The 57,671-nt window shown below is 72.1% G+C and carries 44 protein-coding genes and 1 tRNA gene (1 of these 45 running past the window's edge); 12 read left to right on the forward strand and 33 right to left on the reverse strand.

Features of this window, described 5'->3' with window-relative positions; all coding sequences use genetic code 11:
* Window positions 1-186: 186 nt before the first annotated feature.
* From folE to dacB, 6 genes are all read right to left on the reverse strand, one after another.
* Entirely contained in the window at window positions 187-795 is a 609-nt protein-coding gene (gene folE / locus ACH4XV_RS40615) for a GTP cyclohydrolase I FolE (RefSeq protein WP_078976559.1), read from the reverse strand.
* Between the two features lie 2 nt (window positions 796-797).
* Window positions 798-2,852 carry an ATP-dependent zinc metalloprotease FtsH gene (ftsH, locus tag ACH4XV_RS40620; protein ID WP_395798323.1) on the reverse strand — a complete coding sequence of 685 codons (2,055 nt, stop codon included), beginning with the start codon at window positions 2,850-2,852 and terminating at the stop codon, window positions 798-800.
* Window positions 2,853-3,159: 307 nt separating this feature from the next.
* Window positions 3,160-3,726 (reverse strand): hypoxanthine phosphoribosyltransferase, encoded by a 567-nt coding sequence (gene hpt / locus ACH4XV_RS40625; protein ID WP_078979398.1) that lies wholly within the window; start codon window positions 3,724-3,726, stop codon window positions 3,160-3,162.
* Between the two features lie 46 nt (window positions 3,727-3,772).
* Entirely contained in the window at window positions 3,773-4,753 is a 981-nt protein-coding gene (gene tilS, locus ACH4XV_RS40630; protein WP_379999002.1) for a tRNA lysidine(34) synthetase TilS, read from the reverse strand.
* A 255-nt stretch (window positions 4,754-5,008) separates the two neighbouring features.
* A complete protein-coding gene (locus tag ACH4XV_RS40635; RefSeq protein WP_395798325.1) occupies window positions 5,009-6,172 on the reverse strand; it encodes a zinc-dependent metalloprotease in 1,164 nt (387 codons plus the stop codon).
* 113 nt (window positions 6,173-6,285) lie between these two features.
* Window positions 6,286-7,686 (reverse strand): D-alanyl-D-alanine carboxypeptidase/D-alanyl-D-alanine-endopeptidase, encoded by a 1,401-nt coding sequence (gene dacB / locus ACH4XV_RS40640; protein ID WP_395798327.1) that lies wholly within the window; start codon window positions 7,684-7,686, stop codon window positions 6,286-6,288.
* 159 nt (window positions 7,687-7,845) lie between these two features.
* On the opposite strand from dacB, the gene ACH4XV_RS40645 reads away from it, so the two are divergent.
* A complete protein-coding gene (locus tag ACH4XV_RS40645) occupies window positions 7,846-8,337 on the forward strand; it encodes an inorganic diphosphatase (RefSeq protein WP_078976554.1) in 492 nt (163 codons plus the stop codon).
* A gap of 131 nt (window positions 8,338-8,468) precedes the next feature.
* Here the strand turns inward: ACH4XV_RS40645 and ACH4XV_RS40650 are convergent, their stop codons facing one another.
* The 7 genes from ACH4XV_RS40650 to ACH4XV_RS40680 all read right to left on the reverse strand — a co-directional run bounded on the left by ACH4XV_RS40650 (window position 8,469) and on the right by ACH4XV_RS40680 (window position 15,161).
* A complete protein-coding gene (locus ACH4XV_RS40650; protein ID WP_395798329.1) occupies window positions 8,469-9,890 on the reverse strand; it encodes an NlpC/P60 family protein in 1,422 nt (473 codons plus the stop codon).
* A 212-nt stretch (window positions 9,891-10,102) separates the two neighbouring features.
* The gene (locus tag ACH4XV_RS40655) at window positions 10,103-11,032 is read right to left on the reverse strand and encodes a hypothetical protein (RefSeq protein WP_395798331.1); all 930 of its coding nucleotides are present in this window, start codon (window positions 11,030-11,032) and stop codon (window positions 10,103-10,105) included.
* 54 nt (window positions 11,033-11,086) lie between these two features.
* Window positions 11,087-11,806: a DedA family protein gene (locus ACH4XV_RS40660; RefSeq protein WP_395798333.1), complete on the reverse strand. Its 720-nt coding sequence runs from the start codon at window positions 11,804-11,806 to the stop codon at window positions 11,087-11,089.
* A 138-nt stretch (window positions 11,807-11,944) separates the two neighbouring features.
* Window positions 11,945-12,823 carry a metal-dependent hydrolase gene (locus ACH4XV_RS40665; protein ID WP_395798335.1) on the reverse strand — a complete coding sequence of 293 codons (879 nt, stop codon included), beginning with the start codon at window positions 12,821-12,823 and terminating at the stop codon, window positions 11,945-11,947.
* An 88-nt stretch (window positions 12,824-12,911) separates the two neighbouring features.
* Window positions 12,912-13,277: a hypothetical protein gene (locus ACH4XV_RS40670; protein ID WP_395798337.1), complete on the reverse strand. Its 366-nt coding sequence runs from the start codon at window positions 13,275-13,277 to the stop codon at window positions 12,912-12,914.
* Between the two features lie 375 nt (window positions 13,278-13,652).
* A complete protein-coding gene (locus ACH4XV_RS40675) occupies window positions 13,653-14,633 on the reverse strand; it encodes an LLM class flavin-dependent oxidoreductase (protein WP_395798339.1) in 981 nt (326 codons plus the stop codon).
* Window positions 14,634-14,744: 111 nt separating this feature from the next.
* Window positions 14,745-15,161 carry a MarR family winged helix-turn-helix transcriptional regulator gene (locus ACH4XV_RS40680; RefSeq protein ID WP_395798341.1) on the reverse strand — a complete coding sequence of 139 codons (417 nt, stop codon included), beginning with the start codon at window positions 15,159-15,161 and terminating at the stop codon, window positions 14,745-14,747.
* Between the two features lie 109 nt (window positions 15,162-15,270).
* On the opposite strand from ACH4XV_RS40680, the gene ACH4XV_RS40685 reads away from it, so the two are divergent.
* The 3 genes from ACH4XV_RS40685 to ACH4XV_RS40695 all read left to right on the forward strand — a co-directional run bounded on the left by ACH4XV_RS40685 (window position 15,271) and on the right by ACH4XV_RS40695 (window position 18,599).
* A complete protein-coding gene (locus tag ACH4XV_RS40685; RefSeq protein ID WP_395798342.1) occupies window positions 15,271-16,281 on the forward strand; it encodes an SDR family NAD(P)-dependent oxidoreductase in 1,011 nt (336 codons plus the stop codon).
* The gene (locus ACH4XV_RS40690; RefSeq protein WP_395798344.1) at window positions 16,271-17,194 is read left to right on the forward strand and encodes a TIGR03619 family F420-dependent LLM class oxidoreductase; all 924 of its coding nucleotides are present in this window, start codon (window positions 16,271-16,273) and stop codon (window positions 17,192-17,194) included. The genes ACH4XV_RS40685 and ACH4XV_RS40690 overlap by 11 nt, the downstream gene beginning before the upstream one ends.
* Before the next feature lie 142 nt (window positions 17,195-17,336).
* The gene (locus ACH4XV_RS40695) at window positions 17,337-18,599 is read left to right on the forward strand and encodes a TerD family protein (RefSeq protein WP_395798346.1); all 1,263 of its coding nucleotides are present in this window, start codon (window positions 17,337-17,339) and stop codon (window positions 18,597-18,599) included.
* An 88-nt stretch (window positions 18,600-18,687) separates the two neighbouring features.
* Here the strand turns inward: ACH4XV_RS40695 and ACH4XV_RS40700 are convergent, their stop codons facing one another.
* Both ACH4XV_RS40700 and ACH4XV_RS40705 read right to left on the reverse strand, forming a co-directional pair.
* Window positions 18,688-19,398 (reverse strand): L,D-transpeptidase, encoded by a 711-nt coding sequence (locus tag ACH4XV_RS40700; protein ID WP_395798348.1) that lies wholly within the window; start codon window positions 19,396-19,398, stop codon window positions 18,688-18,690.
* A 93-nt stretch (window positions 19,399-19,491) separates the two neighbouring features.
* Complete coding sequence (locus tag ACH4XV_RS40705) at window positions 19,492-20,172, reverse strand: HAD-IA family hydrolase (RefSeq protein WP_395798350.1); 681 nt, start codon at window positions 20,170-20,172, stop codon at window positions 19,492-19,494.
* 636 nt (window positions 20,173-20,808) lie between these two features.
* Between ACH4XV_RS40705 and ACH4XV_RS40710 the strand changes: the two genes are divergently transcribed.
* A complete protein-coding gene (locus tag ACH4XV_RS40710) occupies window positions 20,809-21,582 on the forward strand; it encodes a phosphotransferase (RefSeq protein WP_395798352.1) in 774 nt (257 codons plus the stop codon).
* 17 nt (window positions 21,583-21,599) lie between these two features.
* Here ACH4XV_RS40710 and ACH4XV_RS40715 read toward each other — a convergent pair whose 3' ends face one another.
* Complete coding sequence (locus ACH4XV_RS40715) at window positions 21,600-21,788, reverse strand: hypothetical protein (RefSeq protein WP_395798354.1); 189 nt, start codon at window positions 21,786-21,788, stop codon at window positions 21,600-21,602.
* Between the two features lie 457 nt (window positions 21,789-22,245).
* Here ACH4XV_RS40715 and ACH4XV_RS40720 point away from each other — a divergent pair, with 457 nt between their 5' ends.
* Window positions 22,246-22,980, forward strand: coding sequence for an Ig-like domain-containing protein (locus ACH4XV_RS40720; RefSeq protein WP_395798356.1), 735 nt, complete (start codon window positions 22,246-22,248; stop codon window positions 22,978-22,980).
* On the opposite strand, the gene ACH4XV_RS40725 is transcribed toward ACH4XV_RS40720, so the two are convergent.
* On the reverse strand, window positions 22,947-23,141 hold the full coding sequence (locus tag ACH4XV_RS40725) for a DUF5708 family protein (protein ID WP_395798358.1): 195 nt from the start codon (window positions 23,139-23,141) through the stop codon (window positions 22,947-22,949). The genes ACH4XV_RS40720 and ACH4XV_RS40725 overlap by 34 nt on opposite strands.
* Window positions 23,142-23,427: 286 nt before the next feature.
* Here ACH4XV_RS40725 and ACH4XV_RS40730 point away from each other — a divergent pair, with 286 nt between their 5' ends.
* Together ACH4XV_RS40730 and ACH4XV_RS40735 are read left to right on the forward strand one after the other, a co-directional pair.
* Window positions 23,428-24,255 carry an ABC transporter ATP-binding protein gene (locus tag ACH4XV_RS40730; protein ID WP_395798360.1) on the forward strand — a complete coding sequence of 276 codons (828 nt, stop codon included), beginning with the start codon at window positions 23,428-23,430 and terminating at the stop codon, window positions 24,253-24,255.
* Window positions 24,255-26,801 carry an FtsX-like permease family protein gene (locus ACH4XV_RS40735; protein ID WP_395798362.1) on the forward strand — a complete coding sequence of 849 codons (2,547 nt, stop codon included), beginning with the start codon at window positions 24,255-24,257 and terminating at the stop codon, window positions 26,799-26,801. Before ACH4XV_RS40730 ends, ACH4XV_RS40735 begins: the two co-directional genes overlap by 1 nt.
* Before the next feature lie 19 nt (window positions 26,802-26,820).
* Here ACH4XV_RS40735 and ACH4XV_RS40740 read toward each other — a convergent pair whose 3' ends face one another.
* On the reverse strand, window positions 26,821-27,456 hold the full coding sequence (locus ACH4XV_RS40740) for a TetR/AcrR family transcriptional regulator (RefSeq protein WP_395798364.1): 636 nt from the start codon (window positions 27,454-27,456) through the stop codon (window positions 26,821-26,823).
* A gap of 480 nt (window positions 27,457-27,936) precedes the next feature.
* Between ACH4XV_RS40740 and ACH4XV_RS40745 the strand changes: the two genes are divergently transcribed.
* Together ACH4XV_RS40745 and ACH4XV_RS40750 are read left to right on the forward strand one after the other, a co-directional pair.
* Window positions 27,937-30,510, forward strand: a complete 2,574-nt coding sequence (locus ACH4XV_RS40745) for an SdrD B-like domain-containing protein (RefSeq protein WP_395798366.1) — start codon at window positions 27,937-27,939, stop codon at window positions 30,508-30,510.
* A gap of 194 nt (window positions 30,511-30,704) precedes the next feature.
* Window positions 30,705-31,505, forward strand: a complete 801-nt coding sequence (locus tag ACH4XV_RS40750) for a hypothetical protein (protein ID WP_395798368.1) — start codon at window positions 30,705-30,707, stop codon at window positions 31,503-31,505.
* Between the two features lie 28 nt (window positions 31,506-31,533).
* Here the strand turns inward: ACH4XV_RS40750 and ACH4XV_RS40755 are convergent, their stop codons facing one another.
* Window positions 31,534-32,841: a right-handed parallel beta-helix repeat-containing protein gene (locus ACH4XV_RS40755; protein ID WP_395798370.1), complete on the reverse strand. Its 1,308-nt coding sequence runs from the start codon at window positions 32,839-32,841 to the stop codon at window positions 31,534-31,536.
* 118 nt (window positions 32,842-32,959) lie between these two features.
* Between ACH4XV_RS40755 and ACH4XV_RS40760 the strand changes: the two genes are divergently transcribed.
* Window positions 32,960-34,156: a Dyp-type peroxidase gene (locus tag ACH4XV_RS40760; protein WP_395798372.1), complete on the forward strand. Its 1,197-nt coding sequence runs from the start codon at window positions 32,960-32,962 to the stop codon at window positions 34,154-34,156.
* Window positions 34,157-34,251: 95 nt separating this feature from the next.
* Here ACH4XV_RS40760 and ACH4XV_RS40765 read toward each other — a convergent pair whose 3' ends face one another.
* The 14 genes from ACH4XV_RS40765 to ACH4XV_RS40830 form a co-directional block, all read right to left on the reverse strand.
* Window positions 34,252-36,717: a DUF4132 domain-containing protein gene (locus ACH4XV_RS40765; protein WP_395798374.1), complete on the reverse strand. Its 2,466-nt coding sequence runs from the start codon at window positions 36,715-36,717 to the stop codon at window positions 34,252-34,254.
* A gap of 20 nt (window positions 36,718-36,737) precedes the next feature.
* Entirely contained in the window at window positions 36,738-37,187 is a 450-nt protein-coding gene (locus tag ACH4XV_RS40770) for a hypothetical protein (protein WP_395798376.1), read from the reverse strand.
* A 475-nt stretch (window positions 37,188-37,662) separates the two neighbouring features.
* Window positions 37,663-37,736 (reverse strand) — tRNA-Thr (locus ACH4XV_RS40775).
* An 80-nt stretch (window positions 37,737-37,816) separates the two neighbouring features.
* Window positions 37,817-39,367 (reverse strand): alpha/beta hydrolase, encoded by a 1,551-nt coding sequence (locus tag ACH4XV_RS40780; protein ID WP_395798378.1) that lies wholly within the window; start codon window positions 39,365-39,367, stop codon window positions 37,817-37,819.
* A 155-nt stretch (window positions 39,368-39,522) separates the two neighbouring features.
* On the reverse strand, window positions 39,523-41,157 hold the full coding sequence (locus tag ACH4XV_RS40785) for an alpha/beta hydrolase (protein ID WP_395798380.1): 1,635 nt from the start codon (window positions 41,155-41,157) through the stop codon (window positions 39,523-39,525).
* Between the two features lie 106 nt (window positions 41,158-41,263).
* Complete coding sequence (locus ACH4XV_RS40790) at window positions 41,264-42,694, reverse strand: alpha/beta hydrolase-fold protein (protein WP_395798382.1); 1,431 nt, start codon at window positions 42,692-42,694, stop codon at window positions 41,264-41,266.
* A 165-nt stretch (window positions 42,695-42,859) separates the two neighbouring features.
* Window positions 42,860-44,044 (reverse strand): DNA polymerase III subunit delta', encoded by a 1,185-nt coding sequence (locus tag ACH4XV_RS40795; protein WP_380033137.1) that lies wholly within the window; start codon window positions 44,042-44,044, stop codon window positions 42,860-42,862.
* Window positions 44,045-44,247: 203 nt separating this feature from the next.
* Window positions 44,248-47,451 carry a dTMP kinase gene (tmk, locus tag ACH4XV_RS40800; protein ID WP_395798384.1) on the reverse strand — a complete coding sequence of 1,068 codons (3,204 nt, stop codon included), beginning with the start codon at window positions 47,449-47,451 and terminating at the stop codon, window positions 44,248-44,250.
* A gap of 199 nt (window positions 47,452-47,650) precedes the next feature.
* A complete protein-coding gene (gene topA, locus ACH4XV_RS40805) occupies window positions 47,651-50,521 on the reverse strand; it encodes a type I DNA topoisomerase (protein ID WP_395798386.1) in 2,871 nt (956 codons plus the stop codon).
* A 434-nt stretch (window positions 50,522-50,955) separates the two neighbouring features.
* Entirely contained in the window at window positions 50,956-52,488 is a 1,533-nt protein-coding gene (locus tag ACH4XV_RS40810; protein WP_395798388.1) for a methyltransferase, read from the reverse strand.
* 27 nt (window positions 52,489-52,515) lie between these two features.
* On the reverse strand, window positions 52,516-53,286 hold the full coding sequence (locus ACH4XV_RS40815; protein WP_395798390.1) for a hypothetical protein: 771 nt from the start codon (window positions 53,284-53,286) through the stop codon (window positions 52,516-52,518).
* Between the two features lie 147 nt (window positions 53,287-53,433).
* Window positions 53,434-55,788, reverse strand: coding sequence for a sodium-translocating pyrophosphatase (locus tag ACH4XV_RS40820; protein WP_395798392.1), 2,355 nt, complete (start codon window positions 55,786-55,788; stop codon window positions 53,434-53,436).
* A gap of 283 nt (window positions 55,789-56,071) precedes the next feature.
* Window positions 56,072-56,539: an ATP-binding protein gene (locus ACH4XV_RS40825; protein WP_395798394.1), complete on the reverse strand. Its 468-nt coding sequence runs from the start codon at window positions 56,537-56,539 to the stop codon at window positions 56,072-56,074.
* 79 nt (window positions 56,540-56,618) lie between these two features.
* Window positions 56,619-56,960 carry an STAS domain-containing protein gene (locus ACH4XV_RS40830; RefSeq protein ID WP_078976516.1) on the reverse strand — a complete coding sequence of 114 codons (342 nt, stop codon included), beginning with the start codon at window positions 56,958-56,960 and terminating at the stop codon, window positions 56,619-56,621.
* Between the two features lie 126 nt (window positions 56,961-57,086).
* Here ACH4XV_RS40830 and ACH4XV_RS40835 point away from each other — a divergent pair, with 126 nt between their 5' ends.
* On the forward strand, window positions 57,087-57,671 hold the start of the coding sequence (locus tag ACH4XV_RS40835; RefSeq protein ID WP_395798396.1) for a DEAD/DEAH box helicase. The gene runs 1,773 nt beyond the window's last position; the window shows 585 of its 2,358 coding nt (coding positions 1-585); it begins with the start codon at window positions 57,087-57,089; its stop codon lies beyond the right edge, outside the window.

Here is a 57,671-nt window from a genome sequence, read left to right on the forward strand (position 1 = left end):
CGCGCCCCACGGGGGGCGGGCCGCCCCCCGGGGGGGGGGGGGGGGGCCCCGGTGGGGGGGGGGGGTTGGTGGTTTTTTGGGTAAACTTTTTTGGGGGGCCCGGGCCCCCCCCCGCACACCCCCCGACTACTGCGTCGCGACTTGTTATCGGCACCCGTCGGCTCGCGACCGGGTGTCCTCGGGTCGCTACCGGCTCAGGATCAGGCTCATCGCCTCGGCGCGGGTGGCGGCGTTCAACAACTGGCCGCGTACGGCCGAGGTGAGCGTGCGCGCACCCGGCTTGCGTATGCCGCGCATGGTCATGCACAGGTGCTCGCACTCGACCACCACGATCACCCCGCGCGGGCGCAGGATGTTCACCAGAGCGTCGGCGATCTGCGTGGTGAGCCGCTCCTGCACCTGCGGCCGCTTGGCGTAGACGTCGACCAGGCGGGCCAGCTTGGACAGGCCGGTGATCTGGCCGTCCTCCGACGGGATGTAGCCCACGTGGGCGACGCCGTGGAAGGTGACCAGGTGGTGCTCGCAGGTGCTGTAGACCTCGATGTCCTTGACCAGGACCAGCTCGTCGTGGCCGAGGTCGAAGGTCGTGGTGAGCACGTCCTCCGGCTCCTGCCGGAGTCCCGCGAAGATCTCCCGGTACGACCTGGCCACCCGCGCCGGGGTGTCCTTGAGGCCCTCGCGGTCGGGGTTCTCCCCGACCGCGAGCAGCAGCTCCCGAACCGCGCGCTCGGCGCGATCCTGGTCGAACTCACCCACGGCGGGACGGCCGTCGAAGGTGACCGGGTCGATCGTCACGTTCAGTTCTCCGGAGAATCGGACGGCGGCTCGGGGTGCGCTACCGCCCCACCGGACCCCGTCGTGGTGCCCGTCGCAGAGGTCGCGCCGCCGTTGAGAATCCCATTGTCGCTGCCGCCGCCGGAGAGCGTGAGCTCGCGGGGCGTCATCACGGGGGGCCGGCTGGACGGCTGACGCCGACTGGAGCCGGTCCACGCCGGGCGGGCCGGACGCTTGGTGACCGGTGCGAAGATCTCGGCGACCTGGGCCTTGTCCAGGGTCTCCTTCTCCAACAGCTCCAGCACCAGGTTGTCCAGCACGTCGCGGTTCTCGACGAGGATCTCCCACGCTTCATTGTGGGCGGTCTCGATGAACCGCTTGACCTCTTCGTCGACGATAGCCGCGACCTCTTCGGAGTAGTCGCGCTGGTGACCCATTTCACGACCCAGGAAGGGCTCGGCACCGTCGTTGCCGAACTTGATCGCGCCCAGCCGCTCGGTCATGCCGTACTGGGTCACCATCGAGCGGGCCAGGCCGGTGGCCTTCTCGATGTCGTCCGAGGCGCCGGTGGTCGGGTCGTGGAAGACCAGTTCCTCCGCCGCGCGTCCGCCCAGCATGTAGGCGAGCTGGTCGAGCATCTCGTTGCGGGTCGTGGAGTACTTGTCCTCTTCCGGCAGGACCATGGTGTAGCCGAGCGCCCGACCCCGGGACAGGATGGTGATCTTGTGCACCGGGTCGGTGTTCGGCAGCGCGTGGGCCACCAGGGCGTGGCCGCCCTCGTGATACGCGGTGATCTTCTTTTCCTTGTCGCTCATGATCCGGGTGCGCTTCTGCGGCCCGGCCACGACGCGGTCGATCGCCTCGTCCATCGCCAACGCGTCGATCAGCTTGGCGTCGGAGCGGGCGGTGAGCAGCGCCGCCTCGTTGAGCACGTTGGCCAGGTCGGCACCCGTGAAGCCGGGGGTGCGCCGGGCGACGGCCTTGAGGTCGATGTCGTCGGTGACCGGCTTGCCCTTGGCGTGCACCTTGAGGATGTCCCAGCGGCCCTGCATGTCGGGGCGGTCGACCGCGATCTGCCGGTCGAAGCGGCCCGGGCGCAGCAGCGCGGGGTCCAGGATGTCGGGCCGGTTGGTCGCGGCGATCAGGATCACGCCGCCCTTGACGTCGAAGCCGTCCATCTCGACGAGCAGCTGGTTGAGCGTCTGCTCGCGTTCGTCGTGGCCGCCGCCCATGCCCGCGCCTCGGTGTCGACCGACCGCGTCGATCTCGTCGACGAAGACGATCGCCGGCGCGTTGGCCTTGGCCTGCTCGAAGAGGTCGCGCACCCGGGAGGCGCCGACACCGACGAACATCTCGACGAAGTCGGAACCGGAGATCGAGTAGAACGGCACGCCCGCCTCACCCGCGACCGCGCGGGCGAGCAGGGTCTTGCCGGTTCCGGGCGGGCCGTAGAGCAGCACACCCTTGGGGATCTTCGCGCCGACCGCCTGGAACTTGGCGGGCTCCTGGAGGAACTCCTTGATCTCGTGCAGTTCCTCGACCGCCTCGTCGGCACCCGCCACGTCGGCGAAGGTCGTCTTCGGCGTGTCCTTGGAGATCAGCTTGGCCTTGGACTTCCCGAAGTTCATCACTCGGGAGCCGCCGCCCTGCATCTGATTCATCAGGAACAGGAAGACCACGACGATGAGCACGAACGGCAGCAGGGAGAACAGGATGCTGACGATCGTGCTCTGCTTGCTGAGCTTGACCGTGTACGAGTCCTGGATCTTGCCCTGCTCGTACTTCGACTGGAGCAGGCGCTGGATCTCCACGCCCTGCTCGTCGATGTAGGAGGTCTTGATCTTGTTGTGCTTGTCGACCTTCACCCCGGGGATCAGGGTGAGCTCGAGTGACTGATCGTTGCCGCCGATGAGCTTGGCTGACTTGACCTGGTCGTTCTGGATCGCCTGGATCGCCTTGCCGGTGTCGACACCCTTGAAGCCGCTCGAAGAGGAGACGAGCTGCATCAGGAGGATCACAGCAATGACGGCCAGCGCGATCCACATGACCGGCCCGCGGAAATAGCGCTTGACGTCCATCGATGCGGGGCAGCAGACGCCCCGTCCCTCCTGCCGACTTTTGACCCGGGCGCCTCATGGCCCCCGGGTACGTTGCCTGTCCGGTATCGCCCGGCACGGTCGCCCGTGCTGATGGGATGTCGTTGCGTTAGACGGTACACCGGGCGTCCGCACGCCAACGCGCCGCGCGTTCACTCGCGATGCGCGCCTTCGTGGATCGACCCCCGACGCACCCTCCAACGAGGGGAAACGTTCCCCTTGTTCCCGGATGCTGCAACCGGATGTCGATCGCGCCGACCCGAAGGCGTGATCCGAGTGCCCGAGCGGGTCAGGTCGGCTTCGAACCGCCGTATACGTGCTCGGCCAGTGTGCCCACGAACGGCAGATTGCGGTAGCGCTCGGCGTAGTCGAGGCCGTAGCCGACCACGAACTCGTTGGGGATGTCGAAGCCCACGTACTTGACCGGGATGTCGACCTTGGCCGCCTCCGGCTTGCGGAAGAACGCGCACACCTCCAGCGAGGCGGGGCCACGCGAGGTGAGGTTGGCGAGCATCCACGACAGGGTCAGACCCGAGTCGATGATGTCCTCGACGACCAGGACGTGCCGACCGGCGATGTCCGCGTCGAGGTCCTTGAGGATGCGCACGACGCCGGAGGACTTGGTGCCGGAGCCGTAGGAGGACACCGCCATCCAGTCCATCTTGACCGGCGAGTGCACCGCCCGGGCGAGGTCGGCCATCACCATGACGGCGCCCTTGAGCACGCCCACGAGGAGCAGGTCCTGGCCCCGGTAGTCCTCGTCGATCCGTTCGGCGAGCTCGACGAGCTTCGCCTCGATCTCCTCCTGCGTGACGAGGACCCTTTCGAGGTCGGCGCCCATGTCCTTCTCGTCCACCACATGCCTTACTACGAAGTTGTCGACAGAGCCCCGCGAGCACCGGTCAGGATTGAGCCGGCCGGTGAAAGAGAAGCCTGCCACACCGTCTGCGTATCTCGACGCCCCCGGGCAGGTGGATGGGGCCCTGGCCGTGCCACGAGATGACCAGTTTCTCCACCGCCTCCACGTGGCGCGCGAACAACGCGCCGGACGGGCTGCCCGCGACGACCGCGGTGCGGCGCAGCACCCGGCGGCGCACCGCGGCGGGCAGTTCGGCCAGGCCGGCGACCTCCAGCTCGCCGTCGTCGTGAGTGACGTCGGCCTGGGCCCGGTCCGCCCACTGGTCCAGCGCCTCCGCGTCGTCGCGAAACAGCCGCGCGGTGCGGGCCAGCGCCTCGGACACGCCGGGGCCGAGCGCCTTCTCCAGGACCGGCAGCACCTCGTGCCGCACCCGCGCCCGGGTGTAGGCGGGGTCGGCGTTGTGCGGGTCCTCCCAGGGCAGCAGGTCCTGCGCGACGCAGGCCTGCCGGGTGATGTCGCGGCCCAGGTCGAGGAACGGGCGCTGGTAGTGGCCGGTCAGCGGCGGCATGCCCGCGAGGGATCGGGCGCCGGAGCCCCGGGCCAGCCCGAGCAGGACGGTCTCGGCCTGGTCCTCCAGGGTGTGTCCGAGCAGCACGAGCGCGGCGCCGTGGGTGCGGGCGGCGGTGTCCAGGGCGGTGTATCGGGCCAGGCGCGCGGCGCCCTCGGGACCGCCGCGGGTGCCGACCGTGACGCCGAGCGCCTCGACCGGTGTCAGGCCCAGCTCGCCCAGCCGGGCGACCAGGTCCACGGCGCGACGGGTCGAGCCCGCCTGTAGGCCGTGGTCGACGGTGATGGCACCGGCCCGCAGCCCCGCGCGCGGGGCCTCGAACGCGGTGGCCGCTGCGAGCGCCAACGAGTCCGCGCCACCACTGCACGCGACCAGGACGAGAGCACCCGGTTGCAGGTCGCGCAGGGTATTGCGGACGGCCAGCCTGGTGGCGGCCACGGCGGGATGGGGTCCCACGGCTCGACGACACCTCCTTGCACGTCCGGTTCGGCCGGTCAGCGGAGGTCGCGGCCTCCGCGAGATGTGCCGAAGAGAATTGGTTTGCCCACGCTACGTCACCCGAAGCGGCTCGGGCCGCAGACACCGCCGGATGTCGCCCGGATGAGGACGCGGGCGCGCCGGCGATCGGCCGGACGGCGCCCGGCGGGCCGCCCGGACGCGGTCCCGGCCGGCCGGGTTCGACCGCCGGGACCGTCCGGGCGGGCGCCCGGATCACTCCGCGTCGGTCGGTCCCTCGGCTCCCGCCTCGTCGGCCGTGCCCGCCCGGCCGTGCACCCGGTCCACCCAGGAGCCCGGGTCGGCCACCTCGGCCTTGGTGGGCAGGGTGTTCGGCGACGTCCACACCCGGTTGAAGCCCTCCATGCCGACCCGGCCGACGACCTCGCGCACGAACCGCTCGCCATCGCGGTACTGGCGCAGCTTCGCGTCCATCCCGAGCAGCTTGCGCAGTGCCAGGTCGAACCGTCCGGTGCCCTGCGCGCGGCGCTCGGCGAACTTCTCCCGGATCTCGGTGACGGTGGGGATGACCTGCGGTCCGACCCCGTCCATCACGAAGTCGGCGTGCCCCTCCAGGAGCGACATCACCGCGGTGATCCGGCCCAGGATCTCGCGCTGCTCGGGCGTCTGGACCAGTTCGACCAGCGAGGGGCCGTCACCCTCGCCCTCGCCGGTGCCCCCGGCGCGGCGCGCGCCGGCGAACGCGGAGACCGCCTCGCGCAGCCGGCCGAGCACGGCGGACGGATCCACCTCGGTCTGGCCGAGGAACCCGTGGATCTCCTGTTCCAGGTGGTCGCGCAGCCACGGTACGGCGGTGAACTGGGTGCGGTGGGTCTCCTCGTGCAGGCACACCCACAGCCGGAAGTCGTGCGGATCCACACCCAGTTCGCGCTCGACCTGGACGATGTTCGGGGCGACCAGGAGCAGTCGGCCGGGGCCGCGCCCGGTCGCGCCCGGGGTCTGCGGGGCGAAGGTCTCGTACTGGCCGAGCACGCGCGAGGACAGGAACGCGAGCAGGGTGCCCAGTTCCAGGCCGGTCACCTTGCCGCCGACCGCGCCCAGGGCGGCGCCGCCGGGCATCGTCTCGCGGCGCTCCTCCACCTTGTCCAGGAGCGGGCGCAGCACGTGCCGGAAGCCCTGCACGTTGGCGCGGGCCCAGCCGGGTCGGTCCACCACCAGGACCGGGGTGTCGTTGTCGCCGGCGTCGAGTCCGGTGAAGGCCCGTACGTGCTCCTCGGACGTCTTGGCGTGTGCGCGCAATTCCGCGACCACGGCCCGTGCCTCGTCCCGCCCGACGTCGGGGCCCGGCCGCACGAGCCGGTTCGCCGTCGCCACGGCCAGGTCCCAATCGATCATGTCCGCACCGTTGCCGCTCGTCATACGGCCACGTTACGTGCTCGAAGCGGCCCCGAAAGAGGATCGGGGGTCCGCGTTCGGATCGGGTTCCGGTTTTGCCGGCCGATGGACCGGCGTGCCGGCGGGACGGAGGCGGGTCAGCCGGCGGTGCCGCAGCCGCAGTCGGCCAGCGCCGCGGCCATCCGGTCGATCGCGGCGCGGGCCGGATCGGGGTCGCCGGTGAACCGGTCGGCCAGTATCGCGAACGCGAGGAGTCGGCCGTCCCGGTCGCGTACCAGGCCGGACAGCGTGCTGACCCCGGTCAGCGAACCGGTCTTGGCCCGGACCACGCCGGCCGCGTCGGCGGCGCCGCTTTTCGGCCCGTACCGGTCGGTCAGCGTGCCGGTGAAGCCCGCGATCGGCAGTCCGGTCAGCGCCCGGCGCAGTTCGGGGTGGGCGCCGGACGCGGCGGTCGAGAGGGCCTGGACGAGAGTCTGCGGGGTGAGCCGGTTCTCCTTGTCCAGGCCGCTGCCGTCCTTGAGGCTGGAGGCGCCGTAGGTCACCCCCAGGCCCTCCAGGACCTGCCGGGCCGCGGCGGTGCCGCCCTGGAAGCTCGCGGGCTGCCCCTTGGCGATCGCGACCTGCCGCAGCAGCGCCTCGGCCAGGTCGTTGTCGCTGACGGTGAGCATCTGCTCGACGATCGCGGACAGCGGCGGGGACTGTACGGAGGCGAGTTCGGGCGCGCCGCCGCCGGGCGCGGTGCCGGGGGTCGGCGCGCCGTCGACCGTGACGCCCGCGGTCTTGAGCATCGTGGCGAACTTCTTCGCCGCGTCGACGCCCGGGGACGGCACCCGGTTGCTCTCCTTGCCGACCACGGTCGGGTCCACCCGGCCCTCGTCGACCATCAGCGACACCACGGGGGCGATGTTCTCGTTGACGCCGATCGCGTGCAGCGCGGGGCCGGTGTAGAGCGAGGTGTCGTACTGGAGCTTGACCTGCGTGGTCCCGCTCGCCTTGAGCGCCGCCGCGGTCGCCGCCGCCAAGTCGAAGAGGCGGGCGGGCTGGTAGCCGTTGTACTGCCGGCCGTCGAGCGCGGTCAGTGTGGGATCCCCGCCGCCGACCAGGACGATCGTGCCGGGCGTGGGACCGGGCACCACGCGGGTGGCGATCCGGTGGTCGGGGCCGGGCGCGGTGAGCGCGGCCACCGCCGTGGTGATCTTGGTGGTGGACGCGGGCGTCGCCGCGCGGTCCTGGTTGGCGCCGTACAACAGGCGTCCGGTCAGCGCGTCGACGACGGCGACCGCGGGCGGCGCGCCGAGCGCGGTCGTGCGGCCCAGCGGTTCGAGCACGGCCCGGATGCCGGCCTCGGTCGGGGTCGCTCCGGCCGGGTCCCCGGACACCGGCACGAGCACGGGCGGCGCGGCCGTCGCGGCGACCCGACGGGTGCCGTCGTCGGCCCGGGCGCTCAGGCGCTCGCCCTTCCACGATCCGTGGACGAGGGTCACGAGCACGGCCAGCAGCACGGCCGCCAACGCCGCGGCGATCGCTTTGCTCCTCATGCCGGGCACGCGAGACCATCCCCTTCCGCCGGACCACCGGCCATGCGAGACACTGAGTGCAGATCAGGTTCTGTCCGGGACCTGTGCCGGGTTCGGCCTCGCGGACAGAACGACCCTAACGGTCCCGGCAACGGTCCCGGCGCAGCACATGGAGGAGCCTTGGAGTTCGACGTCACCATCGAGATCCCCCGGGGATCGCGCAACAAGTACGAGGTGGACCACGAGACCGGTCGCATCCGGCTCGACCGCATGCTGTTCACCTCGACGCGCTACCCGGCGGACTACGGCTTCATCGAGGACACCCTCGGTGAGGACGGTGACCCGCTGGACGCGCTGGTGCTGCTGGACGAGCCGACCTTCCCGGGCGTCCAGGTGCGCTGCCGCGCCATCGGCATGTTCCGGATGACGGACGAGGCCGGCGGCGACGACAAGGTCCTGTGCGTTCCGGCGACGGACCCGCGCGTGGAGCACCTGCGTGACATCCACCACGTCTCGGAGTTCGACCGCCTGGAGATCCAGCACTTCTTCGAGGTCTACAAGGACCTGGAGCCGGGCAAGTCGGTCGAGGGCGCGAACTGGGTCGGCCGCGACGACGCCGAGGCCGAGGTCGAGGCCTCGCGCAAGCGGCTCACCGAGCAGGGTCACCACTGACCCGGTAGCCCGATCCGGACGAACGCCGATCGGCGGCAGCCACCCCTCGGGGTGCTGCCGCCGATCGGCGTCCGTGCTTGTGGCGCCCGTGTATCGCGCCCGTGTTTCGTGCGGGTGGTCCGCGCGTGTGGTCAGGACGGGCGGGCGTAGTAGTCCGGGGTGCCCATGTAGAACAGGTTGCTGATCTTGACCACGTCGCCGGTGCGCGGCGCGTGGATCATCTTGCCGCCGCCCAGGTACATCGCGACGTGGTGGATGTCGGAGGCGCTCTTGGTCTCGGTCCAGAAGACCAGGTCGCCCGGGCGCAGGTTCTTGTACGACACGGGCGTGCTCTCGAAGTATTGGGTGGCGGCGAAGTGGGCCAACTTCACGCCCGCCCGGCGCCAGGCCTGCATGACCAGGCCGGAGCAGTCGAAGCCGCTCGGGCCCTCGCCGCCCCAGACGTAGGGCTTGCCGAGTTGGGCCTTCGCGTAGGCGACCGCGGCGGTCGCGCCGGCGGGGTCGGGCGCGGCCTTGTCGCCGGAGTGGTCGGGCTTGCTCGCGGCCACGGGGTCGACCCGCTTGGCGGGCTTGTCGGCGGGCTTGGCGGGCTTGGCGGGCTTCGTGGCCGGCTCGGCCGGCTTGTCGGCGGTGCTCGGCTTCACGGGACGGGCCGCCTCCTGCTCGCGGGCCGCGTCGGCCAGGCGTGCCTGCTCCGCCCGGCGGTCGGCCTCCTCCTTGTCCTGGCGCGCCTGTTCGCGGGCCGCGTCGGCCTCGGCCCGGGCCCGGGCCTCCTCCTCGGCGCGTCGTTGCGCCTCGGCGGCCCGACCGTCGCGGCGCTGCGTCTCCAGGTCGATCGAGGTCTGCTTCAGCGTGGCCAACTCGGCCAGCAGCGTGGTGCGTCGGGCGGTGATCTCGTGGACCCGGCCCTGCTGAGCGGCGAGTTCGGCCTCGACCCGGTCCTTGGCCGAACGCACCGCCTCGGTCGCCCGGCCGGCCGCCTCCGCGCTGTGTTCGGCGTCGGTCTTGGCGACCGCGGCGTCGTGCACGGCGGCGGTGCCGCGCCGGAGCGTGTCGTCGCTGTCCTGGGAGATCCGCCGCAGGCTCTCCATCCGGGAGGCCAGGTCGCCGGGCGAATCGGCGCCGAGCATCGCCCGGAAGACGCCGAGCCCCGCGCCGCCGCCCATCCGGTAGGTCTGCGCGGCCAGTCGGCCGAGTTCGTCCCGGGCCCGGGACAGGCGGGCGTCGGCGGTGCGCAGGTACACGTCGGCGGCGGCGGCCCGGTCCTGGGCCTGCTGCCGCAGCACCACGGCGCCGTTGTACTCCTCGACGGCGGCGTCGGCGCGGATGTCGAGCCGGGCCAGGTCGCTCGCCTCGCGATCGAGTTCGGCCTCGATCCGGCCGATGTCGTCGACCTTGCCGGTGACCGCGTCGTGGGCCCGGCGGACCTGGTCGGCACCGGGGTAGCCGGCGCCGCCGGGATCGTCGGCGAGCGCTCCGGGCGTGAGCGTGAGGACGAGGACGGCGGCGAGTCCGACAGGGACTGCGGTGCGGATGAACGATCGGCGAGGCATGCGGTCTCCCTCCAAGCGGCGGGCACCGAGGGGAACCGGAGATTCCGATTCCGGGCAGGTCTCCTCACGCTAGCCACCCGTAGTCACAGCCGCACCATAAGCGACATATTTCCCGCTAATGGGCTTATTGCCCAGGAATCGACTCGAACACCGGTACGCACTCGCGTCACATCCGTGGCCGATCGGCCGGCCGATCGGCCACGCACGTCGGGTCAGCCGACCGACTCCAGCGTCCACGCGCAGACCGTCCCCGACTCCGCGTCGGCGGTCAGCCAGATGCCGTCGGAGCGCACCACGAGCCATTCGCGCGGCGCGTCCTCGGGGTACTCGATCTCCGCGACGGCACGCAGGTCCGGCACCGAGAACAGCACGTGCCGCTCACCCGAGGAGGCCGCGAGCACGAGGTCGCGACGCAGGAAGCCGGCGTAGATGTCGAAGACCTCGTCCGGGTCGGGGAAGACCTGCTCGCTCGGTCGGGCCGCTATCACCGCGCCGTCCGGGAAGCGCACCAGGGACAGCGGACCGGCCTCGATCGGCGTGGTCAGCATCATCAGCCCCGACGCGTGGATGTCGGTGAGCACCCGGCTCTCCCCCGGCGGCACCTCGGCTACCTCCTCCGAACCGGCCGAGGCGAGGACGAAGATCCGGTACGCGTCGTCGGCGTGCGACGCGGCCAGGCCCAGATGTACGCCGTCGGGGTGCGGGATCAACTCGGAGCCGATGGTGGCGGGGGCCACCGGCCGGATCACGCGCGGCGCGCCGTCCGCGGCGTCGAGCAGCACGCACCGGTCGCCCTCGGCGGTGCGGACCACCGCCCAGATCCCGGCCGCGGTGACCGCGCTCGACCCGGCCTCCTCGGCCTGCCAGGGCACGTGCGGGTGGGACCACGCCTCGGTGCCGTCGGCGTCGAGCACGACGACTCGATCGGGTGTCGAGGCGACGAAGCGGGCCAGGTCGGGGGTGACCGAGTGGCCCCCCTTCCAGTCCCCGGGCAGCCGGATCTCGCGGACCGCCGCCAACGAGTCGTCGAGCACGACGAGGGAACCGTCCACGCCGTGGGCGAGCCAGGCCGCCGCCCCCGGGATGCGGTCGAGACTCCACAGGGACGGCAGGGTCGCCCGGGCCAGAAGTTGAGCACGCATGGCGTGCACTCTATTGGCGGCCGACACCCGTATGGCCCAGTGGCGACAACCGTCCTACGCGTCCCGCCGGTCGTCGCCCGCCCGGTGCCGGCCCCGGCCGGCGGCCGGCTCCACCGGATCGGCCGACGCGGTCGGCTCGGCCGCGGCCCGCGTACGCGACGTCGAGCGGGCGCGCAGGAGTTCGATCGCCACCGGGATCACCGAGATCAGCACGATGGCGATCAGGATCAGCTCGATGTTCTCGCGAACGAAGTCGACCTGGCCCAGCGAGTAGCCGAGCACGGTGACCCCGCACGCCCACAGGAAGCCGCCGACGATGTTGTAGACGACGAAGGTGCGGTACTTCATCCGGGCCACACCCGCGACGATCGGGGTGAAGGTGCGCACGATCGGGACGAACCGGGCCAGCACGATCGAGCGCGGGCCGTACCTGTCGAAGAACTCGTGCGCCTTCTCCACGTTCTCCCGCTTGAAGAAGCGCGAGTTCGGCCGGCTGAACAGCGACGGCCCCACCTTGCGGCCGAACAGGAAGCCGACCTGGTCGCCGACCACCGCCGCGGTCCACAGGAGCAGGCACACCAGCCACAGCGGCTGCGAGAACTTGCCGTCGGAGACCAGCAGGCCGGTGGTGAACAGCAGCGAATCGCCCGGGAGGAAGAAGCCGATCAGCAGGCCCGACTCGGCGAAGACGATCACCAGGATGCCGATCAGGCCGAACGTGGAGATCAGCTTGTCGGGGTCCAGGAACGAGGGACCCAGGGCGATGGTTTGCACGGCGCGTGCCTCCCGGAGCGGGCGATGGCGGACAGCGGAAGCCCCCCGACCAGGTCATGGTTAGGCAAAGAGATTTCCTTCCGAAGGTAACGTCCGCACCGGGGGACCGGTTCCCGGGGGCCCGCGTCGAACCGCGACTCAGACCCGCTCGGGCCGGGTCAACGCCACCAGCGCGCCGTCCTCCTCCAGGGTCAACTCGACTGCCAACGAGCGCAGTTCGCCGAGTCGGGCCAGGTGCGAGCCGCCGCACGGGACGTGCGCGTCGCCGTCGGGCAGCCCGCAGTGCCACACCCGACGCGCGGTCAGCGCCGGAGCGGGCACCTCGATCCGGACCACGGCGTCGGTCTTCAGCCACTCGCCGAGCAGCGCCTCCACCTCGTCGCGGATCCCGGGCAGGTCCTCGGCCAGCGTGTCCGCGGTGAAGCCCTTCTTCCGCAGCGACTTGCCGATCCGGTAGTCGTCCCGGCTGCCCGCCTCGGTCAGCCGGGACCGGGTGATCGCGAGGTTGTCGAAGTCCGGACGGCCGAGGCTGTCGGTGCGCACCTCCTTGCGCCAGCGCGGCGCGAGCACCGCGTTCAGCGCGAACGCCAGCAGGTGGCACGCGGTGTGCGCGGCGCTCAGCGCGGCCCGACGCTCGGCGTCGACCACGAGTTCGGCCGCGGCGCCGACCAGGTCGGCCGGGTCGCCCGGGGCCGGGTCCACCACGTGCAGCGCCAACCAGGCCCAGTCCTCGTCGCCGCGCCGCACCGGGATCTCCTCGCCGACCGCGAACGTCCCGTCCGGGCCGACCCCGCCGGTCAGGCAGTCCAGCACCGGCAGTTCCGCGCCCGCCACCCGGATCACCCCCGTGTCCGCGGGCTGGTCCGGCCAGGTGTGGTCGAGCGGATGGAACGGCGTACGCCCGACCACCAGGGCCGTGCGCCCGTCCGGCAGCACGGGCGCCGCCAGGATCGGCGCCTCGCCGGTGGTGGCACCGGCCGGGAAGGTCACCTCGGTGGAAGTCGTGGGGAGGGCCATGCGCGTCCTAACCTCGATTCGATCCGGTCGCCATCGTGCGGGAGCGGCGATGGCGCCAAGCGGTCCATTCGATCATGGACAATCCTCCTCACACGGAAATCACGAGCAGGGACGGGCTGTGCAGGACCAGGGCTGGATCTCGACCACCGCTCGGCTGGCGGGCGACGCAGAGGCCGGGCCCCACGGCGTCGGCTGGATGCTCGTCGCGTTCATCTTCACCTTCGCGGTGACCAGGCTGATCACTCGGCTGATCCGGGCGGGCAAGGGCCCGTTCCGGAACATGGTGGTGGGCAAGGTGCACGTGCACCACCAGGTCTACGGGATCTTCCTGATGCTGATCGCGGGCGCGCTCGAATTCTCCTACGAACCGGGCGGCGCACTGCGGCAGGTACTCGCCGGGTTGTTCGGGATGGGCGCCGCACTCACCCTGGACGAGTTCGCGCTGCTCGTACACCTGGACGACGTGTACTGGGCCGCGGACGGGCGCAAGTCGGTGGACGCCGTACTGATCACCGCCGCCATGGGCGTGCTGCTGTTCGTCGGGGCCAACCCGCTCGGCCTGGGCGACGGCGACAGCAAACCGGTGGCCGCGGTGATCGTGGTGTTCAACCTGGCATTCGCGCTGTGCGCGCTGGCCAAGGGGAAGGTGGCCACCGGGCTGATCGGCGTGTTCGTCCCGTTCGTGGCGATGGTGTCGGCGATACGGATCGCCAAGCCCGAGTCGCCGTGGGCGCGTTGGCGCTACAAGGAGGGCCCGGGGCGGACCTCGCCGCACGCGGACACCAAGCTGGCCCGCTCGCTGCGCCGGTTCCCGCCCGACCGGCGCTCGCTACAGGTTCGGCAGTACCTCGTTCTCGAACAGGCGCAGGCTCTCCCAGGCCAGCTCCGGCGGGATGCCGCCCATCATCGGGTGCAGGATCGCGAACGCCGCGTCGCCCTGGGCCTTCAGCTCGGCCACCAGGGTCTCCGGAGTGATCACCCGGTACTGCCCGCCCGCCCGCAGCGCGTCGGCGTCGGTGACGCTCGCGTAGCCGCCAACCCCGGCGGTGCCCGCCCTGGCCATCGTCTCGCCGTAGGCGTTGACCTCGTGCAGCGCGTGCGGCGCGATCCGGTCCCAGTCCCGGTCGGGGTCGTTCGAGAGGTGGAAGAAGCCGGTGTCGCCGCCGAAGTACGGGCCCGGGTCCTCCTCGCCGAGGCTGACCTTCTCGTCCCGGTAGAACTCCCAGATGTCCGGGTTGGACGGCATGAACCCGTCGGCGATCCGCGCGGCCCGGCGGGCGGCGGCCTCGACACTGCCGCCGAGGATGATCGGCGGACCGCCCTTCTGGAACGGCGCGGGGGTCACCCGCACGGTCCGGCCGCGGAACTCGAACTCCTCCCCCGTCCACGCCTTGCGCAACGTCTCGACGGTCTCCACGGTGCGCCCCACCCGCTCGCGCATCGGCACGTCGTACATCGCGAACTCGGTGTCCACGTAGCCGTTGGTGAGAACCACGTTCACCCGGCCCTGGCTGAGCAGGTCGAGCACCGCCAACTCCTCGGCCAGGTGCAGCGGGTCGTGCAGCGGCGCGGGGATCGCGGCGATGGTGACGCCCATGTTCCGGCTGCGCGCGGTGATCGCGGCGGCGAACTGGAGCGGGGCGGGCAGGTATCCGTCGGCGAAGCCGTGGTGCTCGGACAGCGTGACCATGAAGAATCCGCGCTCGTCGGCCCACTCGACCATGTCGAGTGCCGCGGCGTAGCGCTCCCCCATGGTCGTCCCGGCGAAGGCCGGATTCCGGAAGTCGAAACGCAGCGCGAACACAGCCATGCCGTACTCCTGTCCCCGGCGCCACCGGGGTGGGCGACACCGCACTGTCTGATGGCGCGTCAGATTAGTGGCCGGGGTCGAGGAGAACCAGGGTCGGCGCCCGGTCGCCGTTCAGTCGTCGTTCAGGGCCCGGGCGAGCAGGACCCGCAGGGCCCGTCGGTCGGCGGCCGGCAGCCCGGACAGCGGCGGGTCCACGGCGAGGCCGGAGAACAGGCGGGCGCGCAGTTCGGCGCCTTCCGGGGTGAGCGCGATCAGCTTCGCCCGGCGGTCCTTCGGGTGCGGCCGGCGCTCGACCAGGCCGCGCTCGACCAGCCGGTCGACCACGAACGTCACGTTCGGCGGCTCGCAGCACATCCGGCGGCCCAGCTCGCGCATGCCCAGCGGTTCGGCGAGTTCGTGCACCGCGTTGGCCTGGGACGCGGTCAGCCCGATCGCTCCCGCGCAGGCCGCGAAGTGCGCGTCGAGGCGGGCGGTGGCCGCGTAGAGCAGCGCGGTCAGTCCGGGCGGCTCGCCCTCCGGCGTGGTCATGGCCACACTCTAGCCGAACTTCGTTACAACTCGAATGATTCGAGGTGTAACGTCTGCCGCGAGCTGACAGATCGTCAGTCCCCTTGGTCGCCCTTGGAGGAGCCCGCCCATGCCCGCGATCCTGGCCGGCCGGATGGCCCTGGTCACCGGTGGCAGCGGCGGCATCGGCGCCGCCTGCGCGGCCCGCCTGCTGGCGGACGGCTGCTCGGTGACGCTCGCCGCCCGCGGGGCCGACGCGCTCGCCGCCACCGCCGAACGGCTGCGCGCGGCGGCGCCGGCCGGTACCGAGGTGCGGCACGTCGCGGTCGACGCCAGCACCACCGACGGCGTCCGCGAGGCGGTCCGCGCGGCAGGTCCCGCGCTCGCGGTGTGCGTGGCCACGGTGGGCGGCGGGAGCACCGCGCCGATCCTGGCCATGGACGACGACGCGTTCCTGGCCGACCTGCACCGCAACACGCACAGCGCGTTCCTGGCGATCAAGTACGCGGCGCCGGTGATCGCCGCGCGCGGTGGGGGCGCGATCGTCTGCGTGTCCTCCACCGCGGCCCGGCTGACCATGCCGTTCCTGAGCGGCTACGCGGCCGGGAAGGCGGGCCTGGAGGCCCTGGTCCGGGCCGCCGCCGACGAGTTGGGCGCGGCCGGCGTCCGGGTCAACGCGGTCCGCCCCGGGCTGGTGCGCTCGCGCGAGGACGCGCGGATCTTCGCGGACGAGGAGATGATCGGCCGCTTCCTGGCCAACAAGCCGCTGGGCCGCACCGGGTTGCCCGAGGACATCGCCGAGGCGGTCCGCCACCTCGCCGGCCCCGAGTCGTCCTGGACCACCGGGCAGAGCCTGGCCGTGGACGGCGGCAACGAGCTGCGCCGCGCGCCCTCCTTCGAGAAGTACGCCCGCGCCGCGCTCGGCGACGCGGTGATCGACGCGGCGCTCGCGGGCCGCGACCCGTACGCCCCGCCGACACCGGCACCCGTACCGACCCGACCGACGCACCCGCCGCGGCCGGTCCGACCGCCCCGCCCGATCACGGAACCCGGTCCCGGCCCGGGTCCCGGTCCGGGCCTTGGTGGCCCGCTCGCCCCCGACCCCGACCCCGATTCGACGGAGCATCCGGATGAGCACTGACGTGCAACTTTCCATCGGCCTGCCCAACTTCGGCAGCTGGCCGGCCGGCGACTGGCGCGGTTTCACCGACGTCGGTCGCGCGGCCGACGACGCGGGGATCGACCGCATCGTGCTGGTGGACCACGTGGTGATGGGCCCGAACACGCAGAACTACTCCTGGGGCCGCTTCCCCACCCCGCCCGAGGCGGACTGGCCCGAACCGCTCACCCTGCTCGCCGCGATCGCCGCCGTCACCTCGCGGGTCCGCCTCGCCACCGGCATCCTCGTCGCCCCGCTGCGCGGCGCCACCCTGCTCGCCAAGACCGCCGCGACGCTGGACCAACTCTCCGGCGGGCGGTTGGAGCTGGGCGTGGCCACGGGATGGCAGCGCGAGGAGTACGACGCCGCCGGGATCGATTGGGACAACCGCGGCCGACTGCTCACCGACACGCTCGCGGCCTGCAAGGAGCTGTGGACGAACCTGCCCGCGTCGTTCGTGTCCGAGACGGTGAACTTCACCGACGCCTACTGTGCGCCGCGGCCGGTCCAGCCCGGGGGCGTGCCGCTGTGGATCGGCGGCACGTTGAACACCCGCAACCTGGCGCGGATCGTGCGCAGCGGCGACGGCTGGATTCCGATCATGGGCCTGTCCACCGCCGACATGGCCCGGGACGTGGCACGGATCCGGACCGCCCTCGCCGACGCCGGCCGCGACCCTGGCGCACTGCGGGTACAGGGCCCGCTGCCGCTGGTCAAGGACGACGCGGGCCGATTCGACCTGACCCGCACGATGGCCGGCGCGGCCGAGGTGATCGCCGCCGGGGCCACCGCCGTGCATCTGCCGATCCAGGTGTTCTGCGCCGGGCCCGATGCCGCGCCCGCCTTTTTCGCCGAGGCCAGGAAGGCGTTCGACAAGGTGGTATCGGGCGGGTGACCGAGCCCGAGTCGGGCTTGTCACCTGCGGCTTTACCCCTACTTGGTTAAAGTTTCAGGTTTGCGGAACGTCGTCGGCGGGAGGGTCGTTCCCCTGGACAACGGCGCGATACGGCGTCTTTGTCCAACCGGGAGGGCCCTCCATGTCCGACGTCACGCTGCCCACCGGCGCCAACGCGCCGCTGACCGGCGACCGCGCCGAGGTCTCGATCGGGTGGGCCTCGGCCGACGTCGTGGACGTGTCCGCCGTGCTGCTGACCGACGCGCACAAGGTGCGTACCGACGAGGACCTGGTGTTCTTCAACAATCCCGTCGGCGGCGACGGCGCGGTGCGCACCACGGCGGGACCTTCGGGAACCACGCACGTCGCGGTGGAACTCGCCAAGCTGCCGGCCGAGGTCACCAAGGTGGTGGTCGTGGTGAGCGCGGACGCGGACCGGCCCGGGGCCACCCTCGGCCAGGTGCCCGGCCTGAGCGCGCTCACCACATCCGGCGACGCGCGGATCACCTACCCGGCCGGCGCGTTCGAGGGCGGCGAGACGGTCGCGGTGCTGGTCGAGCTGTACCGGCGCGGCGACGCGTGGAAGGTGCGCGCGGTGGGCCAGGGCTACGCGAGCGGACTGGCAGGGCTCGCCACGGACTTCGGCATCTCGGTGGAAGACGAACCGGAGCCGACTCCCGCGCCCGCCGCGCCGGTACACGCCATGGTCAAGGAGCCCGCCGCCGCGCCCGCGCCGGCCGCGCCCGCGCCGATCTCGATGGCCAAGGAGCCGCTGGGCCGGGTCGACCTGGCCAAGGGCGGCCGGGCGACGATCAGCATGGACAAGGACGACCGCTCGATCACCGTCACCGCGTCCCTGGTCTGGGACGGCGGCAACGACGCCCGCCGCAAGTCCGGCGCCGACTTGGACCTGTACGCGCTCTACGTGCCCCGGTCGAAGCTGGGCGCGCTGAACAAGGGCGACAGCGACGGGGTGATCTACTACCGCGACCTGGGCAGCCTGAAATCCGCGCCCTACATCAAGCTCGACGGCGACTCGCGCGTACCCGGCCGTGAGACGGTCCGGATCACCCGGCCCGACCAGCAGGGCTATGTGCTGATCTGCGCGTACAGCGCGGTCGAGAACGGCTTCGGCAGCTTCAAGTCGTACGGCGCGCACGCCGAGGTCACCGACGGCCAGGGCTCGACGGTGAACGTGCCGTTGTTCAACAACAAGCGGGCGGTGTTCTGGGTGGCGATCGCGCTGGTCGACTTCACCGACCCCGAGGGCGTCTCGATCCAGCACGTGGAGAAGTACTCGAAGCTGATGCAGGAGCGGCGCCCGATGCTCTATCCGGACGGCACGTTCGAGATGGGCGCGGGTCCGGCGGAGTTCAAGACGGTGCGCGCCCCGCGCGAGCGCTGAGCACCGGCCCTGCGGGGTCCCCGGGGCCGGGACCGCTCGGTCGTGCCGGCCGAGCGGTCCCGAACGCCGGGGTGAGTGGATCCGCGGCCTACTTGGCCGAGCGATAGACGATCACCTTGTCGCCGACCCGGGTCTCGTCGAAGAGCCGCTGCACCAGGCCCTTGTCCCGGACGTTGACGCAGCCGTGCGAGGCGCCGTTGTAGCCGTTGGCGGCGAAGTCGGCCGAGTAGTGCACGGCCTGGCCGCCGGAGAAGAACATCGCGAACGGCATCGGCGTGTGGTAGATCGTCGAGACGTGGTCGCGGCTCTTGAAGTTGATGCTGAACGCGCCCTCGCGGGTCGGCGTCTCGGCCGAGCCGAAGCGCACGGCGGTCGAATACTGCACCTTGCCGTCGATCACCCAGGCGAGCCGGTCGGTGCGCTTGTCGATGCAGATCGCCCGACCGGTCAGGCACCGCTCGTCCAGCCCGGCCTGCGCGGCCGGCGGCTTGGGCGTGGTCGTCGGCGGCTTGCTCGTGGTCGGCGGCTTGGTGGTCGGCGGCTTGCTCGTGGCCGGCTTCGCGGACGTCGCGGAAGCCGTCGGCGACGCGCTGGTCGGGGCGCTGCTGCTCGGCGCGGCCGACGTGGCGGGGGGCGTACTCTCCGCACTCGGCGTGACGGGTGCGGACGAGACTGTGGTGGGCAGGTTCGACTGCGTGCCCGCCTTGGCCGTCGAATCACTCGACGAGCCGGAGTTGCAGGCCGACAGGGCCAGGACCGCGGTCACGGCGACCGCGAGGGATATACGTGTCTTCTTCATCGAGTGGTGGCCTCTCCCGACCCAAACCAAAATGTGGTGTTCCCCGAGTCGTGCACCCTTGTAGACGCCCATGGGGCCCGAGAGGTTGCGTCCCTAGTTTGACCCATTCGGGTGGATGTTAAGCCGGACGTGTTCGGCCGTGACCTGTTCGGGATCGATCGATCGCAGATCCGTGGCCCAGGCGTCGAGCGCGGCGCCGCCGGCCCCGTCGGCCAACGCCGCGCCGATGCCCAGGCAGCGCATCCCGGCCGCCTCGGCCGCACGCACACCGCTCTCCGCGTCCTCGACGACCACGCAGCGGTGCGGTGCCACGCCCAGCAGATCGGCCGCGCGCAGATAACCCTCGGGGGCCGGCTTGCCCTCGGTGACGTCCTCCGCCGTGATCATGTACACCGGTTCCGGCAACTCCGCCGCCCGCAGGCGCCCCCGCGCGACCCGGCGCGTGCCGGAGGTGACGATCGCCCAGCGCGCCGAGGGCAGCGCGGCGAGCAGACCGGCCGCGCCGGGGATCGGCACGATGCCGGTGAAGTCGCGTTCCTCGCGTTCGACGATCCACGCGGCCTCGACCTCGGCGTCCAGGGTGGGGGCGACCACGCGCACGAGGTCGATGTCCCGGCGACCGTACGAGGCGGCGACCGCGACGTCGGGATCGACGCCCCGCTCGGCGGCCCAGGCGCGCAGGATGCGTTCGATCAGAGGGTGGGAGTCCACCAGCACACCGTCGAGATCGAACAGGATCGCGTCGCAGTCGAGCGTCGTGCCGTCGTTCGCCATGCGGTCAGGCTGTCAGGCACGGCGACGCGGCGTCGAGGAATTCGCGGGCGGAAGATCGCGATCGTGTGCGCCGTGTGGTCACCCACATAGCGCAGATATCGATGGAAAGTGATCGTCGGCAGGCGCGGGAAAACGGCCTTCGTTGCCTAACCGTCACGTTTGCGCCGTTCGCCACCGGCTAGGGGGCTACTACGGCCCGGACGAGCTCACCCCAGGCGGCACTCATGTACTTGGTCCTAGCTCTGCTTGCACCGATCGTGATGTTCCTGTTGATACCCGGACTCGCCTGGCTCGAGGACCGCCTGCTCGGGCCGCTGACCTCGCCCGCGCCACCGCATCCACCGTCGACCGCACGGCCCGCGATCGAACCGGCCGTCGCCGCGCCGATCCCGCTCCCGCTCCCGGTCCCGGCGCCGCTCGGGCGCCCGGCCGAGCGGCGCCCGAGCGACCCTCACACGGTGCGCTCGGGTCGCGGCCGGCACGCCCGTCGACACGGGTCGGTACTCGGCTACCGCCACCACATCGGGCGCCGACGTCCACCCCGCGCCCCGGCCTTCCGCTGACGTCCCGGTCCACCATCGGCCGGTACATCCCGCCCCGGAGTCGACCCTGACCGAGTCCGCCGCACCGCCGCCGGTGCGCATCGAATCCGTCCCGCCCGAGCTGGGCTCGCCCTTGGACGCCGCCCCGCTGTCCACCCGTTCCGACATCTGGCACGTGCTCGGCAGCGATGCCGAGGCGGTGCTCAAGCTGGCCACTCCGGACGGCACGGCGCCGGCCAATCCGCGCTACTGGGCCCGGGAGATCGAGGCGTACGAAAGCGGTCTCGCGGCCGGCGTCTACGCCGCGCACGGGTTGACCGCGCCCCGGACGCTGCGGGTGGATCGGCGGGGCGACGGGTCGGTGGCGTTGTGGCTGGACTACGTCCGGGGTGTGGCCGGGACCGAGTGGGATCCCGCCCGATGGGCGGACTTCGCCCACCGCCTCGGCGCCGCGCAGGCCGCGACCGGACCGCTCGGGCCGTCCTGGTTGTTCGAACGCCCGTCCCCCGTCGGGCCGCTGGCGACCCGGGTCGCCGAACTCCCGTACCTGCTGTGCCACCTCGACCTGCGGCCGGGCAACCTGATCGCGCGGGACGAGGACATCGTGCTGCTGGACTGGTCGCACGCGGGCTACGGGCTGCCGGGCGAGGACCTGGCCGGATTGATCCTCGCGCACGTCGCCGAGCCGAGGGTGGCGAAGGCGCTGGACGCCGCGCTGCCCGCCGAGTACGCCCGAGGCGCGGGACTCGCCGAGGCGGACATCCGGGTCGCGATCGCCGCGACGGCGCCGACCAGGTACGGGCCCGGCGCGAACGAGGCGACCCGGCGGCTGTTGCGCGCGTGGACGGAGGACGCGGCGACCCGGTGAGGTCCGGCCCGGTCGCCCTACCGACGCTTCGCGCGGATCGCCCAGACCAGGAGCGCCACGGTCGCCGGCGCCGCGACACCGGCGGGCACCGGCCCCCGCCGCGCCCGCATCGGGGCGGCGAGCCGCGTGTAGCGCAGCGGATCGGGGGTGTGCTCGAAGAGCGGGTCGGGCGCGAGATCCCCGGGGGCTCGGCTCGGGGCGGTCATCGATGCGTGCTCCTCTGCACGGTCCGGGTCGTGCCATGCCGCCGGGCACCGCGACCGGGACCGTCTCCCCGATCCTGCCGGGGGCGCAGTCCCGGCAGGACCGAGGACACGGCCTCGGCGCGCGACGGCCCTGATCCCCGATCGGTGTCTCGGACCCGAGGCTAGAAAGAACCGCCCCGAGAGTCACGAATCATCACCCGGATGCCTCACCCGGCGTGTCCGACCGCCCGGACGTCACGTACCGGCGCGCGGGCGCGGGCTTGTGCTCCTCGGCGTTGTGGCACGTGTGATCGGGTCGGGATCGGGGGGGCGGCTTTCTCGCCACGCGTGCGGGTGAAGGTTCGGGTGGGGGGCGTGCCGCGCGGTGGGGTGGGGCGCTCGGGGGGCCAGGATCGGGGCGGTCGACCCGAGATCGTGCCGGCTTCGGCCGGTGGGATCGCCAGTGCCGGAGGTACCCGTGCCCACCGCGTCCGTGTCCCCCATCCGAGTGCGCCGTGCGGGCGCCGCGGTATTCGCCTGCTGTGTCGTGCTGTTCGGGCCGGCGAGTGCGCGGGCCGACGTGCCCACCGATCGGGTGCGGCCGGTGGCGGATCCACAGGCGGTGGCGGACCCCCGGCCCGGCGCGGAAGCCCGGCCGATCCCGCCGTCCGTGCCGTCGGTGCCGCCCCGGATGCCTGGGCCGCGTGCCTTCGGCGACGTGGTGGGCACTCGCGCCGGGCAGTCGGTGAACGTGGCAGTCCTGGCCGACGACACCGGCGACGGGCTCGTCGTGCTCTCGCACACCAACCCCGAACACGGTCTGGTCTTCCAGGCCGAGGACACGACCGGGATGGACTCCGTGCTGCGCTACACCCCGGGGCCGGGCTTCGTCGGCCGGGACGACTTCCGCTACACGGTGAGCGACCGGTTCGGGCGGCAGGCCACCGCGAACGTGCGGGTCGAGGTGACACCGGCCGCCACCCGGGTACGGGAATCCGCCGCGAGCCGCGTCGTGGACCAAGTCCGCGCGACCCCGGCCGACGCGGCGAGCCGGCCGCGCTCGGCGGGAACCGGGCCGGGCGGCCGGGTGCTGCTCGTCGTGTTCCTGGGCTCGGCCGTGCTCGGCGCCGGTTTCCTGGCCTTGGTCGCGCAGCAGCGTCGGCCGCGCGACCGGGCGGCTCACGTCTTCCGGTCGCCCTGGGCCGATCGGTAGATCCCGTACAGCAGTTCGGCGATCCCGAGGATCAGCAGCACCATGCCGAGCTTCCCGGGTTCGAACACCGGCGGGTGTACATCGTCGGCGAACAGTTTCAGGCCCGCGCCCACCAGGGCGGTGACCAGGCCGGCCACCATCGAGCCGCGTGCCTTGGCCACGGTCCGTCTCCTCCACTCGACCTGCGGATACGCCCACGAGGCTAGGGCCGCGCCCGGCGTCGGCACGCCCTCCCTCGGGACGAAACGGCGTACACACTTCGGCCTAGACACGCGGGACTTCGAGCCGAGGTGTGCGCCGGTCACCCGTCCCGAAGGGCCGATCGTCCGGTAGGGGGTCTACCCCCACCCCGAGTGGCCGGCCGGCCCCATGGGCGGGTGTCGCGGGCGCTTCTAGCGTGGATTCGACGCCGCCCACGGGGAGCGGCCGCACGGCTGGAGGGTCATCGTGGGCGGGCAACCGACACGCGAGCAGGAGTGGGACACGAGCGGAGTCGGGCATGCCGACGCCGGGGAACCGGCGGTTCGGCTCGACGCGGTCCGCAAGGTCTACGGAAAGGGCTCCGCCTCGGTCGCCGCCCTCGATGGGGTCTCGATCGCCTTCCCGCCCGGCTCGTTCACCGCCGTGATGGGGCCGTCCGGCTCGGGCAAGAGCACCTTCCTGCACTGCGCGGCCGGCCTGGACCGGCCGACCTCGGGCGCGGTCACCGTGGCCGGTCGGGATCTCGCCGAGCTGAACGAGAACGCGCTGACCAAGCTGCGTCGGGAACGGATCGGCTTCGTCTTCCAGGCGTTCAACCTGCTGCCCACGCTCACTGTGGAGCAGAACGTCACCCTGCCGCTGCGCTTCGCCGGCAAGCGGGCGGACCGGCGCCACATCACCGAGGTGATCGCGCGGGTCGGCCTCACCGACCGGGCCCGACACCGCCCGCACGAGTTGTCCGGCGGTCAGCAGCAACGGGTCGCCATCGCCCGCGCGTTGGTGGTCCGGCCCGCCGTGCTGTTCGCGGACGAGCCGACCGGCGCGCTGGACACCCGGACCGCGGCCGAGGTGCTCGGGCTGCTCCGGGAATCGGTACACGTCGACGGCCAGACCATCGTCATGGTCACCCACGACCCGGTCGCCGCGTCCTACGCCGACCACGTGGTCTTCCTCGCCGACGGCCGGATCGCCGGCCGGCTGGCCGCGCCGACCGTGGACGCGATCGCTGACCGGATGACCCACCTGGGCGCCTTCGAGGCCGGCCCGGGCCGGTCGTCGGCCGGGGTGCGCTGATGTGGGGCCTCGCGCTGCGCACGCTGCGTTTTCGGGCCGGCAGCTTCGTCGCGACCTTCGTCGCGCTGTGCTTCGGCGCCACCGTGGTGATGGCCTGCGGCGGCCTGCTCGAGACGGGCGTCCGCAACAACGCCCCGCCGCAACGCCTGGAGCGGGCCTCGCTGGCGGTGATCGGCGACCCCACCTACACCGGCCCGCGCAGCGGCGACGGCGACCGGGAGCGGGACTACGCGTTGGGTGAGCGCGTCCCGTTGGACGCGGGCATGGTGGAGCGGGTGCGCGGCGTCACCGGCGTGCAGGCAGTGGTCGGCGAGCGTACCTTCCGTACCGCGCTGATCGGCCCCGACGGCAACCGCAAGGCACAGGGCCACGCGTGGGAGTCCGCCCAGCTGACGCCGTACACCCTGGCCGGGGGCGCCGCGCCGACCGGACCGGACGAGGTGGTCCTGGACACCACGCTCGCGCGCCGTGCGGCGGTCGACGTGGGCGACCGGGTCCAGGTCGCCGCCCACGGCGGGACGCGCGCCTACCGGGTCAGCGGGATCGCCCGGCCCGCCCGCACGGTGCCGCAGGCCACGATGTTCTTCGCCGCGGCCGAGGCGGACCGGCTGTCCGCGCCCACCGGCGCCGTCACGGACATCGCGATCGTGGCCGCGCCGGGCACCGACCTCGGCGCGCTGCGCAAGGCGGTCTCCCGCGCGGTGCACGACGACCGGATCCGGATCCTGGCCGGGGACGATCGCGGCGCGGTCGAACATCCCGAGATCCTGGCGAACAAGTCCGACCTGATCTCGCTGTCCGCGGTGTTCGGCGGTCTGGCCGTCGCGGTCGCGGTGTTCGTGGTGGCCGGCACGATCGGGCTGTCCGTACAGCAGCGGTGGCGCGAGTTCGCGCTGATGCGGGCGATCGGCGCCACCCCGCGCCAGCTGCGCCGGATGTTGCTCGGCGAGACGCTCCTGGTCACCGTGCTCGCGGCCGGTGTCGCCTGGTTCACCGGCCCGGCGGCCGGGCGGGTGCTCTTCGATCGGCTGATCGCCTCGGGCATGGTCGCCGAGACGGTGGAGTTCGAGCAGGGCTGGATCCCGGCGGTGGCCGCGGCGGGCGCGGTGCTGCTGACCGCGCTGGTCGGCGGTTTCGTCGGCGCCCGGCGCGCGGTGACCGCCAAGCCGACCGAGGCGCTGGCCGAATCCGCCTTCCAGCAGCGTTGGTTCAACTGGTTCCGGCTCGTGCTCGCGCTGATCGCGCTGGCCGGCGCCACCGCGTTGGGCCTGGTCACGGTGAACGTCCTGGAGGGTCCGGTGGCCGCGAGCACCGCAGGCCCGGCGGTGATCTGCGCGGCGATCGGCCTGGGCCTGCTCGCCCCCGGGCTGACCAGGCTGCTCACCTGGCTCCTGTACCGCCCGCTGGGCGCGCTGACCGGGCGGTCCGGCCGGATCGCGATGCTCGGCGCGCGGGCCACCTCGATCCGCACGGCCGCGGTGGTCACCCCGATCATGCTGGCGGTCGCGATCAGCACCGGCGAGTTGTACCTCCAGACCACCACGACCGGGCAGGCCGAGCGGGTGTACACGGAAAGCCTGCGGGCCGACGCGGTGGTAACCGCCGCCGCGGGCGGCGTGGACCCGGGCATGGTCGAGCGGGTGCGGGCGATCCCGGGGGTGGCGAGCGCGAGCGCGTACACCGCGAGCGCGGGCTTCGTGGAGAACCCGCGGGTCGCGCCGGACAGCCGGCACGGGGTGCCGATGCAGGGCGTCGACGTGGACGCGGGCCCGGCCACGGTCGGGGTGACGGCCTCCGCCGGCTCGTTGGCCGAACTGCGCGGCGACACGGTGGCGTTGCCGAGGGCGCTGGCCCGGTCGATCCATCGTGGGCTCGGCGACACGATCCGGCTGCGGCTCGGCAACGGCGCCTCGGCGGATGTACGGGTGGTCGCGCTGTTCGAGAGCCGGCCCGGCTACGACACCATGCTGCTGCCGGTGTCCCTGCTCGCGCCGCACACCACGGACGGGCTGCCCGCGCAGATCCTGGTCCGCGCGGCCGAGGGAACCGATCCCGACCGGCTGGTCGCCTCGCTGGGTGCCTGGGCCAAGGAGTACCCGGGGCTGCGGGCGGCCTCGCGCGACGCGCTGCTCGAAACGCACGCCGAGGAGTCGAAGACCCAGGCGTGGATCAACTATCTGATCATCGGCATGCTGACCCTGTACACCGCGTTGTCCCTGGTCAACTCGCTGATCCTGGCCACGCACAACCGCCGCCGCGAGTTTGGGCTGCAACGCCTGAGCGGCGCGACCCGCGGCCAGATCATGCGGATGTCCGCGGTAGAGGCGACGCTGACCACGCTGATCGGGGTGATCCTGGGCACCGCGGCGGCGGCCGCGGCGGTGGTCCCGTTCAGCCTGTCGTTGACCGATTCGTGGTTGCCCATGGGCTCCATCCGGATCTACGCGGCCGTGGTCGGCACGGCGGCGGTGCTGACCTTCGCGGCGACGCTGCTGCCGACCTGGAAGGTGCTGCGGACGAACCCGGTGGCGGTGGCGCAGGGCTGACCGGCCCGATCACGCGCGCTCAGGGGGCCGTCGGGCGGTCGGCGGCCGTCACCAAGGCGGCGAAGGACAACGGGGCGCGGGGCGGTTCGGCGGTTTCGGTCGGATGGGGGCCGAGGCCGTCCAGCGCCACGTCGAGGTGGTGGTGCAGGAGGGTGTCGTCGGCGTCGAGCCGGGCCAGGCCGCCGGGCAGCGGGCGGGAGAGCCGGATCGAGAGCAGGACCAGGTCGCCCATGCCGACGTCCGGGCGCAGCGTGCCCGCCGCGTGGGCGGCGTCGATCAGGGCCTCGACGGCGTGCACGGTGGCGGTCCGTACCCGCACCAACTCCGCGTCCACGACCAGCCCTTCGAGCAGCACCGGGATGACCGCGCCCATCCGCAGGTCGGCGGCGGCGTGGACGAAGCGACGCAGTGCCGCGTACGCGTCGTCGTCGACGCTCGCCGCCTCGTGTGCGGCCGTCTCCAGTCGGCCCAGGAGGTCCCCGGTGAGGTCGCGGACCAGCGACTCCCGGTCGGGGTAGCGCCGGTAGAGCGTGGCGGGGCCGACGCCGGCGCGGCGCACGATCAGGTCCAGCGGCGCGTCCGGTCCACGCTCCAGGAAGACGTCGCGCGCCGCGTCGAGGATCCGTCGTCTGCTGCGTGCCGCGTCCGCCCGCATGGCGCACCGTCCTCGACTGTCGAGAGCTAATCGGAGACTTTGTCTCCGTCTATGCTACCGGTTTGAAACGGGAGAGCGGCAGCCGGACCGGGCCCGCGGATCCCATGCGATTCCGGATTAGCCATTGCCGTCCGAATCGGATTCGTTTGGGCGCGCCACGCCGCGGCGACGGCGAAAAAATGGGTTCAACGTCAACTTCCCCTTGCCGTCATGTACTTGCCGAATCCCCTTTAGGCTTCGGCCAACAAACTGGGTCACGACCGATCCGTGGGGGGATCGCCCGTCGGGCCCTTTGAGATGATGAGAGTAGGTATGACACCTTCAAGTGAACGGACGCACGGCGCCGCGCAGGGAGGGCGCCGACTGCGATCGGCGTTACGCGCGCCCCGCTCCATAGGGGGCCTCGCGGCACTCGCCGTCGGATTCGGCGGTTTGGCACTGGCGGCGTCGCCGGCGTATCCGGCGACGGAGGACGGCTCCGTGACCGTCCGCGTCGTGCGGGCCGTGGACACCACCGGGGTATGGAGCCCCGCCCTGGAACCGGGCATGGGCGGCGTGACGGTGACGCTCACCAACGACGACGGCGCCAAGGTCACCGGGGTGACGACCGCGGACGGCACGGTCAAACTGGCGCCCGGTACGGCTCGGACGCCTTCGGGCAAGTATCGGATTCAGGTGGTGAATCCGAAGCCGGGTGTGCTGTTCCCGGCGTTCGCGTCGCGGAAGGGCTTGGGCGGCGGACCGAGCGAGCTGAGCAGCAACGAGGAGTTCGTCGACCTCGGCAACGGCAAGGATGTGGCGTACACGACGGGGCTGTGGAGCCCCGGCGACTACTGCCAAAAGAACGCGCCGCTGGCCACCGCTTGCCAGCCCGCGACGAACGAACCGACGTCCGCGCGGACGTTGGTGACGTTCCCGTACAACGCGCGCGGCACGAACACCAACGTGACGGACCTGTCCACCAACGCCGCGACGGGCAACCTGTACGGCATCGGTTGGAGCAAGCCCGGCAAGCGGCTGTTCAGTTCGGCGCTGGCCAAGCGCGACACGGTGTACGGCCCCGGCGGCGCCGGCGGCATCTACGTCACCGACGTCGCCACGAAGAAGACGTCGCTGTTCACCACCGTCCCGGACGCCGGCACCTCGGCGCACGGCGTGGGCACCAGCGACAACGCCTTCCTCGCCGCACCCGGCAAGGAGGGCCTGGGCGACCTGGAGGTTTCCGACGACGGCCGCGACCTGTTCGTGGTCAACCTCGAAAACCGCAAGCTGTACCGCTACGACGCCACTGCGGCGACCGCGACGGCGCCGGCGGCCTCGTACGCCATCCCGGACCCGGGCTGTCCCGCGCCGGGCGACTGGCGGCCGTTCGGTCTGGGACTGCAGGACGGCGTCGGATACGTCGGCGGCGTCTGCTCGGGCGAGTCGACCGGGAAGCTCTCGGACGTGCGCGCCGTGGTCCTGGCCTTCGACCCGGCGACGGGCGCCTTCGGCAAGCAGGTGCTGAACCAGCCGCTGGACTACCCGCGCAAGGCCACGCTCGGCGGGACCTGCCCGGGGGCCGCCTGGTTCCCGTGGACGGACACGTTCCCGGCGCAGCAGAACGGGCAGACGTGCGCCGGCGCCATGGCCAACCCCGAACCCGAGTTGGCCGACATCGCGTTCGAGACCGACGGCTCGATGCTGCTGGCCTTCCGGGACCGGTTCACCGACCGGACGACGGCGTACGCCCGGCCCGGAGAGCCGACGACCACCATCGCGATGGTGGCCGGCGGCGACCTGAACAAGGCGTGCCTGTCCGAGGGCAAGTACGTCATGGACACGAACCTCGGCTGTGGCAAGACGCCGCGGGGCACCAGGTTCTTCGACGTGAACACCATGGGCGGCGGCCACCCGAACGCCGCCTACGCCGGCCTCGCGCTGTCGAAGGTGGAGGAGTTCGTCGCGACCGCCGGTGTCGACCCCATCGACACGCCGTGGAGCGCCGGCACGATGTTCACCAAGCGCGACGGGACGCGGCAGCCCGCCGCGGGCCTGCGCTTGAACACCGAGGGCAACGCCTCCTTCGGCAAGGGCGCCTCGATGGGCGACCTGGAAGTGCTCTGTGACCAGGCACCGCTCCAGATCGGCAACCGGGTCTGGTACGACCCGGAGCGCAAGGGTGTCCAGGGCCCGAGCCAGCGTCCGGTCCCCGGTGCCACCGTCAACCTCTACGACGAGTCCGGCAAGGTGGTCGGGACGACGAAGACGTCGGCGCGTGGTGAGTACTACTTCGACGACTCCAACGTGACCGGTGGTCTGAAGCCGAAGACCAAGTACACGATCCGGCTCGACAACCCGGCCGACTACGCGCCGAACGGGCCGCTGTACCAGTGGGTGCCGACCGACGAGGGTGTCGGCGACAACCGCTTCGTGGACTCCAAGGGCAAGGTCCCGACCGGCGGGCGTTATCCGGAACGGGCGTTGACCACCGGCGGACCGGGCGAGAACGACCACACGTACGACTTCGGATTCCGCCAACAGGAGGGCGCGGTGCGCCTGGTCAAACACGACCAGGACGGCAAGGCGCTGGCCGGGGCGAAGTTCGAGTTGTGGCGGGAGACGAACGGGACCGAGGGCTTGCAGTCCGACGGAACGACTCCCGATACGAAGGTCGGTGAGCCCTGTACGACCGGGACGGACGGCATCTGCAAGCGCGACGTGCTGCCCGGTACGTACTTCTGGAAGGAGATCAGCCCTCCCGAGGGCTATGCCCCTCCGGAGAAGCCGGTGCTCGGCCCGCTCGTGCTGAACGCGCAGAACCTGGACGCCGGAGTCGAGGTGACGGCGGTCAACAAGCTGCTGCCACCGACCACGCCTCCGCCGACGACAAGCGCGCCGACGACATCCGCTCCGTCCACGTCGGGCGGAAACCACGGTGGTTCGTCGGGGCCGCTGGCTCGGACGGGTCTGGGCGGGAACCTGCCGCTGGTCTTCGGCGTCTCGGCGGCGATGATCGCGCTGGGTGGCGGGGCGCTGGTGTTGTTCCGTAGGCGCGGAGTGCGGCAGCAGTAACTCCTTGGTCGGCGGGCGGGGTTCGATACCGCGCGCCGATCGCCCGGCGGGCGGGCGGTGGCTGACGGCCGCCTGCCGCCGGCGACTGCCGGCTGCCGGCGGCCGGCGGCCGAAAGAGATGGAGCGGGCGGGTTCGCGGGCCGATGGTCCGCGGGCCCGCCCGTGTGTTGATCGACGTGAGAGAAGGCATCCGCATGGCCCGGAAGAAGACCGGCGACCGCGCGCCGCGTCGGCGGCGGCTCTGGATCACGGCCCTGGTGGCGGTCGCGCTGTGCGGAAGCACGGCCGGCGGGCTGGCCGTACACCGGGCGCTCTCCGACGACGGCGCCCCGGACCGGGCGGTGACCATCGACGAGGCGGGCCGCCTGGCGCTGTCGCGGCTGACGTTGTACCAGGCCAGTCCGGTCGCGGTGACGCTCACCGCCGCCGAAGGGGGCGGCGTCACGATCCGGGTCGAGGCGGTCGTGGACTACCGCAACCACCGGGCCGTGGGCGGCTATCAGGTCACCGGAGCCGCCGGCTCACTCGATCGGGGCCTGATCGTGTGGGACGGCGCCGGGCTGGGACTGGCGCCGGTACCGGCGGGCGTCGACGGCCCGCCGTGGCAGCAGGCCGAGCACATCCCCCGTTCCGGCTGGTCGTCGCGCGCCTTCACCGCGGACCCGCTGGACTCCGGTCTGCGGCTGCTGATCCAACTCGGCGCGGACCGGCCCGACAACCCGATGCTGCTCGCCCAGTCGGGGGCACGCCGGCTGGGCCGCGACCGCATCCAGGGCAGGACCTACGACAGGTTCTCCGGTCCGCGCGCCCAGGACGCCGCGCGCGGCGGGGCGTCCGCCGGCGAGGTGTCGCCGCTGACCTACTGGGTCGACGGTGACGGCGGCCTGCGCCGGGTAACGATGCGCATGCCGGGTCTGGGCACCCCGACGACCGTCGAGATCGGCGGGCGCGACGACAGGGTACGCATGCCCGAGGCGCCGTGGATCGCGGGCTGACCCCGCCGCGTCGACGGCGGCGGGGCGCTCAGCGCGGTTGCGGCATCGCGGCGACGTCGGTCGGCAGGGCGTAGCGCTCGGGATCGACCACCCCGGGCAGGTCCGTCGCCGGCCGGCCGGGCACTGTCGGATCGGGCATCGAGGGCTGCGCGGGCGGGGCGGGTACGGCGTGGAACGCGAGGCCGGGCGGCGGTTGCACGGCGACGGCCCGACCCGCCGGGACGGCCCGGCGCGGGGTGACGTGGCACCCGGCGAGGTCCTCCAGGCCGCTCGGGCTCTGTGTCGCGGGCGAGTTGCCGGTGAAGCAGTTGCCGGGGTCGGCCGAGGCCGTCACCAGGTCGGCGCCGTTGTCCGTGACACGGTTGCCCTCGACGCGGTTGCCGACGGCCGGATGCCCCGCCGGGTCGGTGACCAGGACCCCGGCCGAGCGGTTGCCCCGGATGAGGTTGCGCGCGACGCGGTTCTCTTGGCCGCCCCCGATCCCGATGCCGATCCCGAAGCCTCCGTCGGCCTGTTCGGGCGTGTCCGAGGCGTTGTTGTCGGTGATCACGTTGCCGGCGATCACCGCGCCGTGCTGCGGCGCGAGCGCCTCCAGGTCGTTGGAGTTCACCGTGACTCCGACACGGTTGCCGACGACCCGATTGCCGAGCACCGACAGGCCCTCCGAGGCGTTGGTGATCTCGACGCCGACCGCGTTGCGCTCCACCGTGTTGCCGCGTACCAGCGTGTCGCACGGTTTGCACTGGCCGACGTAGATGCCGGAATCGGCCTGCCCGGACGCGTAGGAGTCCTCGATGACACCACCACGCGCGTCGAAGGCGTAGATGCCGTAGAGCCCGTTGTTGTACGCCGTCACGTGGCCGGCCCGGAAACCCTGGAGCATCGGGAATCGGGCGGTGTCCAGCGGGTTGTACGCCGAGCCGCCGGCGCCCCGCCCCTGCAGTCGCTCGTCGGTGACACCGGTGAACAGGACGCCGTTGGCGAGGTAGCCGCGGACGGTGAGGTTCTCCACCACCGAACCCGCGCCGGTGACGGTGATGCCGTTGGCGAGCCGCACACCGCCGTCGAAGACCACGGCGTTGCGATCCGTACCGCGCAACACCAGGCGCGGCACGGCGACCCGCACACTCTCCCGGTACACGCCGGGGCCGACCAGCACCGTGTCGCCCGCACGCGCGACGTCCACCGCCTTCTGCACCGTGCGGAAGTCCTGCGGCACCCGCAGCACGTTCCCGGCGGGATGTTTCCCGGCGGACGGTTCGGCGTCGGTCGACGACGAGCAGGCCGCGACCGTCGGGGCGAGACAGACGAGCGCCAGCGACAGGTGGCGCAACATCGTCGTCCGCGTCCGCGTCCGCGTCCGAAGGACGACAGGTCGGGACGTCCATGAACGTAACGAGCGTTGCGGAGGCAGGAGTTGCATGACAGGTGTTCTATCGTCTGCAATGTCGCCCATGCATACCGACCCGGAAAATCGACAGGAGCAGGCGCGACCTGCCGCATCCGGTTTGGGACGCAGAGCCCTGCTCGCGACCGGAGCGGCACTGGCCGCGGCGGTCGGCGCGGCGGCGGAACCGAAGGCGAGCCGACCACAGCGCCGCGACACCGCGTCCGGCGCCCCGCCGGCGGCCGCGATCCCCTTCCACGGCCTGCGCCAAGCCGGTGTGACGGGGCCTCAGTTACCCACCACCCACATACTGTCCTTCGACGTGCCGCCGACGACCGCCGGCGCGGACCGCGAGACGCTGCGCAACATCCTCACCGCACTGACCCACACCCTGTCCGGCGCGGCGGCCGGCACACTGCCCGACCCGCGCCTGCACACCGGAGAGCCGACCCGCCTCGCCTGCGTCGTCGGCGTCGGCCCCACCCTCGCGACCCGCCTGGCCCTGAACGTGCCCGCCGAACTGGCCGACCTGCCCGCCTTCCCCGGCGACCGCTTGGACCCGGCCCGCAGCAACGGCGACATAATCCTCCAACTCTGCGCCGCCGACCGCTGGACGCTCACCATCGTCGCCGAACTGGCCACCGCCGCCGCGCAGTCCGCCGGCGCCGTCCCCCGCTGGACCCAATCCGGCTTCCTGCCCCACACCCCACCGGGCATCACGCCGCGCAACCTCTTCGGCCTCAAGGACGGCACCGCCAACCCCGACGACCCGACCGCCGGCCGCTGGGTCTGGGGCCCACCGGGATCCCACGAACACGCAACCACCCTGGTGTTCCGCAAAATCCACATGGACGTAGCCGGCTTCGCGGCCATCCACCAAGACCACCAAAGCAAGATGATCGGCCGCCGAGCCGCCGACGGCGTCCCCCTGACCGGCACCACCGAACACGACGACCCGGACATCTACGCCAAGCACCCGGACGGCTCCTACGTCATCCCGGTCACGGCCCACGTCCGCCTCACCAGCCCCCGCCTCGACGCCGGCGCCCGCATGCTCCGCCGCAGCTACAACTACGACGACGCCCCCACCGACAGGGGCCTCCTGTTCTGCGCCTACATGCGCGACCCAGGCCTATTCACCCGAGTCCAATCCCGCTTGGCAGCCCGAGACGCGTTGAACCCCTTCCTCGAACACCGCTCCTCAGCAGTCGCCTACATCCTCCCGGGCACCCCACCAGGCGAACCCCTCGGCAACCGCCTCTGACCCCGAGAAAAAACAACAAGGCCCAGGTCAGAAACCTACTGACCTGGGCCTTTGGGGAGCCGCCCAAGGGAGTCGAACCCTTGACCTACGAGCTCTCACTCGAACTGTCGCGTGATGGTCGGATCGGTGATGAGGTCGTCCCGCGCCAGGAGCATCGCCTTGCTCAGGATGATCGACAGGGTTCTGTCTCCTTCGTATGGCAGGTACGTGCCGGCCGGGACGGTCTTCGCGTCGGCCTTCGGAACGATGCACAGGTAGCGGTCGTTCGGGCTCATCAGCACGTTCCCCGACCCGAGGTGGATGGCATAGCCGCGCAGGGTGCCGGTGACGCGGAGGTACCTGCCGTCGAGTTCGCACCGGGCGCCGATCGCGAGCCTGGGCAGCAGTCGGGCGAGCAGGTCTCGCCGCGCCAATGCGCCGGCGGTGAGTTCACCCAGGTTGTACGTCGTCCAGTAGTCGCGGTGGCGGCCCCGTGGCCCGCCGTCCGCCCAGGTCGGGTCGTTGCCGATGCCGGCCACTCCGACGAACAGGTCGGCGTCGCGCATCACTTCGCTGAACACCATCGGCGGCACGTCGGTCAGCGGCAGCGGCGGCACCTCGCCGGTTCCGTGGCCGCGGTCCTGCTCGTAGCCGCCCGAGTCCGCGTGCGCACCGTTGGCCGGTGCGTCGATCGGATAGAACCGCACCTGGTCGGTGCCGAGGTGTAGATAGCTGAGATGGCTGCCCGAGCCGGTCGTGTCGTCGCCGTGGCCGGCGACCCAGAATTCGGCGCGCAGGCCCCACTCGGGCAGGTTCCGCGTGGCGGGCGGAAATACGGCGTCGACGGGCAGCCGCAACGTGTCCGCCCAGCCTCGGACGGCCGCGAGTGCGTGGAACCGGTGCTGATGCAGCACGTGCCCGGCGTACCGGTTGGAGTACGTGCCGGTGGCCTCCTCGGCGACCGTGATCGGGTAGATCTCGCGGTGCGCCTGGCGGAACGGCTGGGTGACGAGATGCCGCTCGAGCCAGTTCCGGCCGGCCGCGACCTCCTCGGCCGGGCTGTCGATCGGGTGCCAGAGCTCGACCCGCGCATCCGGGGCGGGGGAGGCCGGCGCGTCATCCAGCGTACGCAGTTCCCCGTCGGCGAACCCGTGGATCCGCCCGTCGACGGTCCACAGCAGGCGGCGCGCGAGGGTGCCAACCAGGGGGTGGTCCAGGAAGCGTTCGCGCCATGCGTCGAAGCGCCAGGTGCGCCGGGCGAGGAACAGGCGGTCCAGGCGCTCGGACTGCGCGGTGAGCATCTTGGCGACGTCCTTCGCGGACGCCTTGAACTCGGCGACTGCCTCGGCGTGTTCGCGGCGCACCTCGGGCGGCGGCGACTTGACGACCTTCCCCGCGGCGTTGCGCCAGGTGAGGGTCACCGTGGTGCCGGACACCGCGAGTTCCGCGGTGGCATCGCCGAACCGCTCGACGCGTCGGCCGACTGCGACGAGGCCGTAGGCGGGTATCGCCATCTCCTCCACCTCGGCTCGGCTGACGCCGAGCGCCGAGGCGCGGGCGTCGAGGGCCGCCTCGACCTGCTTCAGGGTGCCGCGGTACGTCAACCGGGAGGCGAGTCGGGCAAGTTGCGCGACAGACGCCTCGCCGCCGAGCCGGGACAGCGCGTACACCGCCGCGTTGGCAACCTTCGGACACACCGGGCCGATCCCCGGCACCTTGCGCAGCGCGGTCTCGGCGAGGCGGCCCAACGCCCGGGCGGCCTCCGGTGATTCCGGGGTGAACGCCAACAGCCAGGCGATACCGTGCAGGGCCTGCGCGTTGTATGGATCGTACTGCCCGCGGTCCCAACCCTCGTCCAGCGCGAAGGTACGCGGGCGCCCCACCAGCGCGAGCCACCGCACCATGACCGCGGCGGCCGCCTCGGCACCGATCTCGCCGAGGATGTCGCGGCCCGCGCGCTCCCACTGCCGGTTCGGCTTGGCCGACTTCGCGGTCCGGGCGTGGACGAGCAGCCGCTCCCAGGCCGCGCCGCCGGCCTCGGCGTCGGCGATGGCCTGGTCGGCCCACGCCTCGCCTGGGCTGAGCAGGGGGCGTTCCGTGCGGGCGAGCAGGGCACGGAGCCGATCCCCTCGCAGGAACGACAGAGTGTCCATGCGCCGGAGCAGGGCGACGACGTGGCCCGACACGGGGAGCCCGTGTGTGAACGACACCTCGACGGCCTGGAAGACCTGGTTGCCGTGGGGGAACGTCCACGTGCGCTCGGCCCGGGCCAGGACATCGCCGACGAGCGCGAGGGGCGCTTCCAGCTTGAACAAGCAGGCCAGGAACAACGTCAGATCCGAGACCAGAATGCGCCCGTGACCCTCCGGAGCGGCACCGATTACGGCGACCAGGGCTTCGACGAGACGACTGCGGTCGGCCTCGGGAAGCCCGTCGCGGAGCGCGTCGACGATGTCGGTGGGGCCATACGTCCAGTCGCCCCAGTCGAGCTGTGCGGTCAGGGCCACGAGGTGGGCGGCAAGGCGGTCGATGTCACCGGACGCGATGTACGCGCGGACTTCGTCCGTGCGCTCCGGTCCCATCGTGCGTGTCGGTCCCCGCATCAGCCACCGACCAGGGCTATCAGCCGCAGGAATACGATCTCCGTGTCGCCGGCCAATGTGACCGGTTCGTCGAGGTCCTCGACCTGCCGGTCGCCGACCAGGACGACGAAGCCGTTGCGTTCGAACGCCTCGATGGCGAGGGCGTACTGCCGTTCGGGTTCCCGGAACCGGGCGGACTTCGGGCCTCGATCCGCGTGCGCCTCGCCGGACGCGGGCCGGAACACGTCCTCGAACACGGTCGCGGTTTTCGTGCTGCTTTCAGCTTTTCCGCTGCCTGCCCTGCCCGTGCCGTCGGAGTCGAAGGCATCGACCTCGAACCGGGCGGCCTCCTGGAACACACGGCGCCGAATGATCTCGCGGAGCGTCGGGCAATCCTCCTCGAAGGAAAGCTCGCCCACCCCGACCCGCGCGCCTGCGGTGGTCTCGTCCACCAACGCTACCGTCCTCATGCCGGGGAGCATAGGACCCGACTCCGACGTCACCGGGCACCGCGATCAAGTGCCCGATCGACCGCGAGCACGACGGCCGACTCGCCGCGACGACTGTCGAGGCGGTTGCCGTATGCGGACGCCAGTCGGCGACGGCATGTTGCCTCCGGTTCCGCACGCTCCACTGCACGCCTGCGGCAGCCATGGCGCCCGGGCTGCCGAATTCGAGGGCCGACTCATCGCGCGCACCCGGCAACACGATGATTCAGGAGCAAATCGGTCGTCGACCGAAACGCTGAGCAACGCATACGCCAGGAGGGTCAGTAATTATAGATTGCTATGTCCGCATTTGCAGCTATATAGCGGGTTCTCCTGGCGTCCCCGAGTGGTGACGTGCCGCATCAAGTCGGACACCTTTAGCAATATTACTTATCCAATAAAAAGCAATGGACAGGTAAAACCCCAGGTCAACGAGGTTCTACCTGTCCATATAGTGAGCCGCCTAAGGGAGTCGAACCCTTGACCTACGCATTACGAGTGCGTCGCTCTAGCCGACTGAGCTAAGGCGGCTTGTCATTCCACCTTGTGGTGGCGACAGGGAATGAGTGTACACACCCGTCGGGGTGGTCGACACGCGCGATTGGTGGGGGTCAGCGGCAGGTCTTGCCCTTGGGCGGGACGGTGGACTGGGTGAGGTAGTCGACGACCGTGCGGTCGACGCAGTCGCTGCCTCGGCCGAAGGCGGTGTGGCCGTCGCCGTCGTAGGTCAGGAGGTTGCCGGAGGCCAGTTGGCCGGCCAGGGACTGGGCCCAGGAGTACGGCGTGGCCGGGTCGCGGGTGGTGCCGACGACCAGGATCGGGGCGGCACCCTCGGCGCGGATCGGGTGCGGTCGGCCGCTCGGCGGGACCGGCCAGGACGCGCAGGCCAGGCCCGCCCAGGCGAGGTTGCGGCCGAAGGTCGGCGACGCCGCCACGTACTCGGGCAGGTCGCGCTCGACGTCCTCCCGGGTCGTCGCCGCCGGCGGGGCGTCCAGGCAGTTCACCGCCGCGTTGGCGGACATCAGGTTGCTGTACCGGCCGTCCGCGCCCCGCTCGTAGTACTGGTCGTTGAGGGCGAGCAGCCGCTGTCCGTCCCCGCGCAGCGCCGCGTCGAGCGCGCGCCGCAGGTCCGGCCACTGGTCCTTGGAGTAGAGCGGCGACAGGATGCCCGTGGTCGCGATCGACTCGGTGACCCGTCGGGTCGCGTCGCCCGGGAGGGGGCGCGCGTCGAGCTGTTGCAGCAGGCCGCGGATCTTGGCCAGTCCGGCCTCCCGGGTCGCGCCGAGAGAGCACGAGCCGCCGCCGACGCAGTCGTCCAGAAACGCCGCCAGCGCGGTCTCGAAGCCGCCGCCCTGCACCTTGTTGGCGGCCATCGCCGACTGGCTCGGGTCCATCGCGCCGTCCAGCACGAGGCGGCCGACCCGCTTGGGGTACAGCTCGGCGTACGTCGCGCCGAGGAAGGTGCCGTAGGACGCGCCCACGTAGTACAGCTTGGGGTCGCCGAGCGCGGCCCGCAGCAGATCCATGTCACGGGCCGCGTCGACCGTGCTCACATGGCCCAGCAGGTCCCCCGAGCGGTCCGCGCAGGCCCGGCCGTACGCCTTCTCCCCGTCGATCCACGCCTGCTCCTCCGCGGGGGTGTCCGGCGTCGCGTCGAGCTGGGTGAAGGCGTCCATCCCGTTGTCGGCCAGGCAGTCGATCGCGGTGCTGCGGCCGACGCCGCGCGGGTCGAAGCCGACGATGTCGAACCGTTTGCGCAGCTCGGCCGGGTACCGGGTGGCCGCGTACTGCGCGAAGTCCAGCCCGGAGCCGCCCGGACCGCCCGGGTTGAGCACCAGCGAGCCGATGCGGTTGGCCCCCGTCGCCGGCTTGCGCATCACCGCGATCCGGATCTTCGGCCCGTCCGGCTTGGCATGATCCAGCGGCACCTGGAGCGTGCCGCACTGGAACCCGCCGGTACACGGGGTCCAGCCGATCGGCTCCACCGCCGCGGTCGGCGGCGCCGACTCGGTGCCCCCGCCGCCCGAGTCCCCGGTCGTCGGCGCCGTGGCGGTGTCCGCGACCCGGTCCGGCGACTTCGACGACGAACTCGACGAGCACCCCGCCACCAGGAGCAGACCGACCGCCGCGGCGGCGACCCTCGCGCACGAACCCCGCATCATGCGACCGCTCCTCCAGTAGCCCAGCCCGACCGTGCACCTCTGGGGAGGGTAACCACGCAGGCCGGCGATACTCCCCAACGACCCGACGACGCGACAACCCATCGACCCGACGACCCATCGCCGCGACGACCCACCGACCCGACCGCCGGCACCCCTCAACTACACCGCTTTCCCTTCGGCGGCATGGTCCCGTGCAACAGGAACCCCTCGACCGCCCCGTCCACACACGGGCTGTTGCCCCCGTACGCCGTGTGCCCCTCGCCCTCGAAGGTCAACAACGTCGCGTTCGCCAACTGCCCCGCCAGCTTCTCGGCCGAGGCGTACGGCGTCGCCGGGTCCCCCGTCGTGCCCACCACCAGGATCGGCGCGCTCCCCTGCGCCCGGATGGCGTGCGGCTTGGCCGGCGACCTGAACGGCCAACTCTCGCAGTTCTCCCCGGTCAGGTCCTCCGCGGTCACATCGCGCGACAGCAGCGGCGCCTCGGCCTTGAGTCGGTCCAGCGCCGCCTGCACCTGCGCCGGCGTCGGCGCCTCCCCCGCGCCGTCCGCGCAGCCGATCGCGACGAACGCGTCGGCGCTGTTGTCGTAGTGCCCCCGCTCGTCCCGACCGTTGTAGTTGTCGGCGTAGAACAGCAGGGCGTCCGGCGACCCGTGCACGATCGCGTCGGCGAGCGCGTCGCGCAGGTACTTCCACTCCGTGTCCTTGTCGCCGTACAGCAGGCTGACCACGCCCGTCCAGCCCAGGCTGGAGGTCAGCGTCCGGCCGCCCCGGGCGGCGGCCAGCGGGTGCTCCTGCAGGCCGTCCAGGAAGTCGGCGGCCTTGCGCGGCGCGGTCTTCGGGTCGGACCCGAGCGCGCAACCCGGGCGCCCCGCGCAGTCCTCGGCGAACCGGCGCAGCGAACGGTCGAAGCCGACCTGCTGTTCGACCGCCCGGCTCAGGTTGTCCGCGGCCGGGTCGACCGCGCCGTCCAGGACCAGCCGGCCGGTGCGGATCGGGAAGCGTTCGGCGTAGGTGGCGCCGAGGTAGGTGCCATAGGAGAAGCCGATGTAGTTGAGCTTCTCGTCGCCCAGCGCCGCGCGCAGGACGTCCATGTCGCGGGCCGCGTTCTCGGTGCCCACGAAGGGCAGCAGTTCGCCGGATCGGCTCTGGCACTCGGCCGCGTAGGCCCGCTCCCGCTCCTTGGCCCGGGCCTCGGCGCGAACCGGGTCCTCGGGCAGGTCCTCGGCCACGTACGCGTCGCGCTCGGCGTCGGTCATGCACTTCACCGGCGCGCTGCGGTCGACCCCGCGCGGGTCGAAGCCGATCAGGTCGTAGACGTCCTGGACCGGCTTGCCGATGGTGCTCTCGGACATCCACCACGCCGCCGTCACCCCGGAGCCGCCCGGGCCGCCCGGGTTGATCAGCAGCGAGCCGAGCCGCTGCCCGGGCTTGGCCGCGCTCTTGCGGGTGACCGCGATGTCGATCGTGCGGCCGGTCGGCCGGCTGTAGTCCAGCGGCACGGTGAACTTCGCGCAGCGAAACGCCTTGGCCTGGCTGCGCTCGTCGTCGTCCTCGCTCTCGCAGGACTTCCAAGTGGGCCGCTGGGTGTAGAAGCGGGCCAGCTCCGGGTTGGGGTCACCGGGCGTGGCCGGTGCCTTGGCCGCGCCCGGGGCGGGGCTCGACGCACGGGTACGACCACCGCCCGCGGCGTCGCCGAGGTCGGACGCGACGGAACAGCTCGCGACGGTCGCGACGGCGAGCACGACCGGGATCGCACGGCCGAGGAGCCCCACTCGGGGTATTCGTTTCACCCGTACTGCCTACCATCCGCCGCGTCCCGACGCACGAACGGGACCCGGTGTACCGGGGCCGCGACACATTCGCCGCGCCCCGCGTGCCGAGCCCCGCCGCGCGCCGTCACGCGGCCGGGTTCCGGGTGTTGCGGCCGAGGAAGGTGAGCGCGTCGGGCAGCTGACGCGTGATGTCGGTGGAGGTGCCGCCCGCGCCCGCGACCGCCTTGACCGTGGTGGGGGCCTTCGCCTTCGCGGCGAACTCGCTGCCGGTGGTACCCGAGTGGCCGGACAGCATGATCGCCACGTCGGGTCGCGCGTCGAGCAGGCGGACCGGGTCGTTCGCCGTCTTGGCCGCCGAATCGCCGCCCCACAGCGCGGACTTGAGCGTGGTGCGGCCGGACAGGCTGACCGCGCTCGCGTAGTACTGCGGGTATTGCAGGGCGTACTTGACCGCGCACAGCCCGCCCGAGCCGTCCCCGATCAGCGCCCAGGACGCGCGGTCGGCGCTCGCACGGTACGTCGTCAGCACCGCCTCGCGCACGTCCTCGTTGTGGAAGGTGGCCATCTTCGGCCCCTTCGGAATGTCGCTGCACTCGGTGTCCTTGGCCGTGGTCAGACCGGCATCCACGTCCTGCTTCGAGTAGGGCATCAGTTCGGGCGCGACCACGATGTACGGCGGGACGGTGCCGGACTCGATGCCCGCGGCGAGCTTGCCCAGGAACGCCGACGAGTCGTCCGTGAAGCTGTTCGACTCGACGCCCGGCAGCGCCGACTGGGCGACCAGGACGGGGTAGTTGCGGCCCTGGTTGGCGGGGGTGTCGTAGCCCGGCGGCAGCCAGACCCACACGTCGGCGGTGACCGCGGACTGCCGGCCCGTGACGGTCATCCGGTTGAGCGTGCCACCGGACTTGGTGCCGACCTTGGTGAACTTCTGCGGCGCGGCCTTGGGTTGGCCCGACGTCGCCACCGGTTCCGCCGACGGCGCGACACCGGTGGCGGCGACGTTCTGCGCGTCGTCGTGGGACATGTTGCGGTAGGCGAAGGTACCGCCGACCCCGGCGGCGACCACCACGAAGGCGAGCAGGCCCACGCCCGCCGGCGAGCGCACCCCGCGCCGACGGCGCCGTGGCGCCGGGTCGGTCGCGGCGGCTTCGGTTTCGGCCGGTCGTACCGGCTCGTGCCGGGCCAACGCGGCGGGCGCCGAGGAGGTGAGCCCGACCGGCGCGAACGGCAGTGGCGCCTCGGCCCGTTGCGGCGTCGCCCGGGCCGCGCCAGCGTCCCGCCCGACCGAGGTCGAAACGACCGCCGGCGCCGAACCGACCGCCTGCGCCGAGCCGACTTCCCGAACGGGCTCGACCTCCCGAGCCGGCGCCATCGCCCGCTCCCGCACCGACACGTGTGGCACGACCGGCGGCAACTCGGCAGGCCGGGGCCCGGGTTCGCCCTCCGGGCCGGCGATCGAAACGGCGTCACGGCTCTTGCGCGCCCTCAGCACGAGAACGACAACCGCCCCGAGGGTCACCGCGATCAGCAGACCTTTGAGCGTCCTGGTCACGGAACGCAACCCCGCACCGTCCTTCCGAGCCTCACCCGTCACAATGTTCCCGCATGTTCCCGGGAACTCTCCCACGATGACGTCCGGGTGGGGGTTTCGGGTTCCGTCCACCGAACACCTCCGCTCCAAGGAGTGAAGCGGCGTTCATCCCGGGTCGGTACGGCCTCAGCCGGTCCGCAGCGTCAACACCATCGCCTCGACCGCGAGCAGCGGCGCGACGTTGGCGTCGATCGCCCGCCGGCAGGCCAGGATCGCCTCGATCCGCCGCAGCGTCGCCTCCGGCGTGGACGTACGGGCCACCGTGTCCAGGTCCGCCCGCAAAACGTCGTTGGCCAACGGGACCGCGGCGCGCAACTGCAGCGCCAGCACGTCCCGATAAAAGCCGGTCAGGTCCACCAACGCGCGGTCCAGGCAGTCGCGTTGGGTACGGGTGGCGCGCTTCTTCTGCTTGTTCTCCAGCTCCTTCATCACGCCCGCCGTACCGCTGGGCATACGACCGCCGCCGACCGCGCCGAGCGCGGCCCGCAGATCCTCGGTCTCGCGCCCGTCCAGATCCGCCGCGACCTGCTTCGCGTCCTCCGCCGCCGCGTCCACCAGACGTTGTGCGGCGGCCATCGCCAAGCCGATGTCGCCGACCACCATCGGGATCCGCAGCACATCGGCGCGCCGCCCCCGGGCCTGCTCGTCGAGCGCCAGCCGGCGAGCGCTCTTGATGTCGCCGCCGGACGCCGCCGCGGCGAACGCGGCCATCGCCGGGTCAATCCCGTCCCGGCGCATCAGCAGATCGGCCACCGCCCCGGCGGGCGGAGTACGCAGCGCCACATGGCGACACCGCGAACGGATCGTGGGCAGCGCGTCCTCCAGGGACGGCGCGCACAGCAGCCACACGGTGCGGTCGGCGGGCTCCTCGATCGCCTTGAGCAGGACGTTGCCCGCGCCCTCGGTGAGCCGCCCCGCGTCCTCCAGGACGATCACCTGCCAGCGCCCGCCCGCCGGCGTCATCGCCGCGCGGCGCACCAGGTCGCGGGTCTCCTTGACGCCGATCGAGAGCAGTTCGGTGGCGACCACGTCGACGTCGGCGTGCGTACCGGTGAGCGCGGTATGGCAGCCGTCGCAGTGTCCGCAGCCCGGTTCGGCGCCGAGCGCCAGATCGGGACTGACGCACTGCAACGCCGCCGCGAACGCGCGCGCGGCGGTCGCCGTACCCACCCCGGGCGGGCCCGTGAACAACCACGCGTGGGTCATCCCGCCGACGCCCTCGCCGGCGAGCACCGCCCGGGCCGCGCCGGCCGCAGTGCGCAGCTGCTCGGCGACCCGATCCTGCCCGACGAGGTCGTCCCAGACGGTCACGCGCTCTTGTCTCCTCGTTCCGGTGTGCCCGATACGACCGTACCGGGGCGCCGTGACAATCGACGCCACGTCACCCCGGTACCGGTCGTCCGCGACACCCCGGCGGGACCCGGGTTCAGGACTTGTGGGTCGGACCTGTAGGCCGGACCTGTAGGTCACGACGCGTGGGTCGGGTCACCCGACCCACGCCTTGCGACCGTGTGTCAGGACTTGTTCCGACGCCAGCGCCGCTTGCGCCCCGCCTCCTGCGCCGAGTCCGCGGCGGACGAGCCCTCCGCGTCGCCGTCCTCGGCCGCGTCCGCGTCGTCCTCGGCCTTCCAGGGCCCCAGCAGATCGTCGGCCAGCGACTGGTTCCCGGCGGCCGGCGGCGTCAGCACCGGCAGCGCGTGCGTCTCGTCCAGGCTCACCTGCGGGATCTCCCGGGTGTCCTCGGCCGCCTCGCGCAACCGGATCTGCTGCAACTCGGTGGTGTCGGCGTCGTCCGGCGACACCTTCGGGATGCCGTGCACGGGGGTGTCCGCGAGGGCGGGGTCGGGACGCCTGATGCCGTGCACCGGCGTCTCGACCATGTCCGTGTCGGGCGCCGGGCCCGCCTCCGCCGCGAGCGCGGCGGCCTCCTGCGCGGCCCGCGCCCGCGCCGACGCGGCGGCCTCGGCGGCCCGGGACGCCTCCCGTTCGGCCCGCCGGCGATCCGCCTCGGCGCGGCGCAGGGCGTCCTCCGCCCGGCGGCGCTCCTCGGCGTGCCGCCGCTCGTCGGCCACCCGCACGGCCTCCTCGGCGCGCATGCGCTCGACCTCACGGGCCGCCTCGGCCTCCAGCCGTTCGCGCTCCTCCTCGGCCGACCGCTGCCGCTCCAGGGCGGCCTCGCGCTCCTCCTCGGCACTGGCCCGCGCCTGCTCGGCCTGCAGCGCCGACGCCTCCTCCAGCCGGCGGCGCTGCTCGTCCCGGCGCTCGGCCTCCTCCTCGGCGCGCACCCTGGCCTCCTCGGCCCGGGCCTTGGCCTCCTCGGCGAGCCGCTGCTGCTCCTCGGCCCGTCGTTCAGCCTCCAGCGCCAGCCGGCGCCGCTCCGACTCGGCGTGCAGCCGGGCCTCCTCCGCCGCCTCGGCCGCGGCGCGGGCCCGCTCGTCGGCCTCGGCCGCGATCCGGCGTGCCTGCTCCTCGGCGTAGCGCTGCTCCTCCTCGGCGAGCCGGGCCGACTCCTCGTCCAGCCGGGCCTGTTCGGCCTGCCGCTGGCGCTCCTCGCTCTCCGCCCGCAGCCGGGCGATCAGCGCGGCCTTCTCCGCGTCCCGGGCGGCCTGCTCGGCCTTGCGCCGGGCGTCCTCCTCGCGCATCCGCTTGGCCAGCTCCAGCGCCTGGCGCTTCTCCTGCTCGGAGAGCGGGAGTTCGCGGTCGAGCCGGTGTCGGATCGGCGTGGTGACCGCGTCCGGCTCCTGGTCGGCGTCCACCACCAGGTAGCGGTCCGGGTCGTGCGCGGCCAGGTCCAGGAACGCGTGCCGCACCCGCAGGTGGAACTCGCTCGACTCGGACTCGATCCGGTCGGGCGCCTCGGTGAAGCGCGCGTGGCCGACCGCCGGGTCCAGGTCGAGCAGGATGGTCAGGTCGGGCAGCAGCCCGTCGGTGGCCCAGCGCGAGACCCGGCCGATCTCGCGCGCGCCCAGCGAACGCCCGGCGCCCTGGTAGGCGATCGAGGAGTCGATGTAGCGGTCGCTGATCACGATCGCGCCGCGCCGCAGGGCGGGCAGGATCACCGTCTGCACGTGCTCGGCCCGGTCCGCCGCGTACAGCAGCGCCTCGGTGCGCGGGTCGACCGGCTCGCCGTCCAGGTCGAGCAACATCGCCCGCAGCCGCTTGCCGACCTCGGTCGCGCCGGGCTCGCGGGTGACCACCACCTCGTGGCCCTTGGCCCGTATCCAGGCCGCGATCGCGTTGGCCTGGGTCGACTTGCCCGCGCCCTCGCCGCCCTCCAGGGCGATGAAGAAGCCGGTGGCGCCGGCCGGTCGGCCGGTGATGTGGTCCTCGTTGCGGGTCGCCGCGGCCAGGTCGCGCAGGATCGGCACACCGCGCCGGTCGTCCACGCTCAGCAGCGCGATCCAGCCCAGGATCACCACGAGCACGCCGGTGCCGCCCAGGACCAACGCGGCGCCGCTGTAGTCGAAGGTGAACCGGTCCGCGACCACCCACGAGCGCACGCCCACGTAGCCCGCGGCGATCGGCCCGGCCACCAGCGCCACGAACAGCACGACGCGCACGATCAGTTGGGCGAACGCGAAGGCCCGGGACCGCATGTCCTCGCCGAAGTCGAGGCCGTACATGGTGTATCCGGTGACCCAGGCGACGCCCGCGAACACCCCGAGCACGGCGGCGAGCACCGCGGCCATCACGACGTTGGCGACCGCGCCCAGGATCAGCAGGGTCAGCCCGGCGCACATCACGGCCATGCCGTACAGCCGCCGCCGGCTGAACGCCGGCACCACCCTCGGGCCCCACAACATGCCCGCGCTGACACCCGCGATGAGCATCAGGAACACCGTGCCGTACGCCGCGTTGCCCGCGTGCAGCCCGACCACGAGCAGCGGCGCGGTGGACACCAGCGCACCGCCCGCCAGGAACAGCGCGACCATCCCGACGATCAGACCGCGCGCGGTCCGGCCGTGGCCGAACACCCGACGTCCGTCGGCGAGCACCTTGAACGGATTGGGCCGCCGGGTGCTGACCGAGCGCCCGCGCGTGGGCATCCGGATCAGGAACGCGAAGACCGCGGCGAGCAGGAACACCGCACCCGCGAGGTAGAACGCCAGGTTCGAGGGGTGCTCGACGAACATCGACACGTCGTGCGAGAACGCGGTGCCGACCAGCGCGCCGAGGATGAACAACAGCGCCGCCGCCGGGGCCGCGCCGTAGGAGGTCACCAGGTTGAACTGGTTGGCGGTGCCCAGCCGTTGCCGGGGCACCAGGTTCGGCACGGTGGCGTCCCGCGCGGGCCCGGCGAGCGCGCCGATCACGGCGACCACCGCGGTCGCGCCCCAGATCCACCACATCCGGTCCACGAACGGCACGGACACAAGCACCAGGGCCCGGACCACGTCGCACGTGACCAGCGTCCAGCGCCGATCGAGATGGTCCACGATCGCGCCCGCCACCGAGGCGGTCAGCGCGGCCGGCACCATCCGCAGCGCGAACACCACGGCGACCGCCGTGGCGTGCTTGCGGTAGTCGCCCTCGACCGTCCACAGCGCGGCCGAGGTCAGCGCGAGGAGCGCGAGCCAGTCACCGAGCGCGGAGGCCGCGACCGCGAACCAAAAGCGCCGGAACGGGCGGATGCTCAGCACGCCCCCGACGCTCTCCGTCGGTTCGACCTGACGGGGCGGTATCGCCGAATCCGGCGCTTGCTGCTCCGCGTTCGTCATACGGAGAACCCTAACGTCGTCATCTGACGGGAAACGGCAGCCTGGACCGGATCCCCGTGTTCCGGCGGCGGGACCGTAGCACAGGGCCCGCGGTCGTCGCCGCAACCGACCGAGGCGACGCCGGATCCCGCCGGCGCCGCCCGATCGATGCGTACCAGGGATGCCCCCACCGGGACATCCCTACCTCGGTCCTACCGCGTCACGCCTTGTCGGCGGCGTTGTTCGCGCCGGCGTTCGCGGTCGCCTTCGCGGCGGCGGCCTTGGTGGTCTTGCCGTCGGCCGCGGACTTCTTCGCGGCCGTCTTCTTCGCGGCGGTCTTCGTCGCCGCCGCCTTCTTCGCGGGCGCCTTCTTGGCCGCCGCCTTCTTCGTCGTCTTCTTCGCCGGGCCCTTGGCCCGCTTCTCCGCGAGCAGCTCGTAGCCGCGCTCCGGGGTGATCGTGTCGACCGCGTCGCCCGCGCGCAGCGTGGCGTTGGTCTCGCCGTCGGTCACGTACGGGCCGAACCGGCCGTCCTTGACCGTGACCGCCTTGCCGCTGACCGGGTCGGAGCCCAGCTCCTTGAGCGGCGGCTTGGCCGCGGCCCGACCGCGCGCCTTGGGCTGGGCGTAGATCGCCAGCGCCTCCTCGAGGGTCACCGTGAACAGCTGGTCCTCGGTCTCCAGGGAGCGCGAGTCGGTGTCCATCTTGAGGTACGGGCCGTAGCGGCCGTTCTGCGCGGTGATCTCGGTCCCGGTCTCCGGGTGCTTGCCGACCACCCGCGGCAGGGTGAACAGCCGCAGCGCGTCGTCGAGGGTCACCGTGTCCAGCGACATCGACTTGAACAACGACGCGGTGCGCGGCTTGGGAGCGTTCTTCGCGGCGGTCTTCTTGGCGGTCTTCTTCGCCGGCTTGGCGCCGTCCGCGGCCGGGGCGGGCGCGGCGGGGGCCTCGGGCTCGGGCAGCACCTCGGTCACATACGGGCCGTAGCGCCCGTCCTTGGCCACGATCATGTGGCCGCTGACCGGGTCGACGCCCAACTCGTGGTCGCCGCTGGGCTTGTCGAGCAGTTCCTCGGCCTTGGCCACGGTCAGCTCGTCCGGCGGCAGGTCGTCGGGTACGTCGGCACGCCGGTCGCCGCGCTCGACGTAGGGGCCGTAGCGGCCCACCCGCAGCACGATGCCCTCGCCGACCGGGAACGAGTTGACCTCGCGGGCGTCGATCGAGCTGAGGTCGGTGACCAGGGCCTTGAGGCCGCCGAGGTGGTCCTCGTCGGGCCGGCTCTCGTCGCCGAAGTAGAACCTGCGCAGCCACGGCACGGCCTCGGTCTCGCCGCGCGCGATCCGGTCGAGGTCGTCCTCCATCTTCGCGGTGAAGTCGTAGTCGACGAGCGTGGCGAAGTGGCCCTCGAGCAGCCCGACCACCGCGAACGCCAGGAAGGACGGCACCAGCGCGGTGCCCTTCTTGAACGTGTAGCCGCGGTCGAGGATGGTGCCGACGATCGAGGCGAAGGTCGACGGGCGACCGATCTCCCGGTCCTCCAGCTCCTTGATCAGCGACGCCTCGGTGTAGCGGGCCGGCGGCTTGGTCGCGTGGCCCTCCGGGGTGAGCTGATCGGCGCTGAGCGCGTCGCCCTCGGTGACCATCGGCAACCGGCGCTCGCGGTCGTCCAGCTCCGCGTCCGGGTCGTCGGAGCCCTCGACATAGGCCTTGAGGAAGCCGTGGAAGGTGATGATCTTGCCGCTCGCGGTGAACTCCGCGTCCCGCCCGGGCAGGTCCGCCCCCTGGGCGACGCCGCCGATGCGGACGGTGACCGACTGGCCGATCGCGTCCTTCATCTGCGACGCGACGGTGCGCATCCAGATCAGCTCGTACAGCCGGAACTCGTCGCCGGCCAGACCGGTCTCGGCCGGGGTGCGGAAGCTCTCGCCCGAGGGACGGATCGCCTCGTGCGCCTCCTGCGCGTTCTTGACCTTGCCCGCGTACACCCTGGGCGCGTCCGGCAGGTACTCGGCGCCGTACAGGTCCCGCACCTGCGCCCGGGCGGCCGTGACGGCCGTGTCGGAGAGCGTGGTGGAGTCGGTACGCATGTACGTGATGTGGCCGTTCTCGTACAACTTCTGCGCGACCTGCATGGTCCGCTTCGCGCCGTAGCCGAGCTTGCGCGAGGCCTCCTGCTGGAGCGTGGTGGTGCGGAACGGCGCGTACGGGGAGCGGCGGTAGGGCTTGCGCTCGACGGCGCGCACCGAGAACGCGGCGGATTCGAGCGCGGCGCTCAGCGCCCGGGCGCCGGCCTCCTCCAGTTGGAGCACGCCGGCGTTCTTGAGCTTGCCGTCGGGGCCGAAGTCGCGGCCCGAGGCGACCCGCTTGCCGTCGAGCGAGACCAGGCGCGCGTTCATCGTGCTCGGGTCGGTCGGGTCGCCGGGACGGCCGGTGCCGAACACGCCGAGCAGGTCCCAGTAGGACGCCGAGGTGAACGCGCGGCGCTCCCGCTCGCGCTCGACCACCAGGCGGGTGGCCACCGACTGCACGCGGCCGGCCGACAGGCGCGGGCCGACCTTCTTCCACAGGACCGGCGAGACCTCGTAGCCGTAGAGGCGGTCCAGGATGCGCCGGGTCTCCTGCGCGTCGACCAGGCGCTGGTTGAGCTCGCGCGGGTTGCTCACCGCGGTGCGGATCGCGTCCTTGGTGATCTCGTGGAACACCATGCGGTGCACCGGCACCTTGGGCCGCAAAACCTCCAGCAGGTGCCAGGCGATGGCCTCGCCCTCGCGGTCCTCGTCGGTCGCGAGGAAGAGTTCGTCGGCGTCCTTGAGGAGCTTCTTGAGCTTGGCGACCTGGGCCTTCTTGTCCGCGTTGACCACGTAGATCGGCTCGAAGTCGGCGTCGACGTCGACACCCAGGCGGGCCCACGGCTTGCCGGCGTACTCGGCCGGCACCTCGGCGGCGCCGTTGGGCAGGTCGCGGATGTGTCCCACGCTCGCCTCGACCACGTAACCGGGGCCGAGATAGCCCTTGATCGTTTTCGCCTTGGCCGGGGACTCGACAATGACGAGTCTCAGGCCGTCGCGCGCGGTCTCGCTGCTCGGGGACACCTTCGCTTCTCTCTCCATCGTCGTCGGCTGCGGCCGTGCCCGATCGGGCACGGCCGTACTGCGGCTTCGTATTCACATTGCGGTCGACCTGTGGCGGAGCGTGACCGGTGGTCGGCCCCGCGTGTCAAACCGGTGCTGCTCGGCTTGCGTCGCAAAGTCGTCCCGGCGCGGCTGTCCGTCCGGACGGTCCCCCCGGATCCGGCGATTACTCCGACGGCCGGGTCCCACGCCCCTCGAACGGTAACGCGCGCATCGCGGTTCCCGCCTCCCGACCCCGTTGGTTCGCGGCCGAGCGTGGTTCGCGGCCGAGTCGGGAGCCGCCGCCTCCATACAACACATTTTCTTGGCAACGGCAAGGAGCATCCGGTGGGGACAACACCTGCGACTGTACAGGCGTGTCGGCCCGGATCACGGTGCACCGGGCCAAGCCGCGTTCAGTCGGCGGTGTGCGACTGCGCCGACGGAGCGTCGCCGGCCTCGGGAAAGAGCAGGAATCCGTCGGCCACCAGACCGCGCAGTTCGCCGGGCACCGCGTCGCGCAGCGCGGCCGGGTCCTCCTCCAGCAACTGGGCGATCGCGTCCACGATGACGCCGGCCGGAAGCCGCCCGTCGCTGGCCCCGGCCAGGGCCGCGCCGACCGTGTCCACCCGATCCGCCCGGCACATCCCGCGCCGCTGACGCAGCACCACGCTCTCCGGGTCCTCCGCGCCGGGCGCGCCGGTCTGCTCCTGGACCACGTGCTCCGCGAGCCGGAAGGCGACGTCGAGCAGCCCGTCGTCGTCCGTCCGGGCCAGTCGGTCCTGCCGGTCGAACCAGGCGTGCACCTCCGCGCCGAGCGGTTGTTCGATCGCGTGCGGCCAGTCCTCGATGTGCACCGTCGGCGTGTCGGCGCCCGACGCGCGCAGCGTGATCCAGCCGAATCCGATCCCCTCCACGCCGTCGCGCTCGAACGCCGCCAGCCACGCGTCGTAGCGCTGCGCGTACGCCTCGCCGCGATGGTCGCCCGAGTCGCGCAACCACAGCTCGGCGTACTGCGCCGGGTCCTGGACGTCGCGCTGGACCACCCACGCGTCGCACCCGGTGGGCGCCAGCCAGGCGGCCAGCCGGTCCTGCCAGTCCTGTCCGCGCAGGTGCTGCCAGTTGGCCAGCAGCTGGCAGTAGCCGCCGTCGGCGAGGTGGCGGGGCGCTTGCGCGACCAGCAGCCGGCACACCTCGTCGCCGGGCAGGCCCGCGTCGCGGTAGGTGTACCGCTCACCCACCGGGGTGATCACGAACGGCGGGTTGGACACGATCAGGTCGAACCGCTCGCCCTCGACCGGCTCGAACAGGCTGCCCTCGGCGAGGCCGACGTTGCCCACCCCGGACAGCGCCATGGTCAGCCGGGTCAGGTCGAGCGCGCGCTTGTTCACGTCGGTGGCCAGCACCGACTCGGCGTGGCGCGACGCGTGCAGGGCCTGTACGCCGCACCCGGTGCCCAGGTCGAGCGCGCGGCCCACCGGCTCGCGCACGGTGATCCCGGCGAGCGTGGTGGACGCGCCGCCGATGCCGAGCACGTGGTCGGCGCGCACGGGGCCGTTGACCCCGCCGATGCCCGCGCCGAGGTCCGACACGACCCACCAGTCGGTGTCCGCCTCGCCGTAGGGCCGGATGTCCACCAGTGGCCGCACCGCGTCGCCGTCCCGCGCCAGCAGACCCCCGGCGAGCGCCTCCTCGAGCGGCAGGGCGCGCCGTACGTGCGCCTCGGGCGCCGAGGTCTGGAGCAGGAACATCCGGATCAGCACCGCGAGCGGGCTCGCCGCGTCGGCCCGCAGCGCGCGCAGCGCGGGCACGGTCTCACCGCGCGACAGCGCCGCGTACGCCTGCGGGCCGAGCGCGTCGAGGCAGCCGTCGACGGTGTAGTCGGCCGCGATCAGGGCCTCGCGGAGGCGGGCCACCTGTGAGGTGTCGTTCATCGTCACGCGCACCATCCTGCCCGCTGCCGGTCGGCCGGAACGTCAGCCGGTCGCCGGCGGCGCGCTCGTGGTGGCGCTCGGCGGCGGTGACGAGGAGCCCGTGTCGGCGCTCGACGGCGGTGGGCTGCTCGGTGCGGTGGATCCGGACGGGGCGGTCGAACTCGGCGCCGTGGACGCCTTCGGCGTGCCGCTCGGGGACGCGCCGGTGGTGGGCGCGGAGGTCGCCGGCGCGGTCGGGATCACGTCGGCCTTGCCCGCCGCGCAGCCCGGCACCGACGCGAGCGCCTTGCCCGCCTCGCCGCGGTGCAGCTTGTTCAGCGCGGTGTTCGAGGACGCCCGCAGCGCGTCGATCTCCGGTCCCAGCGAGCGCAGCCCGTCGGCGAACACGTTCTGCTGGTCGGTCGCCAGGCCCTCGATCCGGTGCTGGATCCCGGTCCAGCCCTTGGCCGCGTTGCGCAGTTCGTCGACCACGGACATGCGCAGCGTGGCGCCGTCGGGCACCGCGGGTATGGACGCCTTGTCGATCGCGTCGGCCAGCGCGTTGTCCGCGTCCGCGAGCCGGGACACGTCCACCGCGAGCCGGGTGCGCAGGGTCGTGGGCGGCTCGTTGGGAACCACTTTGTCCACGTCGGCGAGCGCCGCCCGGGCCTCGTCGATCCGCGCCGTGACCTCCGTCGCGCAGACCTTGGCGGCCCACGCCTTCAGGTCGGCCTGCTTCTTCTTGTCCTCGTCGCTCTTGCCGTCGCCGCCGCCGCACGCGGTCAGGGCCGACGCCAGGACCAGCGCGGAGACCACCAGGAACTTCCTCGACACGCTTCCACCTTCGTTCGGACTTCCCTCGGAGCCGGACGCAGACTCGCACAGCGTGAAGGTGTCCGGTCAAACCGCGGGCCCGAACGCGGCACGGGCGCGGTCCCGGTTTCTCCGGTTCCGCGCCCGTACGTACCTCGGATCGGTGGATCAGGCCGCCGCCTTGGTCGGCTGGCCCTCCCGGTCGCCGTCGTCGTCGCCGACGACCACCGACTTGCGCTTGCTGTACCAGACCGCGCCCACGATCACCACGACCGAGAAGGCCGCCGCGAGGGCCCGCAGGGCGCCGTTCTCGTCCGCGCCGATGCTCAGTTTGACCACCGCCGGCGCGATCAGCAGCGACACCAGGTTCATCACCTTGAGCAGCGGGTTGATCGCCGGTCCGGCGGTGTCCTTGAACGGGTCGCCGACCGTGTCGCCGATGATCGTGGCCTCGTGCGCGGCCGAGCCCTTGCCGCCGTAGCTGCCGTCCTCGACCATCTTCTTGGCGTTGTCCCAGGCCCCGCCGGAGTTGGCCAGGAACACCGCCATCAGGGTGCCGGTGCCGATCGCCCCGGCGAGGAACGCGGCCAGCGGGCCGATGCCCAGGGTGAAGCCGACCGCGATCGGGGCCATCACCGCGAGCAGTCCGGGCGTGGCCAACTCGCGCAGCGAGTCGCGGGTGCAGATGTCGACCACCCGGCCGTACTCGGGCAACTCGCTGCCGTCCATGATCCCGGGTCGGGTGCGGAACTGGTTGCGCACCTCGAAGACCACCGCGCCCGCCGCGCGGGAGACCGCGTTGATCGCCAGGCCGCTGAACAGGAACACCACGGCCGCGCCCAGGATCAGCCCGACCAGGTTGTTCGGCTGGGTGATGTCGGTGGCGAACGAGAGCGAGGTGAGCTTGGACGCCTCCTTCAGTCCGCCCGCCTCGTCCACGGCCGTGCTCACCGCGTCCCGGTAGGACCCGTACAGCGCGGTCGCCGCGAGCACGGCGGTCGCGATGGCGATGCCCTTGGTGATCGCCTTGGTGGTGTTGCCGACCGCGTCGAGTTCGGTGAGCACCTGCGCGCCCTCGCCCTCGACGTCGCCGGACATCTCCGCGATGCCCTGGGCGTTGTCGGAGACCGGCCCGAAGGTGTCCATGGCCACGATCACCCCGACCGTGGTCAACAGGCCGGTACCCGCCAGCGCGACCGCGAACAGCGCGAGCATGACGATGCCGGCGCCGAGCAGATAAGCGCCGAGCACAGCGACCGAGATCAGCACCGCCGCGTACACCGCCGACTCCAGGCCGAGCGCGATGCCGGAGAGGATCACCGTGGCCGGACCGGTCAGCGAGGTCTTGGTGACGTCGCGCACCGGTCGCCTGCTGGTCTCGGTGAAGTAGCCGGTCAACTGCTGGATGACCGCGGCGAGCACGATTCCGATCAGCACCGCCACCAGCGCGAACACGCGCGGGTCGGCGTCGTGCGCCAGGATCTCCTGGTCGGTCAGCCCGTCCAGGTCCGAGAACTTGCTCGGCAGGTACAGGAACGCGGCGCCCGCGACCAGGACGAGCGAGATGACCGCCGAGACGAAGAAGCCCCGGTTGATCGCGCTCATCCCGCTGCGGTCGCCCGCGCGGGGCGCGACCGTGTAGATGCCCACCACGGCGGTCAGCACCCCGATGGCGGGCACGATCAGCGGGAAGACCAGGCCCGCGTCGCCGAACGCCGCCTTGCCCAGGATCAGCGCGGCGACCAGAGTGACCGCGTACGACTCGAACAGGTCGGCGGCCATGCCCGCGCAGTCGCCCACGTTGTCCCCGACGTTGTCGGCGATCGTCGCGGCGTTGCGCGGGTCGTCCTCGGGGATGCCCTGCTCGACCTTGCCGACCAGGTCGGCGCCGACGTCGGCGGCCTTGGTGAAGATGCCGCCGCCGACCCGCATGAACATCGCGAGCAGCGCGGCGCCGAAGCCGAAGCCCTCCAGCACCTTGGGCGCGTTCTCCCGGTACAGGATGACCACGAGCGCGGCGCCGAACAGGCCCAGGCCGACGGTGAACATGCCGGCGACGCCGCCGGTGCGGAAGGCGATCCGCATCGCGGTGTCCCGGCTGCCGGCGCCGGCACGGGCGGCCGCGGCCACGCGGACGTTGCTGCGCACCGCGAGCCACATACCGACGTACCCGGTGACCGCCGAGAAGACCGCGCCCACCAGGAAGAACAGCGAGCGGCCGATCCGCTGGTTCCAGTCGTCGGCCGGCAACAGCATGAGCAGGAAGAAGACACCCGCCGCGAACACGGCGAGGGTGCGGAACTGCCGGGTGAGGTAGGCCGCGGCGCCTTCCTGGATCGCGCCGGCGATCCGGCGCATGGAATCGGTGCCCTCGTCGGCGCCGAGCACTTGACGCACGAGTCCGGCGGCGACGCCCAGGGCACCGAGGGCGATCACCGCGACGATCACGACATAGGTGAGATTGCCGCCGGACACGGACACGTCCGAGGCGAGTTGGAGTTCGGAGGGGTGGATCCCGGACATTCGTCCTCCTTGGCTAGGAGCACTTTCAGATCGGGACTTCTCAATGCGAAAGGAGTGTATGCAAATGATCAAGATCAGACCATGGGAATCGCCATGATCGGATCAAATTACCGATGAAATCCGGGCGCGATTCCCAAAATCGGCGTATCGATCCGGAATCAGGTTTTACGACCCGGAAATCGGGATACACGGGAACGCCGAAAATCGCCCCCGGGTGTCCCGGAGGCGATGCGGTGGAGCGGAGTGGACGCGGTGGAGCGGGGTGGGACCGGGCGGACCCCGGTCAGCCCACCGTCTCGGCGGACTTGGCGCCGGAGGGCCACGACATGCGGATCACGCCGCCCTCGGCGCCGGCCCGCACGTCGAGATCGTCGACGAGGCCGAGAATCACGGCCAGGCCCATCTCGTTCTCGATCAGATCGAGGCCGGAGCCGTTCGCGGACAGGTCGGGCACCAGCCCGGCCCCCTCCGCGAGGCCCGCCTCGGTCAACGCCGGCTGCGGTACGCCGTCGTTGACCTCGATACAGAAGCGGCCGTTGCCGTCGTCCAGGGTGACCGTGACCGGGCGGTCGTCGTCCGCCCGGCTCCGGTGCATTCCGACGGCTCGGGAACACGCCTCGCCGACAGCGAGGCGCACCTCGTCGAGCACCGTCTCAGCAACCCCCGCTCGCCGCGCCACGGCGGCGGCGACGAGCCGCGCCGTGCGGACGTGTTCGGGCAGCGCGCTGAAGCGCAGCTCCACGATGGCCATGGTTCGTTCCCCCAGCCGTGCGTGCACCCGCCCGGATCCGCGCGGGTGCGATGTGCGTCCGGTCAGGACGTACGGTCGGTCAGTCGGACGCCTCGATGGCCGTGGCCACGGACGGATGAATCGGGAAGACCTTGGTCAGGCCGGTGATGCGGAAGATCTTCAGGATGCGCTCCTGAGTGCACACCAGCTGCAGCGACCCTTCGTGGGCACGCACCCGCTTCAGGCCGCCCACCAGCACACCGAGCCCGGTCGAGTCCAGGAAGTCGACTGCTTCCATGTCGACGATCAGGTGGAACTGGCCTTCGTTGACGAGTTCCACCAGTTGCTCGCGCAGCTTGGGTGCGGTGTATACATCGATCTCGCCGCCCACCTCGACGATCGTACGACCGCCCTCGGTTCGGGTCGACAGGGACAAGTCCACGGATCCTCCAGCACCTTGCTCTTGAGCGGTCGCCCCCCATGGATCGGCAGCCGCCAAGGCATTCAACCACTTATGGGCACTAGGGGACGATGAATCCCGCGACATTGGATGTAACACTGGTGCCCGATGCAGCCCAGTACACGCCCCCCGGAAGGTCTTCTCGGCCGCCTTATGGCGGGTCGGGATCGACCCGAACGAGTGACGCACGTCCGGCGCATACCCGCTCGCGAAGGCGTCACCTCGGCCTGGCCCGACTGGGTTCGGCCGGAGGTGGGCGACGCGTTTCGCGGCGCGGGTATCGAACTGCCGTGGGAACATCAGGCCCGCGCCGCCTCTGTTGCGGCATCGGGCCGCTCGGTCGTGATCGCCACCGGCACCGCCTCGGGCAAGTCCCTCGCCTATCTGTTGCCGGTTCTCACGACCCTGGTCGAGGGCGCGGGCGCGCCCAGCGGGCGCGGTGCGACCGCACTCTACCTCTCTCCGACGAAGGCGCTGGCCTCGGATCAGGCGCGCGCCGTCGAGGAGTTGCGCGCCGCGAACCCCGCGCTCGGGCGTGTCCGCACCGCCACGTACGACGGTGACACCCCGGTGGAGATCCGCCAGTGGGTGCGCGCGCACGCGTCGTACGTCCTGACGAATCCCGACATGCTGCACCGCGCGCTGCTGCCCGGGCACCGCTCGTGGGGCGCTTTCCTGCGCACGCTGCGCTAC

This window comes from Embleya sp. NPDC020630, assembly GCF_044334985.1.
Classification (GTDB): Bacteria; Actinomycetota; Actinomycetes; order Streptomycetales; family Streptomycetaceae; genus Embleya.

Bases quoted from the DNA above. Each gene is read 5' to 3' on its own strand.
- ACH4XV_RS40685 (WP_395798342.1), top strand. From the start codon at position 15,271: ATGCCCGCGATCCTGGCCGGCCGGATGGCCCTGGTCACCGGTGGCAGC.
- dacB (WP_395798327.1), bottom strand. From the start codon at position 7,686: ATGAGGAGCAAAGCGATCGCCGCGGCGTTGGCGGCCGTGCTGCTGGCC.
- ACH4XV_RS40735 (WP_395798362.1), top strand. From the start codon at position 24,255: ATGTGGGGCCTCGCGCTGCGCACGCTGCGTTTTCGGGCCGGCAGCTTC.
- ACH4XV_RS40655 (WP_395798331.1), bottom strand. From the start codon at position 11,032: ATGCGTGCTCAACTTCTGGCCCGGGCGACCCTGCCGTCCCTGTGGAGT.
- ACH4XV_RS40825 (WP_395798394.1), bottom strand. From the start codon at position 56,539: ATGGCCATCGTGGAGCTGCGCTTCAGCGCGCTGCCCGAACACGTCCGC.
- ACH4XV_RS40820 (WP_395798392.1), bottom strand. From the start codon at position 55,788: ATGTCCGGGATCCACCCCTCCGAACTCCAACTCGCCTCGGACGTGTCC.
- ACH4XV_RS40760 (WP_395798372.1), top strand. From the start codon at position 32,960: ATGCATACCGACCCGGAAAATCGACAGGAGCAGGCGCGACCTGCCGCA.
- ACH4XV_RS40695 (WP_395798346.1), top strand. From the start codon at position 17,337: ATGTCCGACGTCACGCTGCCCACCGGCGCCAACGCGCCGCTGACCGGC.
- ACH4XV_RS40705 (WP_395798350.1), bottom strand. From the start codon at position 20,172: ATGGCGAACGACGGCACGACGCTCGACTGCGACGCGATCCTGTTCGAT.
- ACH4XV_RS40780 (WP_395798378.1), bottom strand. From the start codon at position 39,367: ATGATGCGGGGTTCGTGCGCGAGGGTCGCCGCCGCGGCGGTCGGTCTG.
- ACH4XV_RS40740 (WP_395798364.1), bottom strand. From the start codon at position 27,456: ATGCGGGCGGACGCGGCACGCAGCAGACGACGGATCCTCGACGCGGCG.
- ACH4XV_RS40810 (WP_395798388.1), bottom strand. From the start codon at position 52,488: ATGGTGCGCGTGACGATGAACGACACCTCACAGGTGGCCCGCCTCCGC.
- ACH4XV_RS40715 (WP_395798354.1), bottom strand. From the start codon at position 21,788: ATGACCGCCCCGAGCCGAGCCCCCGGGGATCTCGCGCCCGACCCGCTC.
- ACH4XV_RS40765 (WP_395798374.1), bottom strand. From the start codon at position 36,717: ATGGGACCGGAGCGCACGGACGAAGTCCGCGCGTACATCGCGTCCGGT.
- ACH4XV_RS40750 (WP_395798368.1), top strand. From the start codon at position 30,705: ATGGCCCGGAAGAAGACCGGCGACCGCGCGCCGCGTCGGCGGCGGCTC.
- ftsH (WP_395798323.1), bottom strand. From the start codon at position 2,852: ATGGACGTCAAGCGCTATTTCCGCGGGCCGGTCATGTGGATCGCGCTG.
- ACH4XV_RS40635 (WP_395798325.1), bottom strand. From the start codon at position 6,172: ATGACGAGCGGCAACGGTGCGGACATGATCGATTGGGACCTGGCCGTG.
- ACH4XV_RS40650 (WP_395798329.1), bottom strand. From the start codon at position 9,890: ATGCCTCGCCGATCGTTCATCCGCACCGCAGTCCCTGTCGGACTCGCC.
- ACH4XV_RS40770 (WP_395798376.1), bottom strand. From the start codon at position 37,187: ATGAGGACGGTAGCGTTGGTGGACGAGACCACCGCAGGCGCGCGGGTC.
- ACH4XV_RS40700 (WP_395798348.1), bottom strand. From the start codon at position 19,398: ATGAAGAAGACACGTATATCCCTCGCGGTCGCCGTGACCGCGGTCCTG.
- ACH4XV_RS40680 (WP_395798341.1), bottom strand. From the start codon at position 15,161: ATGACCACGCCGGAGGGCGAGCCGCCCGGACTGACCGCGCTGCTCTAC.
- ACH4XV_RS40755 (WP_395798370.1), bottom strand. From the start codon at position 32,841: ATGTTGCGCCACCTGTCGCTGGCGCTCGTCTGTCTCGCCCCGACGGTC.
- ACH4XV_RS40690 (WP_395798344.1), top strand. From the start codon at position 16,271: ATGAGCACTGACGTGCAACTTTCCATCGGCCTGCCCAACTTCGGCAGC.
- ACH4XV_RS40665 (WP_395798335.1), bottom strand. From the start codon at position 12,823: ATGGCCCTCCCCACGACTTCCACCGAGGTGACCTTCCCGGCCGGTGCC.
- tmk (WP_395798384.1), bottom strand. From the start codon at position 47,451: ATGACGAACGCGGAGCAGCAAGCGCCGGATTCGGCGATACCGCCCCGT.
- ACH4XV_RS40675 (WP_395798339.1), bottom strand. From the start codon at position 14,633: ATGGCTGTGTTCGCGCTGCGTTTCGACTTCCGGAATCCGGCCTTCGCC.